The organism is Cupriavidus sp. GW822-FHT03E04 (genome assembly GCF_058801495.1).
In genome coordinates, this window is sequence record NZ_JBXANI010000028.1 from 57,672 (window position 1) to 109,641 (window position 51,970).

Annotated in this window: 48 protein-coding genes (1 of these 48 running past the window's edge); 25 read left to right on the forward strand and 23 right to left on the reverse strand. The window is 66.9% G+C overall.

Annotation, left to right across the window (positions count from 1 at the left end):
• Positions 1–68 carry the end of a MurR/RpiR family transcriptional regulator gene (locus AC1RQC_RS32385; protein WP_492372740.1) on the forward strand. 826 nt of this gene lie to the left of the window's left edge, so 68 of the gene's 894 nt are visible here — the last part of the coding sequence; its start codon lies beyond the left edge, outside the window; its stop codon occupies positions 66–68.
• 15 nt (positions 69–83) lie between these two features.
• Here AC1RQC_RS32385 and AC1RQC_RS32390 read toward each other — a convergent pair whose 3' ends face one another.
• Genes AC1RQC_RS32390 through AC1RQC_RS32405 form a run of 4 tightly spaced genes read right to left on the reverse strand, consistent with a single transcriptional unit; the run spans position 84 to position 3,930 of the window.
• On the reverse strand, positions 84–1,466 hold the full coding sequence (locus AC1RQC_RS32390) for an AtzE family amidohydrolase (RefSeq protein WP_492885691.1): 1,383 nt from the start codon (positions 1,464–1,466) through the stop codon (positions 84–86).
• Positions 1,456–1,659: a hypothetical protein gene (locus AC1RQC_RS32395; protein ID WP_492826973.1), complete on the reverse strand. Its 204-nt coding sequence runs from the start codon at positions 1,657–1,659 to the stop codon at positions 1,456–1,458. Before AC1RQC_RS32395 ends, AC1RQC_RS32390 begins: the two co-directional genes overlap by 11 nt.
• 1 nt (position 1,660) lies before the next feature.
• A complete protein-coding gene (locus AC1RQC_RS32400) occupies positions 1,661–2,995 on the reverse strand; it encodes an MFS transporter (RefSeq protein WP_492826971.1) in 1,335 nt (444 codons plus the stop codon).
• A 23-nt stretch (positions 2,996–3,018) separates the two neighbouring features.
• Complete coding sequence (locus tag AC1RQC_RS32405) at positions 3,019–3,930, reverse strand: glutamate/aspartate ABC transporter substrate-binding protein (protein WP_492885693.1); 912 nt, start codon at positions 3,928–3,930, stop codon at positions 3,019–3,021.
• Positions 3,931–4,189: 259 nt separating this feature from the next.
• On the opposite strand from AC1RQC_RS32405, the gene AC1RQC_RS32410 reads away from it, so the two are divergent.
• The 7 genes from AC1RQC_RS32410 (at position 4,190) to AC1RQC_RS32440 (ending at position 11,463) form a co-directional block, all read left to right on the forward strand.
• Positions 4,190–5,107 (forward strand): LysR substrate-binding domain-containing protein, encoded by a 918-nt coding sequence (locus tag AC1RQC_RS32410; RefSeq protein ID WP_492372735.1) that lies wholly within the window; start codon positions 4,190–4,192, stop codon positions 5,105–5,107.
• Between the two features lie 129 nt (positions 5,108–5,236).
• On the forward strand, positions 5,237–5,710 hold the full coding sequence (locus tag AC1RQC_RS32415) for a RidA family protein (protein ID WP_492885695.1): 474 nt from the start codon (positions 5,237–5,239) through the stop codon (positions 5,708–5,710).
• 26 nt (positions 5,711–5,736) lie between these two features.
• Entirely contained in the window at positions 5,737–6,948 is a 1,212-nt protein-coding gene (locus AC1RQC_RS32420; protein WP_492885697.1) for an aminotransferase class V-fold PLP-dependent enzyme, read from the forward strand.
• 288 nt (positions 6,949–7,236) lie between these two features.
• The gene (locus tag AC1RQC_RS32425; protein WP_492885699.1) at positions 7,237–8,373 is read left to right on the forward strand and encodes an efflux RND transporter periplasmic adaptor subunit; all 1,137 of its coding nucleotides are present in this window, start codon (positions 7,237–7,239) and stop codon (positions 8,371–8,373) included.
• A complete protein-coding gene (locus AC1RQC_RS32430) occupies positions 8,370–9,065 on the forward strand; it encodes an ABC transporter ATP-binding protein (protein WP_492372731.1) in 696 nt (231 codons plus the stop codon). The genes AC1RQC_RS32425 and AC1RQC_RS32430 overlap by 4 nt, the downstream gene beginning before the upstream one ends.
• Positions 9,052–10,260, forward strand: a complete 1,209-nt coding sequence (locus AC1RQC_RS32435) for an ABC transporter permease (RefSeq protein ID WP_492885701.1) — start codon at positions 9,052–9,054, stop codon at positions 10,258–10,260. The genes AC1RQC_RS32430 and AC1RQC_RS32435 overlap by 14 nt, the downstream gene beginning before the upstream one ends.
• Positions 10,261–10,263: 3 nt before the next feature.
• Positions 10,264–11,463: an ABC transporter permease gene (locus AC1RQC_RS32440; RefSeq protein WP_492885703.1), complete on the forward strand. Its 1,200-nt coding sequence runs from the start codon at positions 10,264–10,266 to the stop codon at positions 11,461–11,463.
• Positions 11,464–12,064: 601 nt separating this feature from the next.
• Here AC1RQC_RS32440 and AC1RQC_RS32445 read toward each other — a convergent pair.
• The 6 genes from AC1RQC_RS32445 to AC1RQC_RS32470 all read right to left on the reverse strand — a co-directional run bounded on the left by AC1RQC_RS32445 (position 12,065) and on the right by AC1RQC_RS32470 (position 15,939).
• Positions 12,065–12,421: a calcium-binding protein gene (locus AC1RQC_RS32445; protein ID WP_492885705.1), complete on the reverse strand. Its 357-nt coding sequence runs from the start codon at positions 12,419–12,421 to the stop codon at positions 12,065–12,067.
• Positions 12,422–12,638: 217 nt separating this feature from the next.
• The gene (locus tag AC1RQC_RS32450) at positions 12,639–13,925 is read right to left on the reverse strand and encodes an RNA polymerase sigma factor (RefSeq protein WP_492372728.1); all 1,287 of its coding nucleotides are present in this window, start codon (positions 13,923–13,925) and stop codon (positions 12,639–12,641) included.
• Between the two features lie 5 nt (positions 13,926–13,930).
• Positions 13,931–14,347 carry a VOC family protein gene (locus AC1RQC_RS32455; RefSeq protein ID WP_492372727.1) on the reverse strand — a complete coding sequence of 139 codons (417 nt, stop codon included), beginning with the start codon at positions 14,345–14,347 and terminating at the stop codon, positions 13,931–13,933.
• A 58-nt stretch (positions 14,348–14,405) separates the two neighbouring features.
• On the reverse strand, positions 14,406–14,942 hold the full coding sequence (locus AC1RQC_RS32460; RefSeq protein ID WP_492372726.1) for an SRPBCC family protein: 537 nt from the start codon (positions 14,940–14,942) through the stop codon (positions 14,406–14,408).
• Positions 14,943–14,999: 57 nt separating this feature from the next.
• Positions 15,000–15,413 carry a YciI family protein gene (locus AC1RQC_RS32465; protein WP_492372725.1) on the reverse strand — a complete coding sequence of 138 codons (414 nt, stop codon included), beginning with the start codon at positions 15,411–15,413 and terminating at the stop codon, positions 15,000–15,002.
• A gap of 172 nt (positions 15,414–15,585) precedes the next feature.
• Positions 15,586–15,939, reverse strand: a complete 354-nt coding sequence (locus AC1RQC_RS32470; protein ID WP_492372724.1) for a YciI family protein — start codon at positions 15,937–15,939, stop codon at positions 15,586–15,588.
• Positions 15,940–16,154: 215 nt separating this feature from the next.
• On the opposite strand from AC1RQC_RS32470, the gene AC1RQC_RS32475 reads away from it, so the two are divergent.
• From AC1RQC_RS32475 to AC1RQC_RS32500, 6 genes are all read left to right on the forward strand, one after another.
• Positions 16,155–17,672, forward strand: a complete 1,518-nt coding sequence (locus AC1RQC_RS32475) for a hypothetical protein (RefSeq protein ID WP_492885707.1) — start codon at positions 16,155–16,157, stop codon at positions 17,670–17,672.
• Between the two features lie 68 nt (positions 17,673–17,740).
• Positions 17,741–18,859, forward strand: a complete 1,119-nt coding sequence (locus AC1RQC_RS32480; protein WP_492826958.1) for a helix-turn-helix domain-containing protein — start codon at positions 17,741–17,743, stop codon at positions 18,857–18,859.
• 56 nt (positions 18,860–18,915) lie between these two features.
• Entirely contained in the window at positions 18,916–20,151 is a 1,236-nt protein-coding gene (locus tag AC1RQC_RS32485) for a SpoIIE family protein phosphatase (protein WP_492811340.1), read from the forward strand.
• Positions 20,152–20,179: 28 nt separating this feature from the next.
• Positions 20,180–20,749, forward strand: coding sequence for a SiaB family protein kinase (locus AC1RQC_RS32490; RefSeq protein ID WP_492372720.1), 570 nt, complete (start codon positions 20,180–20,182; stop codon positions 20,747–20,749).
• Between the two features lie 29 nt (positions 20,750–20,778).
• On the forward strand, positions 20,779–21,168 hold the full coding sequence (locus AC1RQC_RS32495) for a DUF1987 domain-containing protein (protein ID WP_043354443.1): 390 nt from the start codon (positions 20,779–20,781) through the stop codon (positions 21,166–21,168).
• A 7-nt stretch (positions 21,169–21,175) separates the two neighbouring features.
• Positions 21,176–21,913 (forward strand): GGDEF domain-containing protein, encoded by a 738-nt coding sequence (locus AC1RQC_RS32500; protein WP_492885709.1) that lies wholly within the window; start codon positions 21,176–21,178, stop codon positions 21,911–21,913.
• A 98-nt stretch (positions 21,914–22,011) separates the two neighbouring features.
• Here AC1RQC_RS32500 and AC1RQC_RS32505 read toward each other — a convergent pair whose 3' ends face one another.
• The 3 genes from AC1RQC_RS32505 to AC1RQC_RS32515 form a co-directional block, all read right to left on the reverse strand.
• Positions 22,012–22,980: an ABC transporter substrate-binding protein gene (locus AC1RQC_RS32505; protein WP_492885711.1), complete on the reverse strand. Its 969-nt coding sequence runs from the start codon at positions 22,978–22,980 to the stop codon at positions 22,012–22,014.
• Between the two features lie 20 nt (positions 22,981–23,000).
• Positions 23,001–24,110 carry an LLM class flavin-dependent oxidoreductase gene (locus AC1RQC_RS32510; RefSeq protein ID WP_492372717.1) on the reverse strand — a complete coding sequence of 370 codons (1,110 nt, stop codon included), beginning with the start codon at positions 24,108–24,110 and terminating at the stop codon, positions 23,001–23,003.
• A 238-nt stretch (positions 24,111–24,348) separates the two neighbouring features.
• On the reverse strand, positions 24,349–24,489 hold the full coding sequence (locus AC1RQC_RS32515) for a hypothetical protein (protein WP_492885713.1): 141 nt from the start codon (positions 24,487–24,489) through the stop codon (positions 24,349–24,351).
• A gap of 207 nt (positions 24,490–24,696) precedes the next feature.
• Between AC1RQC_RS32515 and AC1RQC_RS32520 the strand changes: the two genes are divergently transcribed.
• Together AC1RQC_RS32520 and AC1RQC_RS32525 are read left to right on the forward strand one after the other, a co-directional pair.
• Entirely contained in the window at positions 24,697–25,554 is an 858-nt protein-coding gene (locus AC1RQC_RS32520) for a hypothetical protein (RefSeq protein WP_492372715.1), read from the forward strand.
• 205 nt (positions 25,555–25,759) lie between these two features.
• Positions 25,760–26,656 carry a hypothetical protein gene (locus AC1RQC_RS32525; RefSeq protein WP_492885715.1) on the forward strand — a complete coding sequence of 299 codons (897 nt, stop codon included), beginning with the start codon at positions 25,760–25,762 and terminating at the stop codon, positions 26,654–26,656.
• Positions 26,657–26,693: 37 nt separating this feature from the next.
• On the opposite strand, the gene AC1RQC_RS32530 is transcribed toward AC1RQC_RS32525, so the two are convergent.
• The gene (locus AC1RQC_RS32530; protein WP_492885717.1) at positions 26,694–28,106 is read right to left on the reverse strand and encodes a lysozyme inhibitor LprI family protein; all 1,413 of its coding nucleotides are present in this window, start codon (positions 28,104–28,106) and stop codon (positions 26,694–26,696) included.
• 161 nt (positions 28,107–28,267) lie between these two features.
• Between AC1RQC_RS32530 and AC1RQC_RS32535 the strand changes: the two genes are divergently transcribed.
• The 6 genes from AC1RQC_RS32535 to AC1RQC_RS32560 are packed head-to-tail and all read left to right on the forward strand — an operon-like array spanning position 28,268 to position 35,232.
• On the forward strand, positions 28,268–29,710 hold the full coding sequence (locus AC1RQC_RS32535; RefSeq protein ID WP_492885719.1) for a leucyl aminopeptidase family protein: 1,443 nt from the start codon (positions 28,268–28,270) through the stop codon (positions 29,708–29,710).
• A gap of 35 nt (positions 29,711–29,745) precedes the next feature.
• Positions 29,746–31,335: an ABC transporter substrate-binding protein gene (locus tag AC1RQC_RS32540; protein WP_492885721.1), complete on the forward strand. Its 1,590-nt coding sequence runs from the start codon at positions 29,746–29,748 to the stop codon at positions 31,333–31,335.
• A gap of 16 nt (positions 31,336–31,351) precedes the next feature.
• The gene (locus tag AC1RQC_RS32545) at positions 31,352–32,317 is read left to right on the forward strand and encodes an ABC transporter permease (protein WP_492885723.1); all 966 of its coding nucleotides are present in this window, start codon (positions 31,352–31,354) and stop codon (positions 32,315–32,317) included.
• Between the two features lie 16 nt (positions 32,318–32,333).
• Positions 32,334–33,284, forward strand: a complete 951-nt coding sequence (locus tag AC1RQC_RS32550) for an ABC transporter permease (protein WP_492885746.1) — start codon at positions 32,334–32,336, stop codon at positions 33,282–33,284.
• Positions 33,281–35,008 (forward strand): dipeptide ABC transporter ATP-binding protein, encoded by a 1,728-nt coding sequence (locus AC1RQC_RS32555; protein WP_492885725.1) that lies wholly within the window; start codon positions 33,281–33,283, stop codon positions 35,006–35,008. Before AC1RQC_RS32550 ends, AC1RQC_RS32555 begins: the two co-directional genes overlap by 4 nt.
• A 47-nt stretch (positions 35,009–35,055) precedes the next feature.
• Positions 35,056–35,232: a hypothetical protein gene (locus AC1RQC_RS32560; RefSeq protein WP_492811320.1), complete on the forward strand. Its 177-nt coding sequence runs from the start codon at positions 35,056–35,058 to the stop codon at positions 35,230–35,232.
• A 60-nt stretch (positions 35,233–35,292) separates the two neighbouring features.
• Here the strand turns inward: AC1RQC_RS32560 and AC1RQC_RS32565 are convergent, their stop codons facing one another.
• The 6 genes from AC1RQC_RS32565 to AC1RQC_RS32590 form a co-directional block, all read right to left on the reverse strand.
• Positions 35,293–36,063: a ferredoxin--NADP reductase gene (locus AC1RQC_RS32565; protein ID WP_174427668.1), complete on the reverse strand. Its 771-nt coding sequence runs from the start codon at positions 36,061–36,063 to the stop codon at positions 35,293–35,295.
• A 235-nt stretch (positions 36,064–36,298) separates the two neighbouring features.
• Entirely contained in the window at positions 36,299–38,185 is a 1,887-nt protein-coding gene (locus AC1RQC_RS32570; RefSeq protein ID WP_492885727.1) for a family 2A encapsulin nanocompartment cargo protein cysteine desulfurase, read from the reverse strand.
• Positions 38,160–39,092 (reverse strand): family 2A encapsulin nanocompartment shell protein, encoded by a 933-nt coding sequence (locus tag AC1RQC_RS32575; RefSeq protein WP_006157090.1) that lies wholly within the window; start codon positions 39,090–39,092, stop codon positions 38,160–38,162. Before AC1RQC_RS32575 ends, AC1RQC_RS32570 begins: the two co-directional genes overlap by 26 nt.
• A 190-nt stretch (positions 39,093–39,282) precedes the next feature.
• On the reverse strand, positions 39,283–39,543 hold the full coding sequence (locus AC1RQC_RS32580; RefSeq protein WP_150986150.1) for a helix-turn-helix domain-containing protein: 261 nt from the start codon (positions 39,541–39,543) through the stop codon (positions 39,283–39,285).
• Positions 39,540–40,493, reverse strand: a complete 954-nt coding sequence (epsC, locus tag AC1RQC_RS32585) for a serine O-acetyltransferase EpsC (protein WP_492885730.1) — start codon at positions 40,491–40,493, stop codon at positions 39,540–39,542. Before epsC ends, AC1RQC_RS32580 begins: the two co-directional genes overlap by 4 nt.
• A 103-nt stretch (positions 40,494–40,596) precedes the next feature.
• On the reverse strand, positions 40,597–41,064 hold the full coding sequence (locus AC1RQC_RS32590; protein ID WP_441639719.1) for a rhodanese-like domain-containing protein: 468 nt from the start codon (positions 41,062–41,064) through the stop codon (positions 40,597–40,599).
• Positions 41,065–41,360: 296 nt separating this feature from the next.
• On the opposite strand from AC1RQC_RS32590, the gene AC1RQC_RS32595 reads away from it, so the two are divergent.
• Positions 41,361–42,209, forward strand: coding sequence for a class I SAM-dependent methyltransferase (locus tag AC1RQC_RS32595; protein WP_492885732.1), 849 nt, complete (start codon positions 41,361–41,363; stop codon positions 42,207–42,209).
• 17 nt (positions 42,210–42,226) lie between these two features.
• Here AC1RQC_RS32595 and uca read toward each other — a convergent pair whose 3' ends face one another.
• The 3 genes from uca to AC1RQC_RS32610 form a co-directional block, all read right to left on the reverse strand.
• On the reverse strand, positions 42,227–45,826 hold the full coding sequence (gene uca / locus AC1RQC_RS32600) for an urea carboxylase (RefSeq protein WP_492885734.1): 3,600 nt from the start codon (positions 45,824–45,826) through the stop codon (positions 42,227–42,229).
• Positions 45,827–45,839: 13 nt separating this feature from the next.
• Positions 45,840–47,693, reverse strand: coding sequence for an allophanate hydrolase (gene atzF / locus AC1RQC_RS32605; protein WP_492885736.1), 1,854 nt, complete (start codon positions 47,691–47,693; stop codon positions 45,840–45,842).
• A gap of 332 nt (positions 47,694–48,025) precedes the next feature.
• Positions 48,026–49,012 (reverse strand): LysR substrate-binding domain-containing protein, encoded by a 987-nt coding sequence (locus AC1RQC_RS32610; RefSeq protein ID WP_492885738.1) that lies wholly within the window; start codon positions 49,010–49,012, stop codon positions 48,026–48,028.
• 146 nt (positions 49,013–49,158) lie between these two features.
• Between AC1RQC_RS32610 and AC1RQC_RS32615 the strand changes: the two genes are divergently transcribed.
• Complete coding sequence (locus tag AC1RQC_RS32615; RefSeq protein WP_492885740.1) at positions 49,159–50,181, forward strand: tripartite tricarboxylate transporter substrate binding protein; 1,023 nt, start codon at positions 49,159–49,161, stop codon at positions 50,179–50,181.
• Between the two features lie 6 nt (positions 50,182–50,187).
• Entirely contained in the window at positions 50,188–51,711 is a 1,524-nt protein-coding gene (locus tag AC1RQC_RS32620) for a UxaA family hydrolase (protein ID WP_492372699.1), read from the forward strand.
• The last annotated feature ends 259 nt before the right edge of the window (positions 51,712–51,970 follow it).

Sequence of the window (51,970 nt, forward strand, 5' to 3'; positions counted from 1 at the left end):
AGGCGCTCGAACTCGCCGAAGGCCAGTTGCACCAGACCGGCGCCTATGTCCCGGCCAGGCGGGGCTAGCTGGCCGGACATGCGCTAGGCGAGCTGGCTGCAGCCGGCCCGCGCATTGCGGCAAAGCCCTTGCGCTTCCAGGAACAACGCCACGTCCAGGCACCTAGTTTCCTGCCACGGCGGCGCGATTAGCTGTACGCCGAGGGGCAGGCCGGCCACGGCGCAAGGCGCGGCGACCACGGGCAGCCCCGCCAGCGAGACAGGGCGAGTCAGGTGGCCGGCATCTGCGCGCGGCACGTAGCCCCGCTTGCTACCAACGATCTGCTCCGCCCCGATCAGGGGTGCGGCGTACGGCGTGGTGCACGCCAGCAGCAGGTCAACCTCGTCGAACAGTGCTTCCAGCTTTTGGCGCCACACGGCCTGGTAGGCCATGGCCAACTGGTACCAGCCCTCGGGGATGGACAGGCCGGCCAGCATGCGCCGGCGCACAAAGGCGCTATAGCCAGGATGGCGCTCGGCGAATCCGCGCTGAACATGGTTGCGCCCGACTTCAAACGCGGAAATGATCGACGCGGCGTCGCGTGCAAGATCGGCTTCGGGTAAATCGATCTTCCGTACAGCATCAAACGCCGAGGCAACGCGCAGCACGGCATCCTGGGCCTCGTCCTGCGCGAAATCGCCAAAGCCGGCTTGCAAAATCCCCACGCGCAGGCCAGCCATCGACACGCCGGCAGGCCGCATCGGCTCGCCGGGTCCGGGTCCGGCTCCGGACCCCAGCATCGCGCGGTACGCCATTGCCAGCCCGGTTGCATCCGAGGCCATCGGACCCACCGCGTCCAGGCTCTCGGCATACGGAAAGCACCCTTGCGCCGAAATGCGGCCCGTGGTCGGCCGCAGGCCCCAGATGCCGCAGAACGACGCCGGCGCGCGAATGGATCCGTTGGTATCGGACCCGATGCCAATCGGTGCGATCCCGGCTGCAATCGCCGCGGCGGTGCCCGCCGACGATCCGCCGGCGATCCTGGACGGATCCAGCGGATTGCGCACCGGTCCGCCGATCACGTTCTCGCCAGTAGCGCCGCAGGCATACTCGTCCATCTGAGTCAGCGCCACCGGGATCGCGCCGGCCGCCATCAACGCCTGCACCACGGCGGCGCTGCGGGTGGCGGGCGGCTCGTTCGCCCGCGCATGGGCGCCGGCAAGCGTCGCGTGGCCTGCCACGTCCAGCAGGTTCTTGACGACAAAAGGCACGCCAGCCAGGGGAAGCGGGGCCTCGCCGGCGAGGCGGGCCGTGTCACAGGCGCCTGCGCCGACAATGGCCTCCCGCGCCAGCAGCCGGGAGACACAGTTCAGCGACGCCACCTGCGCCGCCCTGGCAAGGCTGGCCCGAACCACGTCTTGCGCGGTATGACTCCCGCCGCGGAGCTGCGCCGCGATGCCAGTGACGGACTGCAAATCAAGCGCCATCGCCGCCCCCCACCCTGCTCCGCGCCTGCCCGCTTGCCAAGGCATTGGCAAGCCCCTGCGCCATGCCCTCCATGCCCTGTACCAGCGCCACGACAGCCTCGATATCCTCCGCCGAAACCGGCGGCCGGACTTTGCCGATGGCCGTATCGACGGCAGCCAGCAGTTCCGCCTGCGTCATGCGTTGCGTCGCCATCTCACACCTGCCGGTCGGACATGAGTTCGCGCGGAATGGCGAGGATCAGCACCGCGGCAATCAGCATCATGGCGGCCAGTGCCAGCACCCCCAGCGAGATGCTGCCGGTGGACTGCTTGATGCCACCCATGAGCACGGGGCCGATCAAGCCAGCGAGGCTGGCGGCACTGTTGATCATGGCGATGCCGCCTGCGGCGGCCGTACCGGCCAGCACGCGGCCCGGCAGGCCCCAGAACATTGCCAGCGTCGCCATCAGGCCGGAGATGCCGATGGTCAGGAACACCATGGCCATGACGGTATTGTGCGCAAACAGCGTGCTGGCCCACATGGCGGCGGCCGCGACAAAGAGCGGGACGGCGGCATGCAGGCGCCGCTCACCCACGCGCTGCGCATGCGCCGCGTTGCGGTTCATCACCACGCAGGCAACGCCATACGGGATTGCCGTCAGCAAGGCAATCTCGAGGGGAGACTGCATGCCCGTGGACTGGATGATGGTCGGGAGCCAGAACACCAGGCCATAGTTGCCGATATTGAACAGCAGGCAAATGCCCATCAGCATCCACAGCACCGGAGACTTGAGCGCGGCCACGAAGCTCGTGTTCTTGCGGGCGTTCTCCGTGGATAGCGTGGTGGTGATCGCCGCCGCTTCCGCCTTGGTCAGCCAGGGCGCGGCCTGAGGCGACTCCGGCAGCATCTTGAGCACGAGCAGGCCCAGCACGATCGCCGGCAACGCTTCGATCAGGAACATCCACTGCCAGCCCTGCAAGCCATGCAGATCATGCGTGCCGGACATCAGCGCGCCAGAAATCGGCCCGCCCAGCACCATCCCCAGCGGCATCGCCAGGAACAGGATCGACATGATCTTCGACTGCCGGGCCGCCGGATACCATTTGTTCAGGTACATGACCGCGGCAGGGAAGAAGCCGGCTTCCGTCACGCCCAGCATGAAACGTGCGAAGTAGAACTCCGCTGGCGTGCTCACCAGCATGGTCGCGGCGGAAACCAGCCCCCACACGATCATGATGGCGGCCATGCTCTTGCGCATGCCCAGCCGGTAGATCAGCAGGCTGCTGGGCACCTGGCAGAGCATGTAGCCCCAGAAGAAGATACCGGCCCCGATGCCGTACACCACGTCGCTCAGCCCCAGCGCCTGCTGCATCTGCAGCTTGGCAAAGCCAACATTCACCCGGTCCAGGTAGCTGAAGAAATAGCAAAGGACAATGAACGGCACGATGCGCCTGGTCACCTTGGCGAAGGCGGCGGCGTCCAGCCCGCTCTCAACGCGGGGCGCTTGCCCCGCGTCACCCAGGGTGGCGGGGTTCTTGACAACGGTCATGCTGGTCTCCTGCTGGTACGGGATTACTCAAACGCTTCGTCGTTGGGCTGGTCGTAAGCTCTCTTGACCGCGGCGCTCATCGGGAACTCGAAATTGATGTTCTTAGGCGGCACCGGCTTGCTGAACCATTTGTCGTACAGGCCTTTGATCTCGCCGCTCTTCATCAGGCCGGTGATCACGCCGTCGACCAGCTTCTTGAACTCGGGATCGTCCTTGCGCATCATGAAGCCGTAAGCCTCGAACGATTGGGGCGTGCCAACCACTTCCCATTCCGCCGGGTTCGGCGCCAGCGTTTTCGCGCCCGACAGCAGCACGTCGTCCATCATGAAGGCCCAGACGCGGCCCGATTGCAGGATCAGGAACGACTCGCCGTAGTCCTTGGCGCTCTGGATCGTGATGTTGGCCTTCTTGTCGTCGTTGAGCTTGCGCAGGATCCGCTCGGACGTGGTGCCCGCGTTGGTGACCACGGCCTTGCCGCTAAGGTCCGGGAAGTCGTGGACCGGGCCGCCCTTCTTGACCAGCAGGCGCGTGCCGGCAACAAAGAAGGTGGTGGAGAACGCCACCTGCTGCTGGCGCGCTTTCAGGTTGGTGGTGACCCCGCACTCCAGGTCGACTGTGCCGTTCTGGACCAGGGATATGCGGTTCTGCGACGTGACCGGCACCATGCGCACGTCAAGCTTGGCCAACCCCGCCTGCTTCTTGACCTCGGTCACCACCTTGTCGCAGATGTCCTGCGAGTAGCCGATCACCTTCTGGTTGCTGTCGTAGTAGGAAAACGGGATCGAGGTGGTGCGATGCCCGATCGTGATCGTCCCCGACTCCTTGATCCGGGCCAGCGTGGGGCTGGCAGCCACATCCGAGGCCTGGACCGCCCCCACGCCAAGCATCGCTCCCAGCATTGCCAATCCGAGGCAGGTGGCTTTCACAGCTTTCATTTATCGCTCCTTGTTTAGCAGACATGCGACGGGCCATCGCGTTTGAATACTATTCACTGAGCAACAACTGTTCCATCATGGATAACCATGAAACATATGTATTTTTTACGAGAAAAATGAAGTAACAGACGCATCACGCACCAAATAAGGCGATACAAATGGTGCATGACCAGCCTCGTTTTGAGGCATGACGGAACCAGCAGGCCTGCGCAACCAGGCGTAGCATGTCGCGCTCGCCTCCAGCTTTTGACCCAGCCTCATGCGTTCCATGCGATCCCTGCCGCCTCTCGTCACCCTGCGCGCGTTCGAAGCTGCCGCCAGGCGCCTGAGCTTCAGCCTGGCGGGCCAAGAGCTTTTTGTGTCACAAAGCGCCGTCAGCCACCATATCCAGCGCCTGGAGAACGACCTGGGCGTGACGCTGTTCGAGCGGCGCGCGCGCGCGGTTGCGCTGACGCCCGCGGGGCAGGCGTATTACGCCAAGGTGCACGCGGCGTTCGAACTGCTGCGCGACGGCACCGAGCAGGTACGGGCGCCCAGCACGGCGCGCACGACGCTGACCGTGGGGCTGCTGGCGTCGTTTGGCACGCGCTGGCTGGCGCCACGCTTGCAGGCGTTCTCGCTGGCGCATCCCGGCATCGACCTGCAATTGCGGCCCGATATCGGCCTGGCGGATGTGGCCGGCGGCGAGGTCGACGTGGCGATCCGCTACGGGCGCGGCGCCTGGCCGGGCGTGCAGGCGCAGCAACTCATGCCGGAGCGCCTGTCGGTGGTCTGTGTGCCCGGCCTGATCGCCGGGCCGGATCGGCCCGCCAAGCCACAGGACCTGCTGCGCTTTGCGTTTTTATCGTCGCATGCCCGGCAGCCGTTCGAGTGGGACGCCTGGTCGCGCCGCTTTGGCCTGGACCTGAGCCAGGCGCAGACCGTGCATCTGCACGACTACAACATCGTGGTGGAAGCGGCGCTCGCCGGCCAGGGCATCGCCATGGGCCGCCACCGCCTGATCGCCCAGCAACTGGCCAGCGGCGCGCTGGTGCAGGCCCTGCCCGACGCGGTACTGGATGATCCCGGCATCGGCTGGTGGCTGGTCGCGCCGCGCGGCGCGCTGGGCGAGGCCGCGTCGGCATTCCGTGGCTGGCTGATGGCGGTGGCCACCGAGGATGCGCTGGACCGCGCCTGACGCCGCGTGGCGCCACGTGATCACCCACGGATTAGTTTTGCTCATGTGTGGCGAAGCAAGAATTGATTGGTTTCCCGGCCACCAAGCCGATAGGATGGGCCTTCCCAATCCCTTTCCCGCGCAACCCACATGACCCCCTCCCTCTCCGCCCGCGTGGCCGAACTCGGGCTGACCCTCGAAGCCGCGGCCGCGCCCGCTGCCAACTACGTATCGTTCGTGCAGGACGGCAACCAGCTCTATATCTCCGGCCAGATCTCCCGCGAAAATGGCCAGGCCGCGTACCTGGGCCGCCTGGGCGACACTATTTCGGACGAAGACGGCGTGCGGGCGGCGCGGCTGTCGGCGCTCGGCATCCTGTCGCAGATCGCCGCCGCCACGGGCGACCGGCTCGACCGGGTGGCCCGTGTGGTGCGGCTGGGCGTTTTCGTAGCTTGTACGCCGGACTTCAATCGCCAGAGCGCCATCGCCAACGGTGCGTCGGACCTGATGGTGCAGGTCTTCGGCGATGCAGGCCGCCATGCGCGCAGCGCCGTGGGCGTGGCCTCGCTGCCTGCCGGCGTTGCCGTGGAAGTCGAAGCGGTCATCGCGCTGACCTCGCCCTGAACCGGACACGCATCCCAGGAACCCCCATGCCAGCCCCCCTCACCGCTGCTCCCCTTTCCGCTGCCGCCGTCGACGCCCTGCGCGCCCTTACCCCGGGTGCGCAAGGCACCACGCACTTCAACCACGGCGGCGCCTCCCTGCCGTCAGCGGCCACGCTCGAGGCGATCTACAGCCACCTGCAGCGCGAGGCCACGCTGGGACCGATGGAAGCCGGCGTCGCGGCGCGCGAACAAACGGAACGCGCGCGTACCCTCGCCGCGCAACTGCTCAACGCCCAGCCGGCGGAGATCGCGCTGACCACGGGCAATTCGCCCGGCTGGGGCGCCGCGTTCGCCGCCCTGGGAGCCTGGCAACCCGGCGACCGGATCCTGGTCGGGCGCCACGAATGGGGCGGCAACCTGGCCACCATGCGCCTGACTGCGCAGCGCGCGGGCGCGTCGATCGAAGCCATTCCGTCCGATAGCAGCGGCGCGGTGGATCCCGAGGCGCTGGAGGCCATGCTGGACGACCGCGTGCGCCTGATTGCGCTGACCTGGCTGCCGGCCAACGGCGGGCTGATCAACCCGGCAGCGGCCATCGGGCAAGTGGCGCGGCGCAACGGCGTCCCCTACTTCATCGACGCGGCGCAGGCGGTGGGGCAATTGCCGATCGATGTGGCCCAGTTGGGCTGCGACGTGCTCAGCGGCGCCGGACGCAAGGCACTGCGCGGCCCAAGAGGCACCGGCCTGCTGTATGTGCGGCAGGACTTCCTGCCTCGGCTCACGCCGGCATTCGTCGACACGTACTCCGCGCCGCTGGACGCGGACGGCGAGCCGGTACTGCGGGCCGGCGCGGCCCGCTTCGAATCGGCGGAAGCATCGATGGCGCTGCGCTGCGGCCTGGCCAACGCCTTGCAGGAAGCGCTGGAGATCGGCCTTGAGAACATCCGTGCGCGGATCGATGCCACCGCGCAGGCGCTGCGTGCGCAACTGGCCGGCATACCCGGCGTGACGGTGCTGGACCAGGGCCACGAGCGCTCCGGACTGGTGGCGTTCAACCTGGCCGGCCAGGACCCGGTGTCGGTGCAGCGTAGCCTGGCGGCGCAGGGCGTGGTGATCGGCAGCAACGGCGTCGCCTATACCCCCCTGGATATGCACGCCCGCGGACTCAGCCAGATCGCCCGCGCCTCGGTCAGCTACCTGACCACCGAGGCGGAGATCGGGAAGTTGCTGGAGGGCTTGCGGGCGCTGGTGCGTTAGGGCGCCGGACCGGGCTTCTCATCGTGATGCGCATCGTGCCACATCGAGGCCAGTCATGCTAGCCAACTTGGGCGAACGTCCAATTCCTGGCGAGGCGGCGGGGCAGATGCCTCATGTGGCGCTTGATGGCGCGACGGGCTAGGATACAGAGACTGCGGGACGGTGAGGCTGATGCATCGCAGCATTCGCAGCCGACGTCTTCGCATCTCTTACCCTATGCCAGACAAGCCCCTGTCTCCGCCAGGAACGCTGACGCGCAACCGCCTCGTCAGGCGCATCGCGATTGTCGTGGCGATACTCGCAGGCCTCGTTGGCACAAGCTGGTACGCAACCCGAGCCAAGCCGGTAGCGGTACTGACGGCCAAGGTCGAGCAGGGGCGCGTCGAGGCCACTGCCGCCAACACACGGGCGGGCTCGGTCTCAGCCTGCCGGCGGGCGAAGCTGGCGCCTCCGGCGGCCGGACGCATCGAGGTGCTGAATATCCACAAGGGCGATCGCGTGAAGGCTGGCCAGGTACTTCTCGTCCTGTGGAACGAAGACCTGGTCGCGCGCGAACAACTCTCGCAACACCAGTTGCTGACAGCCACCGCGCACGTGCGCGAAGTGTGCGAACTAGCCAAGGTGGCGGCAAGCGACGCCAGGCGCTCGCGGGAACTGGTGGCGAAAGGCTTCGTCTCACCCCAGGCGGTGGAGCGGACCGATGCCGACGCCGACTCCAGGCGTGCCGCGTGCGAATCCGCGAAGGCGCAGGTGAAGGAGGCCGGGGCGCGTATCGCCGCCTCGCGCGCGGATACTGCGCGCACGGTGCTGAAAGCGCCCTTCGACGGCGTGGTGGCCGAAGTCAACGGCGAGATTGGCGAGTACCTGACGCCCTCGCCGCCCGGCATCCCGACGCTGCCTGCCGTGGACCTGATCGATGACTCGTGCCTCTATGTATCCGCGCCGATCGACGAGATCGACGCGGCTCGCCTGCAGGTAGGCATGCCGGCGCGGGTCACCCTGGACGCCTATCGCGGCAGGCATTTCGAGGGCAGGTTGCGGCGCGTCGCACCCTACGTCCTGGCGCTGGAGAAGCAGGCCCGCACCGTTGAGGTCGAGGTCCAGTTCGACAGTCCCGACCTAGTCCGCCATCTCCTGGTGGGCTATAGCGCCGATGTGGAAATCGTGACCGATGCCCGCGACCAGGCGCTGCGCATCCCTACCACGGCGCTGGCATCCGGCAACCGCGTGCTGGTGCTGACCCCCGCCGGCAGGCTGGAAGCGCGCACGATCGGCACCGGGATTGCCAACGCGGAGTTCACCGAGGTGACCGCGGGGCTCAGGCGCGGCGAGCGCGTCGTCACCTCACCGGAACGGATTGGTCTCCAGGCGGGCATCGCCGCTGTCGAGGAAGAACCGGCTACAGCGGAGATGCAAGCAAAATGATCCGGCTCGACGGCATCGGGCGGACGTTCGTGCTGGGCGGCGAGGCTGTGCACGCGCTTCATGGCATCGACCTGGCGGTTGCTCAGGGAGAGTACCTTTCCATCATGGGCCCATCGGGCTCCGGCAAGTCCACCTTGCTCAATATCCTGGGCCTGCTGGACCGCGCCGACACCGGGGCTTACCAGTTGGGCGGCCGCGACGTCACCGCTCTCCCGGACGACGAACTGGCGCGCCTGCGGCGTGAGAAGATCGGCTTTGTATTCCAGTTCTTTCACCTGGTGCCGCGCCTCACCGCCGCCGCGAACATCGAGCTGCCGATGGTGCTCGCAGGGATGGACCCGGCCGAACGCCGGCGCCGCGTGGACGCGCTGCTAGGTGAGTACGGCCTGCAAGACCGCGCCCGGCACCGGCCCGACGAGCTCTCGGGCGGGCAGTGCCAGCGGGTTGCCATCGCCCGTGCCATGGCCATGCGCCCGGCGATGATTCTCGCCGATGAGCCCACCGGCAACCTGGACCGGCATACCGGCCAGGAAGTCATGGCCGTGCTGGAAGGCCTGCATGCACAGGGGGCAACGCTGATCGTGGTCACGCACGACCCGGAAATTGGCGCCCGCTCCCGGCGCAGGCTGCGCATGGTGGATGGCGGCATTGCCGGTGACGAGGCGCGGCAGGATAGCCATGCGGCTCACTGACGTTCTCGACTTCACCTGGCAGGTACTGCGCGGCTACCGCTCACGCAGCCTGCTGATCCTGCTCGCGATGGGCATCGGCGTTGCCGCCGTGGTGGCGGTGAGCGCGCTCGGCGAGGGGGCAAGGCTATATGTGGTGAACCAGTTCGGCGCACTTGGCACCAACCTCGTTATCGTGCTGCCCGGGCGCAGCGAAACAGCCGGCGCAGCGCCAGGGATCGTGCTGGGCGCAACCACGCGCGACCTGACGCTGGACGATGCGCTCGCACTCAGGCGCAGTCCCGCCGTCGCGCGCATCGCGCCGCTCATTGTCGGGAATGCGGATCTGCATGTCGGCGCGCGGCGACGCGAGGCGCCGGTGCTGGGGTCCACCGCCGAATTGCTGGCGGTGCGCCATATGGCGCTGGCCCAGGGCAGCTTCCTGCCCGAGGGCGATCCGCACCATGGCCAGCCCGTATGCGTGATCGGCACCAGGGTGGCGATGGAGCTGTTCGGCACGCGCCAGGCGCTGGGTGAGTGGCTGCGCATCGGAGATCGGCGCTTTCGCGTGATCGGGCTGCTGGCCGGCCAGGGTGAATCGCTGGGCTTCAACACGGACGAGCTGGTCATCGTTCCCCTTTCCGCGGCCCAGGCGCTGTTCAACACCGACTCGCTGTTCCGCATCCTGATCGAGGCCAAGACCCGCGAGCAGATCCAGGGCGCCAAGACCGACGCCGAGGAGATCATTCGCCAGCGCCACGAAGGCAAGCGCGACGTGACCGTCATCACACAGGACGCGGTACTCGCCACGTTCGACCGCATCCTGCGCGCGCTCACGCTGGCGGTGGGCGGCATCGCGGCCATCAGTCTTGCCGTGGCCGGCATCCTCATCATGAACGTCATGCTGATTGCCGTGACCCAGCGGCAGCGCGAAATCGGGTTGCTCAAGGCGCTCGGCGCCACCGCCGGCCACATCCGGCTGCTCTTTCTCACTGAAGCCGTACTGCTGGCGCTCGGTGGCGTGGCCGCGGGCCTGGCTGTGGGCGAAGCCGCGTGCAGGCTTGCCGTACAGCTCTATCCGGCGATTCCCTTCACGCCGCCTTGGTGGGCCTTGCTGGGGGCGCCGGTCATCGCCGTCGTGACCGCCATCGCCTTCACCGTGGCACCGGCCCAACGCGCGGCAAAGCTGGATCCGGTGCTGGCCCTGTCGGGACGGTGACCCATGCGCTACGCAGACTTCATCCATTTCACCGTCGCCTCGCTGGCTGCTCACCGGCTACGCACCTCGCTCACCGCGCTGGGCATTGCCGTTGGCATCGCCGCGGTCATTTTGCTGACCTCGATCGGCGAAGGGCTGCATCGCTTCGTGATCGAAGAGTTCACCCAGTTCGGCACCAACCTGATCGGCGTGACGCCAGGCCGCACCCAGACCCACGGCGCTTCGCTCGGGTCGATCAACACCGTGCGCCCGCTCACGATCGAAGACGCCATCGCCCTGCGCCATGCCCCCCACGTGCGCGTGACCAACCCACTGGTGCAGGGCAATGCTGAAGTCGACTACCTCGGCAAGAGCAGGCGGGTGACGCTGTATGGTGTCGGGCCCCGCTTCACCGAGGCGCTGAGCATGCGCGTGGCCACCGGGCGATTCCTGCCGGATGACGATCCGCGCGCCGCGCGGACGCTGGCGGTACTCGGCGCAAGAGTGGCGCGCGAACTGTTCGGCGGCGACAACCCGCTGGGCGCACGCATCCGCATAGGCGGTGAACGGTATCGCGTGGTGGGCGTGATGGAAGCGAAGGGCCAGATGCTGGGCTTCGACCTGGACGATACGGTCTATATACCGGCTGGCCGTGCCCTGGACCTGTTCAACCGGGAAAGCCTGGTCGAGATCGAGGTCACCTACGATCCCACCGCCCCGCTCCCCGACGTGGAGGACGGCATCAAGCGCCTGTTGAGCGCGCGCCATGGTGCCGAGGACTTCACCGTCACGCCCCAGCAAAAGATGCTAGAGGTGTTCGGCACCGTGCTCGATGCCATCACCTTCGCGGTAGCAGCGATCGGCGCCATCTCGCTGATCGTGGGCGGCGTGGGAATCCTCACGATTCTCACCATCGCTGTGGCCGAACGCACATCCGAGATCGGGCTCTTGCGCGCCATCGGGGCGACCGAGGCACAGGTCATGCTCCTCTTTCTTGGTGAAGCCGCGCTGCTCGCCGCCATCGGCGGCATAACCGGACTGCTGCTGGGATGGGGCATCGCGCTGGTGCTCGCGGCGGCGTTGCCGGCGCTGCCAGTCCACACACCGTGGTCCTACGCCGTGCTGGCTGAGCTGGTGGCGGTGGTGATCGGTCTGGCTGCCGGGGTGCTGCCGGCACGCCGGGCGGCACGGCTTGCTCCGCAGGAGGCCTTGCGCTCGGAATAGAAACTGGAAACTGGAAACTGGAAACTGGAAACTGGAACCCGAACCGCAGCTTTCTCGGCTTCCAGGCCAGCGCTCCTCCGGCTGCCTGAATAGGGGTTTATGCCAGCTTCTCTCCGGCTCCGGGTTGCGGTCTACTGGAAGCGAATCAAGACGTGGCTGGAGCGTGGAATGGCACTGCTTAGCTTGCCACTACATACCAGCCGTGGGATTCCGACTCCAGGAGACAACACCATGGTGACCAAGCAGGACGAAAGCTTCATCTTGAAGAACCTTCTCGCGCTGGCAGCAGTGGAGGCGCTCGGTGGCGCGATTGCGCTAGGGTTCGCCTTCAATCTCCTGACCTGACTGAAAGAACAACAGAGATCCGCCGTCGTTGTCAGGTATCAAAGGTATAAAGAGAATCCAGGAAGCAAGGAATCTAGGCATCAAGGAATCAAGGAATCAAGGAATCGTTAAAGCTCCCCGGCACTGGCTTTGATCCGGCCAGTTTTCCGGGGATCTCTGTCGTCAGGGACCCGCATTTGCGATACTGTCCCACCGTCCGCTGCCGGCGGAACCTGGGCGCATTTCAGCTCGCAAGCTCCCTGCCGGCACCGCCAGGTCAGTTCAGGCTTCCCGGATTCTGCGCCGCGGCTTTCTGCTTGGCCTTGGCCGCAAAGTACGCACCAATCTGCTTCTGCGTAATCGCGCCCTTCTTCCTCGTATCGATCTTGTCGAAGTTCTTGTAGACCTCCGGCATGCCAGCCTCTGCTTCCTCGCGGCTCAGCTTGCCGTCGTGGTTGGTATCGGCGGCAGCGAACTTCTCTGCGAATTTCGCCTTGGCTTCCTTTGGATTCATGGGCACTTGCGGCGCCGCCTGGGGTGCGGGTTGTGGCGCGGGTTGTTGCGCGCCGACAGTGCCGGATGCAAGGAATGCGACCAGCGCCAGGCTGGCGGTCGACAGTAGCCGTGGAATCATTAGAGTCTCCTGGAACACTTCGATGGTATTGCCCCCCGGTCCCGCGGGCGTGGGCGACCGGATGGCTTGTGCAGAGATCGGGAGCAATCGATCCCCCGGGCCCGTGGCTAAGATCATCGTCGGCTTTCCGGCATTGCGGAATTTAGTTATTTCGGTATCTGATATTAGCGTTTTGCCAGTCAGGCGGTGGTGACGCGCGGCAATGCGCGCTGGCGGGTCAGGGCCGGGGAGCCCCCGCATCCCGCGCCCGCCCCAGCAAGAATTCGCGCTCGCGGGTGTTGCGGGTCATGCCGGCCGCGCGCTCGAACTCGGCGCGGGCCTCGGCGAAGCGGCCGAGCTTGTACAACAAGTCGCCGCGCACGCTGGGCAGCAAGTGGTACTTCGCCAGCGAGGATTCGGTGAGAAGCGCATTCACCAGTTCCAGGCCGGCCTCGGGGCCGAAAGCCATGCCGATCGCCACCGCGCGGTTCAGCTCCACCACGGGTGACGGCGCCACCTCCGACAGCGCGTCGTAGATGGCGGCGATCTGCGCCCAGTCGGTATCAGCCGCGGCGCTGGCGCGGGCGTGGCAGGCGGCCAGCGCCGCCTGCAAGGCGTAGGGGCCGAGCGCCCCGCCCAGCTCTTGCGCGCGCGCCAGCGCCGCCTGCCCGCGCCGGATCAGCAGGCGGTCCCAGCGGCTTCGGTCCTGTTCCAGCAGCAGCACCGGGCGGCCTTGCGCATCGACCCGTGCATGCGTGCGCGAGGCCTGGATCTCCATCAGCGCTACCAGGCCGTGCACCTCGCTTTCCTGCGGCGCCAGGCCGGCCAGCGTGCGGCCCAGGCGCAGTGCTTCCTCGCATAGCGCGGGGCGCATCCAGTCATCGCCAGCGGTGGCGGAATAACCTTCGTTGAAAATCAGGTAGATCACCTCCAGCACCGACGCCAGGCGCGGCGCGCGTGCCTGCGGGCCGGGCACTTCGAAAGGCACGCGGGCCGCACCGAGGGTGCGCTTGGCACGCACGATGCGCTGGGCAATGGTGGCCTCCGGCGTGAGAAAGGCGCGCGCGATTTCCTCGGTGGTCAGCCCGCCCAGCAGGCGCAGCGTCATGGCAACCCGCGCATCCGTGGAGAGCACCGGGTGGCAGGCGGTGAAGACCAGCCGCAGCAGATCATCGCCGATGTCATCCGCGCGCGCGGCATCCAGCGCATCGACAAAATCCGGCACCACGTGAGCCTCCATCGCTTCGAGATCCTGGCCGATCTGCTCGTGCTTGCGGGCGTGCAGCGCTTGCTGGCGCAGATGGTCGAGCGCGCGGTTCTTCGCCGTGGTCATCAGCCAGGCGCCCGGGTTGTCCGGCACGCCGGTCTCGCTCCAGCGCTCCAGCGCGGCAACGAGCGCATCCTGCGCCAGTTCTTCGGCCAGGCCCACGTCGCGCACCACGCGCGCAACGTGGGCGATCACCTTGGCGGATTCGATGCGCCAGACGGCTTCGATCGCCCGCTGCGTCGGTGTCGTCGTCACCATGTGTTTCAGGCCGCGCTGGTCGCGCCGGGTGCCGAGGGCTCCATATACACCAACTCCCAGATATGCCCGTCGAGATCATCGAACCCGTGCCCGTACATGAAGCCGTGGTCCTGCGGCGCGCGCGGCGCCGTTGCGCCGGCGGCCACGGCTTTGGCGACCAGGGCGTCCACCTCGGCGCGGCTCTCGCAGGAGATGCAGATCAGCACTTCGGTGCTCTCGGAGGTATCGCACAGCTTGCGGGTGGTGAAGGTCTGGAAGAATGCATGCTTGAGCAGCATCGCGTGGATGTTCTCGCCGATGACCATGCAGGCAGCGCTGTCGTTGGTGAACTGCGGGTTAAAGGTGAACCCCAGGCCCTTGAAGAAATCCTGCGAGCGCTGCAGGTCGGCCACGGCGAGGTTCAGGTAGATTTGCTTATGCATGATTCGTCCTAGGATTCGGTTTCGCGTGATTGGGTGGAAGCTCGGCGGGTTGCCCCGCTTACCGGGCCGCCGGCGCCTCGGCCAGTGTCTTCAGGTTGACCAGCCCTTGCTCGAAATCGTTGCCGACCATCTTGTCCATATTGAAGACCAGGTGCATCAGCTTTGCAAAGTACGGCACGCCACCTTCCATCGACCAGGTCACGTTGGTGGCATCGGCCTGCGGCCTGAGCGTGAATTCGACGGTGTTGTGCGCCTCGAACGGCTTGATGAAATCCAGCCGCATCGTGACCTTGGAGGCCGGCACCGCATGGAGGATTTCCATGCTGCCCACGCCCACCTTGTCGCTCTCCCAGGCGTAGGCGGCGCCCTGCCCGCTGCGCGTGGCGCCGTAGGTGCCCTTCAGGGACGGGTCCTTCTTTTCATAGGGGTTCCACTGGTTGAAGTTGTGGAGGTCGTTGATGAGCGCGAACACGCGCTCCGGCGGCGCCTTGACGCTGGCGCTGCGCTCGACCCGGAAGGTATCGGGCCGCGTGGCGGCGTAGATCAGCAGCAGGGCAATGGCGCCGAAAGCGGCGAGCAGGATGGGTTTGAGCATGGTGTCGGATCCGGCAAAGGGTGGGTTGGGCTAGAGTGAGATCGTGGGATCGTTGGCTCAGTGCTGGCCGACATCCAGGTCGCGAATGCGCTCCACCGCAGGGCTCGGCGCGAAGTCCTCCAGCTCGAACAGCTGCCGTACCTCGATCTCGCCGTCGGCCATATCGCCATGCGGCGACGGGAAGCGCCGCGCCCATTCCATGGCTTCCTCGCGGCTGCGCACCTGGATCAGCGTGTAGCCCGCCACTATCTCCTTGCTTTGCGCAAATGGCCCGTCGATGACGGTGCGCTGGCCGGCGGCATAACGGATGCGCCATCCATTGGCGGTGGGCTTGAGGCCAGCGGCGTCCAGCAGCACGCCCGCCTTGGCCAGTTGCTCGTGATACGCGGCCATCGCCGCGAAGAGGCTTTCGTCCGGCATCGCGCCGGCCTCGCTGTCTTGCGTGGCCTTCACCAGGATCATGAATCGCATCGCGGTTCTCCTTAGCTTGAGTTTGTCGGTGGTAAGCCATGGCGGTGGCAGGGCGCTGCCATCTCGCTGGCTCTTACCGGTACGACGAACCGCGCGCCGCCGGATCGACATCCGAGGCAAAAAAACCTCAAGACCAAGGGTAATTACCTAGGAAAGCCCCTCGCCGGCTGCCTTACAGGAAGCAAGGCCCGACCTCGCGGACCTCCACGGCGCACCATGCCGCGGCGGGGCACTCGGCGGCGATGGCAATGGCCTCGTCCTGCGTGGCGCAGTCAAGCAGGAAGTAGCCGCCGATCATCTCCTTGGCCTCGGCAAAGGGGCCGTCGAGCAGGTCGCGGCGGCCTTCGCGCACCTGCACGCGCACGCCATTGGCCTGCGACGTGAGCGAGTTGACACCCAGCAGCAGCCCGCGCTCATTCAGGCCTTCGGCAAAACGCTGCATGCTGGCGTAAGCCTGGCGCCCTTCTTCCGGGGAACGCTCGGCGCGCTGGCCAACGGGTTCGACAATCAACAGCATGTACGACATAGGGTCTCCACTTTGATTTGCGCATTTTCGGGTATGGCTTACCGCCCACATCCTGCACGCCGCGGCCGCCGGCCGCAAGCGGCCGGCGCGCCATTGATGGATGGCAGAAATGCTTGGCCGTTAATTGCAATGGCCGAGGATTCGCCAACCATTGCCGATCTGGGCGGACAGTTTAATATGTCGGCCTTGCTCCACTCGGCACCCAACGCCTTCCCATGACCGCATCGCGCCAGCCAACCAACCATCCTTCGTACTTCATCGAGGGCGACACCGTGATCTGGTCGCACGGCGACCGGCCGCTCTGGGCCAAGGACGGCAGCCCGCTGCCCATTGCCCATCCACAGGCGTTCCGCTGCATCGCCGGGCGCTGGTTCACCGACGGCGAGCACGTCATCGTGCAGGCTCAGCAAGGCAGCGGTGCGGCCTGGTACTACTTCTACCGGATCGAGAACGCCGACATCGCCACCTTCGAAGTCCTCAACGAGCGCTACGCCCGCGACGCCCGCCAGGCTTACTTCATTACCGGCAAAACCATCCGCACCCGCAGCCCGCAGGCTTTCCGGCCGCTGGTCTATCAGGACTGGCGCTGGCCGGAGAATGGCCCGCTGGAGCCGGTGACCTACATGCATGACTACTACGCCGTGGACGCCGAGTCGGCCTACTTCAACGGCAAGCGCGTGATCGGCGCGGATGGCGCCACCGTGGTGGGCTTGCCGGGCAACTACATTGCCGATGCCGAACATGTGTACTACTTCGGCCAGCGCATCGAAGCCGACCGCACCAGCCTGGTGGTAGCGCCCAGTGGTGACGGCCCGCTGCGCATGACCGACAAGATCGGCCCCATCGACGACGGCCAGCGCATGACCGCGCTCGACCACCGCCAGGTCGAGCACTGGCGGGACTTCTTCACTGCCCTGCCCGCGCTGCAGGACTACTGGTGGCACCGCCTGCAGGCGCCAGCCGCGCAAGCCACGCCAGTGCAAGAAGTGGAATACGAGGGCCATCGCCTCACCGGGCTCGATCCGGCCACCTTTGCCGCGAGGGAAATGCCCGTTGGCCACGGCCTGATGGGCGTGTTCTGTGGCGATGCGCATGGCATCCACTGGCTGCACTGGTACGCCAACGGTCCGTGCGAGCTAACCTTGCTTTCCTCGCGGCCGATCACCAGCCTGCAAGCGCTGGGGGATGGCTATCTCAGTGACGGCGTCACCGTGTTCTACGCGCCGAACCATTACCAAACGCCGCAAGCCCTGCGCAAGGTCGATCCCGCCGGGTTTACCGTGCTGCAGGGCTCGTGGGCCCGCGATGCCAGCCGTGCCTTCTATCGCGGCAAGGCCAAGAAAGGCGTGAACCCGGATGCCTTGCGCATCGCAGGCTGCTACGCGTGGGACGACGCGCAATTGTTCTGCGACGACAAGCCGCTCAAGGTAGCCGTGCCGCACGATACGCTGCAGGTACCGCACCCTGGCTTCCTGTTGGCGGGCGACCAGTTGTTCTTCGGGCGCCGGCCGGTCTCGGCCAAGCGCGTGCACCTGCCCACACTGGAGTTCCTCGACGCGGACTTTGCGCGCGACCGCAAGCACGCCTATATCATCGGCTATGTGAACCTGGTAGCAATCGACGGCGCCGACCCGGCCAGCTTCCGCGTGCTGGAAAAAGGCCGCGCCGCCGATGCGGCGCGCGAGTACGACGCGGCCGCACTGAAGGAAGCGAGCGCACCGGCAACCGACTAGCCTCTGAGCGTCATCGGTACAATGGCTCGGACTAGGGACGCGAGCTATTTCCTGACCCCGACGCCATCATGACCCAGGCTTATTCAGACACCGTCAGCCGGATCCTGGCTTCCCATCTGCAAAGGCATGCCCAGCCGGCTGCGTCCGCCAGCCCTGCCACCGCCCCGCCGCCGATCGTGCACCAGCATTTCACCGTCGCGAACGAGGCGGTGACGCTGCAGTTGCCGGCCTGGCGCGACTATGTCGGCCGCATACTCGATGTCCCGGTTTCGCGCGCGCAGGTTGCCGGCGGCTTCCGGGGCGAGATCGATACCTATGTGCTCAAGGACCTGACCTACCTGGACAGCCGCACCGATCCGGTGGGCCAGATTCGCACCACCGCGCGCATCTCCACCGACAGCGTGCGCGACTACGTCTTCCATGTGGCCGTGGACGGGATCGCCGAAACGGTGACGGACTTCTCCCGGCAGCGCAAATCCGCCCAGTTCGTGCCTGGCATCCTGGCGCTCGACATGAACCAGCCGATGCACATGCACCGCCCCACGCGCGCCCGGGTGCTGGCTTTCTTCGTGCCGCGCGCCACGGTGGAGGCGGCCATTCCCGATGCCGAGTCCATCCATGGCCGCGTGGTGACCTATACCTCGCCGCTGACGCGCCTGATCTTCGATCACGTGACGGCGCTCTGCCGCAACCTCCCGGCACTGTCCGAGGCCGATGCGGAAACAACCATCCGCGACTGCGCGCACCTGATCGTTGCCGCATTCGGCAAGCAGGCGCGCCTTGCCGGCAACGCGCGCGCGGCCGCCCGCGCCGCCATGCTGGAGCGCGTGCAGCGCTACGTGCAGGCCAATCTACAACTGGAGAACCTCTCGCCCGAAAGCATCCTGCAAGCGTTCGGGCTGCCGCGCCCAACCCTGTACCGGATGTTCGAGCACGAAGGCGGCCTTGGCGCGTATATCCGCAACTGCAGGTTGCGGGCGGCGGCCGACGATCTCCTGCGCCTTGCACACATCAGCATCGGTGAGATCGCCTATGGGGCCGGCTTCAACAGTGCCTCTGACTTTACCCGCGCATTCCGCCGGGCCTACGGCGTGTCCCCGAGGGATTTCCGGGGGCTTCCAGGCGCTGGCGCCGTCGCCAGCGCCTGGAAGCCCCCGGACGCGCCGCATGCGCCATATGTCACATGACTGTCATGCGCGCGCCATACAATCGGCAGCTTCCCAATAGTCCGAATGCCCTGGCGATGCCTGACGTTCCGGTTGACTCACACTTGGCTCGTTCCCGCTTCCGGCAGCCCTGTGCCGAGGATCTCTGCGTCGCCACGCCATCGGTGACCACGGAACAGAACAATCAGGAAGTCCTCGATGTGTTCGGCAAGCACCGGGACCTTGCCAGCTTGCCGGTGACCGAGAACGACACGCCGATCGGCTTGATCAATCGCGCGATCTTCATGTCGCAGATGAGCAAGCCCTATCACCGCGAGCTGTACAACCGCAAGAGCTGTATCGCCTTCATGGACAAGGAGCCGCTGGTGGTCGATGCGGCGATGAGCATCGAGGCCCTGACCTTCAAGGCGGTGGAGTACGGCGAGAAGGCACTTGCCGACGGCTTCATCATCGCGCGTGACGGCCGCTTCCTTGGCATCGGGCATGGCTTGCAGCTGATGCGCGTGGTCGCGGACATGCAGGCCGAGAAGAACCGCCAGATCATGCACAGCATCGACTACGCCAGCACCATCCAGCGCTCGATGCTGCGCCCCTCGCGCGAGGCGCTGGCCAGGACGCTCGGCGACGCTGGCCTGGTGTGGGAGCCGCGCGATGTGGTTGGCGGAGATTTCTATCACTTTGCCGCGTTCGAGGACGGCTGGTTTGCCGCGCTGGCCGATTGCACGGGCCACGGCGTACCGGGCGCGTTCCTGACCCTGATCTCCTCGTCCATCCTGATCCAGGCCATCGAGCAGCGCGGCCCGCGCGACCCTGGCGCGCTCCTGATGGCGGTGAACCGCGGCATCAAGCAGATGCTCGGGCAGCTCGACGGCGATGATGAAACGCCTGGCTCGAATGACGGCATGGATGCGGCGTTCTTCTGGTTTGACAACGCCAGCCGCCGGCTCGTGTTCGCCGGCGCCAAGAGCGCCCTGTTCGTGCTCCAGCCCGGCGAGGAGGAAGGCGAGATCGTGGACGGCGAGCGCATGGGCGTCGGCTATGTGGACACCGACCTGGACTTTGCCTGGCAGAACCGCTTTATCCAGACCCAGCCGGACAGCGTGGTGTTTGTGACCACCGATGGCCTGATCGACCAGATCGGCGGCCCCAAGGAAATCGCCTTTGGCAAGCGCCGCATCCGCGAAGCGATCCGCGGCAGCCGGCATGCCTCGGCGGCGCAGATCAACGAGGCCGTGCTGAACCAGTATCGCGCGTGGCAAGGCCATCACCGCCGCCGCGACGACCTCACGTTTTTCTGCTTTCGCGTTCAATAGTCCTGCAATGGCCTGCTATAGCACTGAGATGAACGGTAATTCGATTGACCATGAATATGGGCCATTCTTTGAAATGGCCCGGGAACGCAACGTGATCTTCTACTACGTCGGCTACTTTTCCCAGAACATCATCGCGGCAATGTCCGATGCAGTCCGGCTGCAACTGACGGTGAGTGGCGTCGATGGCTCGACCCGGCGCAAGCTGTTCTCCTCGTTCGTGGAGATGGCGCAGAACATCGTCCACTATTCGTCCGACGCGCTCACGCCGCCCACCCAGGACACCAACCAGCTGCGCCACGGTTCGGTGTGCATCTGCATGGTGGAAGACCGCTACCGGCTGATGTGCTCCAACCCGGTGGCGCTCACCCGCGTGGGGCAACTGCGCGCCGCGCTGGAGCCGTTGCGCACCATGACGCTGGACCAGATCAAGCAGGCCTACAAGGAAACCATGCGCGCCGAAGCGCCGGAAGGCAGCAAGGGCGCCGGCCTGGGATTCCTGACAGTAGCCCGCGACGCCAGCGCGCCGCTGGAGTACAGCTTCCAGCCCATCGACGCGGACCCGGTATCGACGATGTTCTTCCTTACCGCAACCATCTGAATGACTGAACGGGATCGAAAGGGAAACTGATGGAAAACCTGTTCATTGCCGCCACACCGACCTCGCCCGAGGTGAGCTTTGATTTCAAGCAGCACACGCTCTCCCTCAAAGGCGAGTCCTATCCGGAAAACGCCGCGGTATTCTACGGCGACGTGATCCTGCGCCTGCGCAAATACCTGGCGGCCTGCGAGGACACCGAAGTCACCGTGCATGTGGCGCTGACGTACTTCAACAGCTCCAGCACCAAGGTGCTGTTCAGCATGTTCGACGCCATGAACGACGCAGCCGACAAGGGCAACCGGGTCATCGTGCACTGGTATCACGACGTGGACGACGACACGATCCTGGAATTCGGCCAGGACCTGCACGCCGACTTCCCCGCCATCGATTTCCTCGACCACGCCACCACGGCGAGCTGAGCAGCGCATGTCCGAGCCAGATCTCTTCGAGTCGGAAAACGGCGTCCTGGCGGGCGCCAGGGCGGTATTCGGCAATCCCGATGCCGGTGCCCAGGCATACCGCGACACGCTGGGCGAGCTGATCGGCTACTACGAACGGCTGATGCGCGAAACCCGGCGCCTGATACGGCGCAGCGACCGCGAAGAGCTGGAAATGAACCGGCTCAACCATCGCCTGCAGGACCTGGCCCGCGAACTGGAGTTCCGCGCCACGCGCGACACGCTCACCGGTGCGCTGAACCGCGGCGCCATCATCGAGCGGGCCGGCGCTGTACTGGCCGGGGACAGCCTGTCATTGATCGTGCTCGACATCGATCACTTCAAGCGGGTCAACGACTCGATGGGCCACCCTGTCGGCGACACCGTGATCCGCGGCGTCGTCGACTGCCTGGAGCGGTCAGTGCAAGGCGCGGGCGTCATCGGCCGGGTGGGCGGCGAGGAGTTCGCTGCGCTGCTGCCAGCGCGCTCGCTGGACACGGCTGTCGAACTGGCGGAGCGCATGCGGCTGCAGATCGAGCAGCATGTGTTTCCGGTCAAGGCTGGGCTGCAGGTGACGGCTAGCTTCGGCGTGAGCTGGAGTCCCCCTGGGACGAGTTTCGAGCAGGCCTATGCGCGCGCCGATGAGGCGTTGTATCAGGCCAAGCGGAGCGGGCGTAACCGGGTTGTCAGTCTGCTGGAAAGCGAGCTGGTGGTGCCGTTGCATTGAGGCGCCACGCCGGTCAGTTCACGCGAAACAACAAGCCACAAACAAGCCACAACGTGCCGCGGCGCGCTCGGCGCCCCCTGCGCCCCCTTGCGGCCCGGTCAGCTCACCGGGTTGACCTGCACCGGCAGCGGAAAACCGGTATCGAACGTGGTCCGCACATCCAGCCGCTGCTTGAGCAGCCCTGCCTTCAGGTAGAAATCCGCCGTGCGCTGCTGCTCGGCAATCACTGCTGCATCGATGTTGCGCCACTGCGTACGGCGCCGCTCGAACTGCAGCCGCGCGGCTTCCGGCGGGATGCCAATGATGCGTGCCAGCGCCGCGGAAAAGCCGTCCACATGCTGGTACGACCACACCTGCGCGCGCACCACGCGCTGCAGAAAGTCGCGCAGCACCTCGCGCTTGGCGGCCAGCGCGCTGTCCGTCGCCGCCAGATAGCTCAGGCCGGACCACAGCCCGCGCCCGCTCACCAGCACGCGTGCATGGCCGCTGGTCTCGGCCAGCGCGGTGTACGGCTCCCATGTGGCCCACGCATCGATCGAGCCGTTGACCAGCGCCAGCTTGGCGTCCGCCGGCGGCAGGAAGCGCAGGCTGGCGTCCTCGGGCTTCAAGCCGGCCGATTCGAGCGCCTTCAGGGCGACGAAGTGACCAATGGAGCCACGGTTGGTGCCGATATTCTTGCCGCGCAGGTCCGCCGCCGTCTTCAAGGGCGAATTGGCGCGTACCAGCACGGCGGTGCCGAACGGGTCCGAGCGGTTGGCGCCGATGATCTTGATCGGCGTGCCAGCGGCCAGCGCGAAGATGGCGGGCGCATCGCCGATCGGGCCGGAATCCACCGCGCCGGCGTTCAGCGCCTCGGCCAGCGGCGCGGCGGCGGGAAACTCCGTCCACTGGATGTCGTAGGCCAGGCCCTTGAGCTCGCCGGCGCTCTCCAGCAGGGCGCGCAGGCCACCCTTCTGGTCGCCGGCCTTGAGCACGGGCCGGCCCTGGGCCGACACGGAAAACGGCAAGGCGCCGCTGGCCGCCGCCAATGCGGCGTAGCGCAGGAATTGTCTTCGGGATGCCGTCATGTTGCCGCTCGCCATCCCCTTCAGGCTGCCTTGCGGCCAGCACCGGCACCAGCGCCGGCCGCGGCATCGCGCTGCGCCACCAGCGCGCGCACGCGGGGAATCAGCTCGCGGCCGTAGTCCACGGCATCCTCGAGCGGATCGAAGCCGCGGATCAGGAACGTGGTCACGCCAAGGTCGTAGTAGTCCAGCAGCGCGTCGGCGACTTGCTCCGGCGTGCCAACCAGCGCGGTGGAGTTGGAGCGCGCGCCGGTGAGCTTGGCGATCTCCGTCCACAGGCGCTTGTCCACACGCGGGCCCTTGTCGGCGGCGGCCAGCAGGCGGCGCGCGCCTTCGCTTTGCTGCGGGCCGCCCTGCCCCAGGCCAGCCGCTTCGCGCAGGCGGCGCGTTTCTTCGAGGATGGCATTGGCGCGTGCCCATGCCGCCGTCTCGGTTTGCGCCAGGATCGGCCGGAACGAGACCGAGAAGCGCACCTGCCGCCCATGCGTGGCCGCCTCGGCGCGCACCCGCGTGGTGATGTCGCGGACCTGCTCGAGCGATTCGCCCCACAGTGCGTAGACATCGGCGTGACGTCCGGCGACTTCAATCGCCGCGTCCGAAGCCCCACCGAAGAAGATCGGCACGTGTGGCTTCTGCGCCGGCTTCACTTCGGAGAAGCCCTGGGTGAAGCGGTAATACTTGCCTTCGTGGTCGAACGGCTTGTCCTGCGTCCAGATGCGCCGCAGGATGCCGAGGTACTCGTCGGTGCGCGCATAGCGCTCGTCGTGGCTGAGGAAATCGCCGTCGCGCTGCTGCTCGGAATCGGAGCCGCCGGAGATGAAGTGCACGCCAAGCCGGCCACCGCTGAACTGGTCAAGCGAGGCGATCTGCCGGGCCGCCAGCGTGGGCGCGGTAAAGCCCGGCCGGTGCGCGAGCATGAAATGCACGCGCTCGGTCACGGCAGCCGCGTAGGCAATGGTTAGCGTGGCGGACGGACCGGTGGAGTGATGCGGCACCAGCACGCGGTCGAAGCCGGCGTTCTCATGCGCTTGCGCAAATGCCCGCACATAGTCGCGATCCACGACCGGTCCGCTGGCCGGATGGATCTCCGACTGCTTCTGGCTCTGGATCATGCCAATGATTTCCACGCTCATCGTAGGCTCCTGTTCCTGGTTTGCGATGATTTGAAGCGGCTGCGGGGGAGTTGCGCGCCGTATCGCCAAAGCATGAACATACGCCGTGGATAAGCGATTCTTAAGGAATAAGAACGAGGGAAGATATGCGGTTTTGCACGATGAGGGGCAGCCCTTGCCTGGCTGGCGCCGAACCAGCGCCATCTTCCGTTAGCGCTGGTTCAGGCAGCCGAATGCGATCTTTTTCGGCGCTGCGTGATTAGCCGGCAGCCGCGCTCTTCAAACCGTCCGACACGCCTTGTGCCGAGTCTTTGCACCACTGCTTGGCGCCGAGCGGGCTGCCTTCAATCCCTTCTTCCTTGCCGTCCGGCATCAGGATTGCTGGCATCTTCTTGTTCATCGTTCTCTGTGTTTCCCATCATTGGTGCCCGGCTTCAATTAGCCGGATTTGCCAAGTATACTGGCAGTCACATCGGGCTTCGTGGCCTGCCGTCAAAGCGGACCCTTCAGGGCCCGCTTTCTCGTTGATCGGACTGACACCCTCCTACCTTTTCCTCCTCTCTGCATGGCTCTTCGATTTCGTCCCATCCCCTGCGCTCTATCGGCCTTGCTTCTTTTCGCCGTCGCCGCCTCGCCCCATGCCCTGGCCAACGATTACGTCCTGGTCCCGATCACCGGCAGCGAGCCGGAGACCAGGGAGGTTTCCGTGCTGGAACCGGCCGTGGCCCGATTTGCCGGCCTGGCTTCCGGCTCCTACTACTGGGAGGACGGGCTGCTGGCCGAGCAACTGCTGACCGGCCTGGCATCGCGCCCGCACAGGTTGGAGCAGGCGCTGCCTGATGGCCTGCGCCTGGTGGCGTCGCGCCGGGAGTTTTCCGACGGCGCCGAGCGCGCGGCCGTGCTGGTCGACGCGCGCGGCGCCGTGCTGGCCGCGGCGCTGGTGCACCGGCAGTGCGGCAAGGAATCCGTCTGCCAGGACAGCCAGCACGCCGTGCTGTCGGTTTTCCTGCGGCCCGGCTTCGACCGCGCCCAGGCGCAGCCGCTGGTCGCGTGGGGCCAGGATGTGCCCAAGGACCTGAAGCTTGGCAGGGGCGAGACGATCGCCACGGTGGAGACCATCACGCTGGATGCCAGCCGCACAGGCGCCAGCCCGGTCCAGCGCCCCACGGGATTCCCGGCGCAGGTGCCGCTGTACCCGAGGGCCATCCTCTATCGCACCGGGCAGAATGCATTGAGCGACGCCAGGGCCAGGCGCGTGGTGCGGCTGCAGACCACCGATAGCATCGAACAGGTGCTGGCCTTCTACAAACGGTTGTCGCCGCCGATGGGGCAACTGGAGACCGGCAAGAATGACAACAGCGGCTACGTGAGCGGCAAGCGCAAGGGCGTGGCGTTTTCTGTCGAGGCGCAGCGCAATGAGCACTTCCCAAGCCTCACCAACGTGGAGGTGGAGATCGCCGACTGACCGCGGCGAGGACGATGTGGGAGCCATGTCAAGCCGGTCGCCGCCGTCGCTGTCGGCCCCGCATCGATCGCCCCGGCATTACCAAGTATACTTACGATCACATCAGGCTTCGCAGCCTCCCGTCAAAACGGACCCTCCGGGGCCCGTTTTCTTGTTGAGCGGACTGACAATCCCCACCATTTTTCCTCTCCTTTTTCCTTTCCGTATGGCTCTTCGATTTCGTCCCGCCTCCTGCGCAGCGCTGGCATTGCTGCTTTCCACGCTCGGCGCCGCGCCCCTTGCCCTGGCCGCGGATGCCGTCCTGGTCCTGGACACCAGCCACCAGCAGGAAACCCGGGAAGCCCCCGCGCTGGATCTCGCCATCACCCGGTTCGCCGGCAATGCGTCCGGTACTTACTACTGGGAGGACGGCCTGCTGGCCGAGCAGATCCTGTCGGGGCTGCAGTCGCGCACCAACCGGGTCCAGCAGGAACTGCCCGATGGCCAGCGCGTGCTGTCGTCGCGCCGCCAGCTATCGCATGGCGCCGAGCGCGCGGCCGTGCTGGTAGACGAGCGCGGTGACGTGCTGGCCGCAGCGCTGGTGCACCGCGAATGCGGCAAGGATGGCTGCCAGGACGACCAGCACGGCCGGCTGTCCGTCTTCCTGCGGCCCGGCTTCGATCGCGCCAAGGCGCAACCGCTGGTTGCGTGGAGCCAGGACGTGCCCGAAGACCTGCAGACCGACTCCGGCGAGAAGATCGCCAAGGTGGAGACCGTCACGCTGGATGCCGCCAACACCGCGGCCAAGCCGGTCAAGCTCCCCAAGGGATTTTCGTCGCAAGTGCCGCTATACCCGCGGGCCATCGTTCACCGCACCGCGCAGGATGCGCTGAGCAACGCCAAGGCCAAGCGTGTGCTCCGGCTGCAGACCACCGACAGCATCGAGCAGGTGCTGGCCTTCTACAAGCAACTGACGCCGCCGCTGCAGGATGCTGTGTCCGACCTGGATCGCAACACCGGCTTCATGGCGGGCAAGCGCAAGGGGGTGGCGTTTACCGTCAACCTGAAGGAGGACAAGCACTTCCCGACCATCACCAACATGGAGGTCGAGATCAGCGAATGATCCGGTTGCCGGGCGGCGGGCGGCGGCAAGCGGTGGATTACATGCCGTTGTCGCCCTCCACCTTGCCGATCGACGCCTTGATCCCGACAGCGGTGCGCAAGCCCTTGACGGAATACGTCCGCGCTTGCGCCTGCTCTTGGTCCTCCGGCTTGCGCATCCACAGTTGCGCGAACAGCCCGTCCTTAGGTGAATAGCCGCCAAACCAGTCGACCAGTTGCCCGATGTGGCACTGGCGCCCTACCCAGACGGGCATGTCTGCCACGATTTCAAAGGTGTAGTGGCCCGGGCCGTAGCTGTAGTAGACACCACGGTCATCGCCCTTGACCGTGTCCGGAACCGGGCAAAGGGGCTTGTCCATGGTGCCGACATCGCGTGCCACCTCGTTGCTTGCCTGCGCAAGCGCGCGCGTCAGGGCGGCATGCAGGGTGCTGTCCAGCGTGGTCACCGCGCCCTTCTCTTCGTCCTTCTGGATCCTGGGGATGGAGAGCTGGTAGCGGTATTGCACAGCAAGCCTTGGCACCTCGCCAACCACCGTCAGCGGCCTGAGCAGGTGAACGTTGTCCACCCCGTAGTAACTGCTCCGGTACGCTACATATACGCGTCCGCGCAGGCGGACCCAGTCCGCCGCCTGGTTGGCGCCGCGTCCGTTGACCGAGTAGAGGTAGCCTCCTTGCTCCAACGCGTCGGCCCGGCCCGTCGAGCCATCGGCGCCTGCGAATTTTCCGCCCTCGCGGCGCAGCGCGCTCACGTACGAGAACAGCCCGGTCCCGCCGGAATAGGTGTCGATGATGAGATCGCGCTGGCCGTCGCCGTCGATATCCATCAGCGTGTAGGAAGCGTTGCCGTTCTCCCCGCCGCCCTCGATGCCGGAGGCCAGCAAGGCGCGCCATTCGTCGCTGGTGACGCCTGGGGGGCGCGTCGTCGGGAAATGCGCGTCGTCGCCCGTCTGCTTGTCTTCTTTCCCGTTGGCGAACGTTGTCATGCCCGTCTTGATGCGGATCGCATCGAGGGCCTTCTCAAGCGGGAACGCCGGCTCGGTCTTGCGCATGGCTTCCACCGCCTGGCGCAGGTCCTCCAGCGCCTGCCGGTCCACGCTGTCCGGCTTGTAGGCGGCGGCTTCGCGCAGTTGCGCCTGCAATGCCGCAAGCCGCTCGTCATATCGTGCGTTGATGCAACTCTTGTCCGCACCACACTGATCCCGGGTCTTCAGCCACGCAAGCTGGGCTTGCCGTAGCGCGGCGCGCTGCTGGGCCTGGGCGCTGGCGAGCTTGCCATACACGGCCGAGAGCTTGCTGTCGAGCTTGCGCAGATCCTCATTGGCGCAGATCGCGATCTCCGTGCTGCTCGCCGCGCGCTCGCATTGCATGCCGGCCTGCGCCGCCTGTGCGGCAGGGACATACAGCGCCAACAAGGCGATCAGCGACGAGTAATTCCTGATTTTCACATTCACAACGCGCGTTCTCTTCTGAGTGGTTCCAGCCTGGGAAGGCAAGCAGGCACTGCCCCCTCAACAAGCGCATATGGAAGCGCAATATGCTTCTTTGTGCCGATGCGCACCGGCCGGTAGTCTAGCAAGTCCTTGTTCATGGCAAGCCTGCCGCTACCTGCTCCATGCCTCAAAGCTTCTCCACGCTGCCCGATGGCGCCATCCCGCTCCACGTGGCGGCACCGCAAACGCTTGCGGCCTTGCTGGAACAACTGCCGCCGGTGCAAGCGCAGTGGGCACGCGCAACCGGCTTCGTCCCGTTGCCTGGCAAGACGCTGCTGCTGCCGGATGCCGAAGGCGCTCTGGCGGGCGTGATCGTTGGCGCCGATCCGGCCCAGCCGTTGTGGCAACTGGCGGGCCTGCCGAAGCAGTTGCCACCGGGGCGCTATGCCATCACCGCCGCGCAGGACGAACCGCCGCTGGCCGCGCTCGGCTGGGCCATCGGTGCCTTGCCCGCGAGCTGGGACGACACCGTGGACGACACGGTGGGCGACACAGTGGACGACGCGGCGAATGGCGCCGAAGACCTCGCGCAACTGGTCGTGCCACAGGCCACGCTGCAAGCCCTCCAGCCCCTGGCCGCGGCCATCGGCCTTGTACGCCGGCTGGTCAACACACCGGCCAACGTCCTCGGCCCAGCACGCTTGTCGGAAGAAGTCCGCGCACTGGCGCGGGCGCATGGCGCCGAGTTCCGCGAATGGATCGGCGACGCCCTGCCGGATGCGGGCTTCCCGCTGGTCCACGCCGTCGGCCGCGCGGCTGCCGAAGCGCCGCGCGTGGCCACGCTGCATTGGGGCGACCCGGCTGCGCCGCGCGTGGTGCTGGTCGGCAAGGGCGTGTGCTTCGATTCAGGCGGGCTGGATATCAAGCCGGCGCAGGGCATGCGCTGGATGAAGAAAGACATGGGCGGCGCGGCCCACGCCATTGCGCTGGCGCGGCTGGTGATGCAGGCGCGCCTGCCCGTGCGGCTGACCCTGGTGGTGCCGGCCGTGGAAAACGCCGTCGGCGCCGGCGCGCTGCGCCCAGGCGATGTGATCCGCGCTGCCAATGGCACGTCGGTGGAAATCGAAAACACCGATGCGGAGGGCCGGCTGGTGCTGGCCGATGCCCTGCATCACGCGCTGGGTGAGCGCCAGGAGAGCGCCGCCATCGCCATCGACCTGGCCACGCTGACCGGCGCGGCCCGCGTCGCGCTTGGGCCGGAGCTGCCCGCGCTGTTCAGCAATGACGACGCCCTTGCAGCCGACCTGCTCGCGCAGGCCCAGCGACTGGCCGATCCGCTGTGGCGCATGCCACTGTGGCAGCCCTATCGCGCCATGCTGAAGTCGTCGTTCGCGGATACGCAGAATGCCGCCGCCGCGCCGCTGGCCGGTGCCATTACCGCTGCCCTGTTCCTGCAGCGCTTTATCCCGGACGGCACGCCCTGGCTGCACCTGGACCTGTTCGCCTGGAACCAGGAAGACCGCCCGGGCCGCCCGCGCGGCGGCGAGGCGCAGGGACTGCGCGCGCTCTTTGGCTTGCTGGCGCAGCGCTTTCCCGCGGTTGCCGGCGAGCCCACGCATTCCTGATGACAAGACAACTACCGTAAGTGAGAACAACCGACATGATCCAACGACTGGCGCTGGCCGCCACCCTGGCCGCCGCATTGCTGGCCGCTCCCGCGCTGCATGCCGAAACCCTGCGCTGGGCGCGCTCGGCCGACGCCTCCACGCTGGACCCGCATGCCGTCAACAACGGGCCCAACCACAACCTGCTGCACCAGGTCTACGAGCCACTGATCATCCGCACCGCCGATGGCAAGCTGCTGCCCACGCTGGCCACCTCGTGGCGGCGCACGGACGACCCCACGGTATGGGAGTTCCAGCTACGCAAGGGCGTGAAGTTCCACGATGGCAGCGTATTTACCGCCGACGATGCGGTGTTCTCTCTGTTGCGCGCCAAGTCGCCCACCTCGGACATGAAATCGCTGCTAGTCTCGATCACCGAGGTGATCAAGGTTTCTCCCTTCGTCATCCGCATCAAGACCGCCGGCCCCAACCCGCTGCTGCCCGACAACCTGACCAATATCCAGATCCTGAGCGCGGCATGGTCCAAGTCGCACAACGTGGAGCAACCGCAGAACGCCTCGGCCAAGGAAGAGACCTACGCCACGCGCAATGTGAACGGCACCGGCCCGTACACGCTGGTGTCGCGCGAGCAGGACGTGCGCACGGTGCTTAAGCTCTTCCCGCAGTACTGGGGCCGTGGCCAGTTCCCGCTGGAGATCGACGAGCTGGTCTACCTGCCGATCAAGTCGCCCGCCACCCGCGTGGCCGCGCTGCTCTCCGGCGAGGTGGACTTCGTGCAGGACCTGCCGATCCAGGACACGGCGCGGCTGCGCGCCGACCCCAGGCTGCGCGTGAACCAGGCGGCGGAAAACCGTGTGATCTTCTTCGGCCTGAACGTGGGCAACGCGCCCTTGAAGTACTCGGACGTGAAGGACCGCAACCCACTGGCCGACCGCCGCGTACGCGAGGCGTTCCAGCTCGCCATCGACCGCAATGCCATCAAGACGGCCGTGATGCGCGGCCTGTCGGTGCCGACCAATATCATCGCGCCGCCGTTCGTGCATGGCTATGACAAGGCCTTCGACGTGGTCGGCAAGCCCGACGTGGCGCGCGCCAAGGCGCTGCTGGCGCAAGCAGGCTATCCCAACGGCTTCGGCATCACCCTGCATTGCACCAACGACCGCTACCTCAACGACGAAGCGATCTGCCAGGCGGCTGCCGGCTTCCTGGGCCGCATCGGCGTAAAGACCACGGTGGTCTCGCGCCCGCTGGCGATCCAGACCGCCGCCATCAACAACCTGGATACGGACTTCTACCTGTACGGCTGGGGCGTGCCGACCTACGACTCCGCCTACATCTTCGACTACCTGGTCCACACGCGCGGCAAGAATGCGCGCGGCGCCACCAATGCCACGCGCTACAGCAACCCGGAGCTGGATGCGAAGATCGTTTCGCTCTCAAGCGAGGGCGACCAGAAGCAGCGCGACGCCACCATCAAGAGCATCTGGACCACGGTGCAGAACGAACTGGTCTACCTGCCGCTGCATGACCAGATCCAGACCTATGCCATGGTGCGCAAGTTCGACATCCCGGTGAACCCGTCGAACACGCCCTACTTCAAGCTGTTCAAGCTGGCGAAGTCGTGACAATGGGCGCGCGCTGATGCTGGTCCACCTTCTCCGCCGCCTCGGCCAGTCGCTGCTGGTGCTGCTGGCCGTGTCCTTTATCGCCTTCCTGGTGTTTCGCCATATCGGCGATCCCACGGTCAGCCTGCTGGGCGAGGATGCCTCGATCGAAGACCGCCAGGCGCTGGTGGCCGAACTGGGCTTCGACCGGCCCGTGCCGGTGCAGTACGCGCGCTATCTCGGCAACGTGCTGCATGGCCAGTTCGGCATCTCGTACCGGGTCAAGCGGCCGGTGACGCAAGTCATCCTGGAGCGCGCGCCTGCCACGCTGGAGCTGGCGCTGGTGGCGGCGGTGGTCGCCGTGCTGGGCGGCGTGGCGCTGGGCGTCTACACGGCGATACAGCGCGACGGCTGGGCCAGCCGCGTGCTGATGACGGTGTCGCTGGTCGGTGTCTCGCTGCCGACCTTCCTGATCGGCATCCTGCTGATCTACCTGTTTGCCGTGGAGCTGCGCTGGCTGCCCTCGTTCGGGCGCGGCGACACCATAGCCGTGGGCGGGTGGAACACGGGCCTGCTCACGCGCTCCGGCTGGGCCTCGCTGGTGCTGCCGGTGGCCACGCTAGGCCTGTTCAAGCTGACACTCATCATGCGCCTGGTGCGCGCGGAAATGATGGAGGCGCTGCGCACCGACTACGTGCGCTTTGCCCGCGCGCGCGGCCTGCCCGAGCGGCGCATCCACTACGGCCACGCGCTGCGCAATACGCTGATCCCGGTGGTCACCATCACCGGGCTGCAGATCGGCTCGCTGATCGCCTTTGCCATCGTCACCGAGACGGTGTTCCAGTGGCCCGGCATTGGGCTGCTGTTCATCTCGTCGATCCAGGCGGTGGACGTGCCAGTGATCGCCGCCTACCTGCTGATGATCGCGGTGCTGTACGTGTGCATCAACCTGGCGGTGGACCTGGTCTACCTGCTGGTGGATCCGCGCCTGCGCCGTGCCTGATTTCTCCATGACCTCAATGCAAAACGCCCCCGCTCCTGCCGCCCCGGCCGCCCCGGCGCAAGCCCGCTGGCGCAATGCCGAGTCGCCCGTGGTGCGGGCGCTGGCGCGCTCGCGTACCACGCAATTTACCGTGCTGCTGCTGGCGCTGCTGGTGCTCGCCGCCCTGTTCGCGCCCTGGCTGGCGCGGCAGAACCCCTTCGATCCCGCCGGGCTGGAGTTGCTCGACGCCTTCACGCCACCTTGGCAGCATGGCGCGTCCGGCACCTTCTATCCACTCGGCAGCGACGACCAGGGGCGCGACATTTTCTCCGCCATCCTCTACGGCTTGCGCATGTCCCTGCTGGTGGGCGCGGCGGCGGTCGCGCTGTCGCTGGCCATCGGCGTCACGCTTGGCCTGGTGGCCGGCTATGCCGGCGGCTGGTTCGATACCGTGGTGATGCGCCTGGCCGATGTCCAGCTCACCTTTCCCGTGCTGCTGGTGGCGCTGCTGATCTTTGGCATCGCACGCGGCATCCTGCCCGCTGGCTACCGCGACGAGATGGCGCTCTACGTGATCGTGACTGCCATCGGCCTGTCGGAATGGGTGCAATACGCGCGTACCGTGCGCGGCGCGGTGATGGTGGAAAAGCACAAGGATTACGTGCTGGCGGCCCGCATCATCGGGCGCTCGCGCACGGCGATCCTGCTGCGCCATATCCTGCCCAACCTGCTGGCGCCGGTGCTGGTGATCGGCACCATCAGCTTTGCGCTGGCGGTGGTGGCAGAGTCCACGCTGTCCTATCTGGGCGTGGGCCTGCCGCCCACCCAGCCCTCGCTAGGCACGCTGATCCGCGTTGGCCAGGGTTTCCTGTTCTCCGGCGAGTGGTGGATCCTGCTATTGCCCGCGCTGGTGCTGCTGGCGCTGGCGCTCTCGGTCAACCTCGCGGGCGACTGGCTGCGCGACGCACTCAACCCCAAGCTCCAATGACCAAGATGCCTGTGAACCAGCCCGTCCTGAGCGTGCGCGGCCTGTCCGTGGCGTTCGACACCTATCGTGGCACGGTGAACGTGCTCGACGACGTGTCCTTCGAGATCGCACCCGGCGAGATCCTGGGTGTGGTGGGCGAATCCGGCGCGGGCAAATCGATGACCGGCAATGCCGTCACCGGCCTGATCGAGCCGCCCGGGCGCATCAGTGCCGGCAGCGTGACGTTGCGCGGGGAACGCATCGACACCTTGCGCGGCGAAGACATGCGCCGCGTTCGGGGCAAGCACATCGGCATGGTGTTCCAGGACCCGCTGACCAGCCTCAACCCGGTCTGCACCATCGGCCACCATCTCACCGAGACCATCCGCACCCACCTGCCGCTATCGCCCGCGCAGGCACGCCAGCGCGCGCTGGCATGGCTCGCGGACGTGGAAATCCCCGACCCCGCCACGCGCTTCAACCAGTACCCGCACCAGTTCTCCGGCGGCATGCGCCAGCGCGTGGCCATTGCGCTGGCGCTGTGCGGCGAGCCCGAACTGCTGATTGCCGACGAGCCGACCACCGCGCTCGATGTGGTCGTGCAGGCGCAGGTGATCCAGGTGCTGCGCCGCGTCTGCCGCGAGCGCGGCACCGCCGCCATGCTGATCACCCACGACATGGGCGTGATCGCCGGGGCCGCCGACCGCGTCCTGGTGATGTACCAAGGCCGCGTGCTGGAAACCGGGGCGGTACGCGACATCCTCGACCACCCCCGCGCGGCTTACACGCGCACGCTGATGGCCGCCATTCCCTCCGTGCACCAGCGGCTGCACCGCCTGCCCGTGCCGGACGAAGGCGCCGTGGCGCCGCTGCCAGCGCAGGCATCCCGCCCCGAGGCCAGGCAAGACACCGCGCCACTGGTGCAGGTGCAGGACCTGTCGCGCGACTTCGATCTCTCCGCCGGCTGGCTGCTGCGCACCCTCGCGCGCCAGCCGCGCAAGGTGCTGCACGCGGTGCGCGACGTCAGCTTCGCCATCCCGCGCGGCACCACCTTCGGGCTGGTGGGCGAATCCGGCTCGGGCAAGTCCACCGTGGCGCGCATGATTGCCGGCCTGACCCGGCCCGGCGCCGGACGCATCGTGATCGACGGCGTGGACCGCTGGGCGGACCGCCAAGCCGCGGCCACCCTGCCCGGGCGTTTCCAGATGATCTTCCAGGACCCGTACGCCAGCCTCAACCCGCGCTGGCGCATCGACCGCCTCATTGCCGAGCCGCTGCAAGCGCTGGGACTCAGCAAGAGCCCGGAAGACACCGCGGAACGCGTGGCGCAGGCACTGCGCCGCGTGCGCATGTCGCCGGACGCCGGCCGGCGCTATCCGCACCAGTTCTCCGGCGGCCAGCGCCAGCGCATCGCCATCGCCCGCGCCCTGGTCAGCCACCCCGACTTCCTGATCTGCGACGAGCCCACGTCATCGCTGGACGTCTCGGTGCAAGCCCAGGTACTCAACCTGATGCGCGACCTGCAGGACGAATTCGGCCTGACCTACCTGCTGATCAGCCACAACCTGGCGGTGATCCGCCAGCTATGCGACCAGGTGGGCGTGATGCAGCGCGGGCAGCTGGTCGAAGTCGGGCCAGCGGATGCGGTCTTTGCCGCACCCCGGCATGGCTATACGCGAGAGTTGTTGGCTGCGGTGCCGGATGTGGGGCGGGTACGGGGGTTGCCGGTGGTGGCGGTGGCTTAGTGGAGGCGCACTTGGTGAGTGGCACTCGTCAGCGAAGGAACGCAAGCATGACGCAAGAGAACCATGGCAGTACGCGCAAATGGCACGGGCGTGCGGGCACGGCCGCCGGCGCTGCGGGGCTCTATCTGTCGCTGGGGACGGAACTGGCGTGGATACAGCTGGGGGGTGTCTTCCTGACCACCCTGGGGATTCACTTCTGGGTGATGTCCCGCCAGCGGGATTGAGCGATCACCGGGGAACCCCGGCGATCGTCATGACGCAATGGCCTTCAGTGGCCGGTACGCTTAGCCAACAAATGCCTTTTCAAGCACAAAATGGCCAGGCTCGCTCATATTGCCTTCCGTGAAGTGCTGCTCGGTCAGCATCGCGCGGATGTCCTTGAGCATGTCCGGGCTGCCGCACAGCATGATGCGGTCGTTCTCCAGCGAGAACGGCTCCACGCCCAGGCGCTCGAACAGCTCGCCGTTGGCGATCAGGTCGGTGATGCGGCCCTGGTTGTCGAACTCTTCGCGGGTCACGGTGGGGAAATAGACCAGCTTTTCGCGGATCAGCTCGCCCAGGTGTTCGTGCTGCGGCAGGTGTTCCTGGATCAGCTCGCGGTAGGCCAGTTCCTCGACGAAGCGGCAGGTGTGGGTCAGCACGACCTTGTCATAGCGCTCGTACACTTCCGGATCGCGGATGATCGACAGGAACGGGGCCAGGCCGGTGCCGGTGGCCAGCAGCCACAGGGTCTTGCCGGGCAGCAGGTTGTCGACCAGCAGCGTGCCGGTGGGCTTCTTGCCGACGAAAATCTGGTCGCCTTCCTTCAGGTGCTGCAGGCGCGACGTCAGGGGGCCGTCCGGCACCTTGATGCTGAAGAACTCCAGCGTTTCCTCGTAGTTGGCACTGGCGATGCTGTAGGCACGCAGAAGCGGACGACCGTTCACTTCCAGACCGACCATGGCGAACTGGCCGTTTTCGAAGCGGAAACCGGGGTCGCGGGTGCAGGTGAAGCTGAAGAGCGTGTCGGTCCAGTGGTGGACGGAGAGGATGGCTTGCTGGTTGAGATTGCTCATGAATAAGGCGCTATATGCGCTGGATGGCGCCGGCGTCGATGGCCTGTTGTGGCCTGATACCAAAGGCTTGGCGGTAGCTTGCCGGTTGCGTTCAACAAGGCGGGCTCCGGCCCGAAGGCTGGAAGGCGCGCCGATCAAGGTGAGAAGATAGCGGATTTTAGAAGAAAACGCAGGGCGCGTCCCGATTCATGCAGTTTCAGGGAGGTTATAAGCCCCACGCCCCGCGTTTTCAGGCTCAACGGCGCCCGGAAAGCCGCCTGACCACCGAGATCAGCCGGTCCACCTCGTCCGTGGTGTTGTAGAAGGCCAGCGACGGCCGCACCGTGGCCTCCACGCCAAAGCGGCGCAGGATGGGCTGGGCGCAGTGATGCCCGGAGCGCACGGCGATGCCTTCCTCGTTGAGCGCGCGGCCCACTTCCTCGGTCTCATAGCCCTTGAGCACGAAGGACAGCACGCTGGCCTTGTCGCGCGCCGTGCCTACCAGCCGCACGCCCGGGATGGGCTGCAGCAGGTGGGTGGCGTACTCCAGCAGGTCGTGCTCGTAGCGGGCGATGTTCTCGATGCCTACCCGCTCCACGTAGTCCAGCGCGGCGCCCAGCCCCACCGCATCGGCGATGTTGCCGGTGCCCGCCTCGAAGCGGTTGGGCGGCGGCTGGAACACGGTGCGCTCGAAGGTCACGTCGGCAATCATGTTGCCGCCGCCTTGCCAGGGCGGCATGGCCTCCAGCAGCTCGCGCTTGCCGTAGACCACGCCGATGCCGGTGGGCCCGAACACCTTGTGGCCCGAGAACACGAAAAAATCCGCATCGATGGCCTGCACGTCCACCCGCATGTGCGAGACCGATTGCGCGCCGTCGACCAGCGCGCGGGCGCCGGCACGGTGAGCCAGGTCGACGATCTCCTTGACCGGCACCACGGTGCCCAGCGCATTCGAGACCTGCGTCACGGACACGATCCTGGTGCGGTCGTTGAGCAGCCGGCGGTACTCATCCAGCAGCACCTGCCCGGAATCGTCCACCGGAATCACCCGCAGCCTGGCCCCGGTCTGCGCGGCGAGCTGCTGCCACGGCACGATATTGGCGTGATGCTCCAGGTGCGAGACGATGATCTCGTCGCCCTCGCCCACGTTCTGCACGCCCCAGGTCTTGGCGATCAGGTTGATGGCCTCGGTGGTGCCGCGCACGAAGATGATCTCGTCGGGCGAGGATGCGCCGATAAAACGCTGCACCTTGCTGCGCGCGGCCTCGTAGGCATCCGTGGCGCGCCCTGCCAGTGCATGGGCGGCGCGGTGGATGTTGGAGTTCTCGTGCGCGTAGAAGTACGAGATGCGGTCGATCACCGACTGCGGCTTGTGCGTGGTGGCGGCGTTGTCGAACCACACCAGCTGGCGGCCGTTGACGCGCTCCTGCAGGATCGGGAAATCGCGGCGAATCGCGTTGACGTCGAACGGCACGCGCGCCGAAGACGATGCCCGCGGCGGCGTCCGCTCTTGCTCGCGCCCATAGCCGTAAGCGCCCGCCCCTTGCTGCGGCAGATGCAGCGAGAGCGGATCGCCGAACGCGGCGATCTCGCGCAGGCTCGACGCGCCGCCATGCAGGTCGCGGCCCGCGCCCTCCAGGAAGTAGTAGGCAGGCGCGGCCGAGGACTGCGGCGATGGCGCCGCCGCATGCGGCACGCCCAGCGCCTGGCCGCCGAAGCGGCTTTCCACCGCGGGCGCCACCGTGGCGACCGTGTCGGGCAGGCCATTCTGCGCCACCGAGGTCGGCCGCAAGGCCGGCGCGCGATTAGCCAGCGAGAGCACATGGGTCGGCGCGGCGGGCAGCAGGTTGGCGCCGGGCACGTGGCCCTGCGGGATCGCCGCACCCGGCACGCCGGTGCCCGTGCCGCCAGGACCCGCCACGGGCGAGCCAGGCGGCGCCGGGTTGTTTACCACGGGCAGCGACTGCGCGGCAGCCGGCGATGTCCCCGGCAGGGCCGAGAAAAACGCCCCCGCCAGGCGCGCCAGCACCGCCGGATCCGGCAGGCCGGGCGGCACCGAAGGCGCGCCCGGCAGCGCGGCCGACGGGCCGGCCGGCGGATTCGGCGGATTCACCGGATTACTTGTAGGTGTCAGGATAGTCATGGTACTTGCCGATCTCCACGTCATCGAGAACCGCCAGCGCATCCGGCGCGTGCACGGCCAGCGAGCAGTACAGCGAGATCAGGTACGAAGCGATAGCCTGGTCGTTGATGCCCATGAAGCGCACCGACAGGCCCGGGCCCTGCTCGCCCGCCACGCCCGGCTGGAACAGGCCGACCACGCCCTGGCGCTTGTCGCCCACGCGCAGCAGCAGGATCTTGCTCTTGCCATCAGCCACCGGCACCTTGTCCGACGGGATCAACGGAATGCCGCGCCAGGTGATGAACTGCGAGCCGAACAGGCTGACAGTCGGCGGCGGCACGCCACGGCGCGTGCATTCGCGGCCAAAAGCGGCGATCGCCAGCGGGTGGGTCAGGAAGAACGCGGGCTCCTTCCACACCTTGCTGAGCAACTCGTCCATGTCGTCCGGCGTGGGCGCGCCGGTCAGCGGAAATACGCGCTGCGCTTCGGCCACGTTGGCCAGCAGGCCGTAGTCCGGGTTGTTGATCAGTTCGCCTTCCTGGTGCTCCTTGATGGTCTCGATGGTGAGACGCAGCTGTTCCTTGATCTGGTCGTGCGGGCTGCTGTACAGGTCCGAGACGCGGGTATGCACGTCCAGCACCGTGCTGACCGCGTTCAGGAAATACTCGCGCGGCTGCTCTTCGTAGTTGACAAAGGTGCGCGGCAGCTTGCCTTCGTCGTCGCGCTGGGTGCAAGCAACCTTGACGGACTCGGGGTCCTGCACCTTGTTGAGGCGGTAGATACCGGCTTCCACCGGCACCCACTGCAGGAAATGCGTCAGCCAGCGCGGCGTGATGGTCGCGAGCTGGGGGATGGTCTTGGTGGCATTGGCTAGTTGCCGTGCTGCGTTATCGCCGAGCGCCGTCTGGCCGCTCCCGTTTACCGACATGTGCTACTCCGTTTAGCTGTGAGCTGTTAGCTGTGAGCTGATGGCTGATGGCTATATGAGAAAAACAAGAATCGTTATTACCGCAGCGATTATCGGGAGACGGCCCGGCCCGTTCAACATGCTATAGACGGCAATGCGCATGGATTTGCGCGTGGATCTGCGCGTGGTTCGTGGCGATCCGCGGCGGTGGCTAAGACCGCGTGCCTACCACCTGCGCATCACGCAGCGAGACGTGTGCGGCGCCCGATCCGAGCAGCCACGAGATCGGCACGCCCAGCGCCACGGCCAGCTTTTCCACCGTGACGATCGAGGCAATCGCGCTGCCGCGCTCGATCTCGCCGATATACGAGCGATTCATGCCCGCGTGCTCGGCAAGCTCTTCCTGCGACCACGCATGCGCCTCGCGCAACTGGCGCACGGTGGCGCCCAAAGTCCGCACCAGGTCCGTCATGGCAAGCTCGCCTCGATCACGCGCGCCAGCTCGCCTGCGCCCGGCACCCTGGCGGTCTCGTTGCGCGATACGGCCTGCGTCACATGGGCGCCGGCGGCAACATCCTGCGTGACCCACACATTGCCGCCGATCACCGCGCCGCGGCCCAGCGTGACGCGGCCAAGGATGGTGGCGCCGGCGTAGATCACCACATCGTCCTGGACGATGGGGTGCCGCAGCAGGCCCTTCTCCAGCTTGCCCGTGGCGTCGCGCGGAAAGCGCTTGGCGCCGAGCGTCACCGCCTGGTACAGCCGCACGCGCTCGCCGATGATGGTGGTCTCGCCAATTACCACGCCCGTGCCGTGATCGATAAAGAAGCCGCCGCCGATCTGCGCGCCGGGATGGATGTCGATGCCAGTCTCCGCATGCGCCAGTTCCGCCACGATGCGCGCCAGCAGCGGCAGCCCGAGGCCATAGAGCGCGTGGGCGATGCGGTGATGGATCATCGCCAGGATGCCGGGATAGCAGAGCAGGACTTCATCCACGCTGCCGGCCGCGGGGTCGCCATGGAAGGCGGCGAGCACGTCGCTGTCGAGCAGGCCGCGGATGCGCGGCAACTCGGCGGCGAACTCGCGCACGGCCGTCAGCGCGCGCGTCCTCAGCGCGGCTTCATCGCGTTCGGCATGGCGTGCGGCGTAGTGGAACTCCAGCCTTGCCTGGGCCAGCAGCCCGTGCAGCGCCGCGTCCAATGAATGCGCGATATAGAGGTTCTCGCTTTCCTGGCGCAAATCGGGCGGCCCCAGCCGCATGGGAAACAGCACCCCCTTGAGGGTGGCGACCACCTGCGCCAGCGCATCGCGCGAAGGCAGGTCGCGCCCGCCCGGCTCCAGCAAGCGTTGCTGGCCTTCTCTCCATTGCTGGCGCACCTGCTGCAGGGCGAGCACGATCTCGCCGATCTCGAAGTCAGCCACTGTGGTACTCCCCGTTCTGCGTTGTCCGCGCGATGGTTCGCGCGGCTTGTTGATCGCCATGCTTGTGGATCTCTATCGATTGATTGCTTGCGCCAGCCGCGGCTCAGTCCTGGATCCACGGCAGATCGTGAAAGCGCCAGCCGCCGCTCTTGCCGCGCCGTTGCCGCTCGTCGATCTCGCCTTCGAAGCCTTCGAGCACGTTGAACACATGTGCGATCCCCGCCTTGGTGGCGGCTTCGGCAGCCAGCGCGGAGCGGTTGCCGCTGCGGCACAGCAGCAGCACCACGGCGTGCCTGCCGGTCTTGGCTTCCAGCTCGCGCGCAAAGCGCGGGTTGCGGGTCAGGCTGGTGCCGGTGGCCCAGGGCACGTGCAGGGTATCGGGCACATAGCCGACGAACTTGCGCTCTTCCGCCGTGCGTACATCGACCAGCACCGCATCGCCGGCGCTGAACAGCGCCCAGGCCTGCTGCGGCGTCACGCGGCCTGCATAGGGCAGGCCGGAGGAACGTGCCACGCCGCGCGCGGCTTCCAGCACGGGATGCTTGATCTTGTCTTCCAATGCGACTGTCATGAAACGCTCTCCTTGCAGCATGTTGTCCGCGTGCGGGCTAAGCCGGGCCTGCCCGATGCACGCTTTTTCGTTGACGGCAACCGCCTATAGCCATCACGGCTCAACTATGAAATGACGCTGCTGGATTGAGAACGAATAAAAACGCATTTCCTAAGACGCTTCCTTGAGGGCAGCACCAGTCAACGCGGGAAAGGCATGAGCCGGCTTGACAAACCTGCCTGGCTGCATCCAGATTCAGGGGCGGCTATGGATAGCCACAGTTCACCGCTCACCACTCACCTTCAGCAAGGAATGCCATGACTCCCTCCCCTGCCCGGCGCCGTTTCGTGCGGCACTCCCTGCTGCTGGCCAGCGCCGGCATGTTGGCCAGCGCGGCCAGCGCCGCGCCTGCCGCAGGAGACGAAGCCCTCGCCGCCGCCATCGCCGGCCCGCAGCGCAGTGCCGCCAACAAGGCCCGCGACGTGTACCGCCATCCGCTGCAAACGCTACGGTTCTTCGGCTTGCAGCCGGACCAGGCAGTGATCGAAATTGCGCCGGGCGGCGGCTGGTACACGGAGATCCTGGCGCCGGTGCTGCGCGACCACGGCAAGTTATACGCCGCGCACTACGATGTGAGCGCCGCGGATGCCAGCGAGCAAGGCAAGCGTTCAAGGGCGAACTTCGAGAAGAAACTGGCGCAGGATCCGGGCAACTACGGCAAGGTCACGGTCGGCACGCTGCCGGTGCGCGCCTTTACCGATATCGCCCCGCCGGGCGGTGCCGACCTGGTGCTGACCTTTCGCAACATCCACAACTGGATCAAGGACGGCCACCTGGACGACAGCCTGCGCGCCTTCTACGCCGTGCTCAAACCCGGCGGCGTGCTAGGCGTGGAGGAGCACCGGGCCACGCCCGGCACCTCGCTGGAGCAGATGATCGCCACCGGCTACGTCACCGAAGACTACGTCATCGACCACGCCCGCGCGGCTGGCTTTGCGCTTGCCGGGCGCAGCGAGATCAATGCCAACCCGCGCGACAGCCACGACCATCCCGATGGCGTGTGGTCGTTGCCGCCGACGTTGCGCGGCGGCGAGCGCGAGCGCGCGAGCTTCATGGCCATCGGCGAATCGGACCGCATGACGCTAAAGTTCATCAAACCGCGCTGAGGCACGCTTCACGCTTGTCAGGCGATGGACGCCAGGCGGTCGCCCACCTTGATCGCCGAGCCCGCGCGGCAGCGCATGGCCAGCAGCGTGCCCGCCACCGGGGCCAGCACGGTCAGCTCCATCTTCATGGCCTCGACCACCAGCAGCGGCTGCCCGGCGCGCACCTGCTCGCCGGGCCGCACCAGCACCTTCCACACGCTGCCGCTCATCTCCGCTGTCACGGCATGGCCGTCGTGCTCGTCATGGCGCAAGGCGGCCGGCACTTCGATGGGCGCGGCGTTGGCCTCATGGGCTTTCCAGTGCGCCACCTCCGCGCTGAAGGCCGCCTGCTGCCGCGCCTGGAAGGCGGCAATGCTGTGCGCGCTGTCCACAAGCGACTGGCGGTACGCGGCATAGTCGAAGACATCGTGCTCGATGCGCACCGTGGCGCGTCCTTCGCGAAAATCCTCCCGCAACCGGTCCAGCTCCGCCTCCGACACGGGGTAGAACTGCACCTGGTCAAAGAAGCGCAGCAGCCACGGCGCACCGGGCGCGAACACCGGGTTCTTGAGGAACTTGTTCCAGATCGGCAGTGTGCGCCCGATCAGCTGGTAACCGCCCGGGGAGTCCATGCCATAGATGCACATATAGACCCCGCCGATGCCGACCGTGCCTTCCGCGGTGAAGGTGCGTGCGGGGCTGTACTTGGAGGTGAGCAGCCGGTGGCGCGGATCAAGCGGCACAGCGCAAGGCGCGCCAAGGTAGACGTCGCCCAGCCCCAGCACCAGATAGCGCGCCGCGAACGCAATGTCCCGCACCTCGTCGCGATGCGCCAGGCCGTTGATGCGCTGGATGAAGTCGACATTGTTCGGCAGCCATGGCGCGTCGGCGCAGACCGTCTCGCGGTAGCGCTGCACGGCATCCAGCGTCGCGCCATCCTCGAAGGCCATCGGCAGGTGCACCACGCGCGTGGGGATCTTCAGCATGGCCACGTCCGGCAAGCCGGCCTCGATGGCGAGCAGCGCCTCGATCAACGCCGCCTGATGGATGCGCTGGCCGTCGTAGCGCACCTGCAGCGAGCGCACGCCGGGCGATAGCTCCAGCACGCCGTCTACCGGCTGCGCCGTGAGCGCCTCCATCATCAGGTACACCCGCAGCCGCAGGCCGATGTCGAGCACGTTCTCGCCGTACTCCAGCAGCAAGTAGCCATCGCCCGCCTGGCGGTAGGCGATGGCCGGGTGATGCCCGCTGGCCGCGCGCCCGGCAAGGATGGCGGTGGAACACGCTGGCGCCGGCAGCGGCGGCGCACGCGTTATTTGCCGCAGCCCGGCAATGTCCCGATCCTGCGCCGCCTGCAAGGCACGCGCGGCATCGAAGCTGATCGGCCGGAAGCGGATCCGGTCGCCTGGCTTGACCTGGCCAACCTTCCACAGCTCGGCCTGGGCGACCGTGACGGGACACACAAAGCCGCCGAGGCTCGGGCCATCATTGGTGAGGATCACCGGGAAGTCGCCGGTGAAGTTGATGGCGCCGATTGCGTATTCGCAGTCGTGCACGTTGGATGGGTGCAGTCCCGCCTCGCCACCGTCGCGCCGCGCCCATTCGGGCCGGGGCCCGAGCAGGCGCACGCCAAGGCGGTTGGAGTTGTAGTGCACCTCCCAGTCCGTGGCGAAAAAAGTCTCCATGGATGCCGGCGTAAAGAAGTCGGGAGCGCCATGCGGGCCGTGCAGGACCGCTATTTCCCAATGTTGGCCGTAGGCCGGCACCAGTGCGGCGGGGGCGGCCTGCGGCGCCGTCACCGGGGCCTCGACGCCGCTGGCCGCCAGATGCGGCTGGCCGAGCGGGAGCATGTCGCCCAGCCGCAGCGTGCGCCCGGCATGCCCGCCGAACTGCCCGAGCGCGAAGGTGGACCGGCTGCCCAGATAGCGCGGCACATCGAAACCATTGCGCACGGCAAGGTAGGTGCGGCAGCCTTGCGTGGCCTTGCCGAGCGCCAGGACCTGCCCAGGGGCTACGCTGATTGGCGCCCAGAACGGGACGTTCATCCCGTCGAGTGTTGCCGTGCAAGGCGCGCCGGCCAGCGCCACCACGGCCGCGCCATGGAAACGTAGGCGTGGCCCCACCAGCGTGCATTCCAGCCCGGCCGCGCCCGGATGATTGCCAACGATGCGGTTGGCCAGCCGGAAGGCGTAGTCGTCCATCGGGCCGGACGGCGGCACGCCGATATGCCAGTAGCCCGTGCGGCCCGGCACGTCCTGGATGCTGGTGTAGGTGCCTGGCTCCAGCACCTCGATGACTGCCGGCGCGTAGGGAAAGCGGTCGAGCATGCGCGTGAAGGCGCGGCCCGTGGTGAACTCGGGCGAGTCGACGATCTGGCGCAGGTAGTCCAGGTTGGTGGCGATGCCGCACAGGCGCGTGGCGGCCAGCGCTGCCGCGAGCCTTGCGCGCGCGGCAGCGCGGGTGGGGCCGTGGACAATCAGCTTGGCCAGCAGCGGATCGTAAAAGGCAGACACCTCCGTGCCGGTCTCGACCCAGCCGTCGACGCGCACGCCGTCCGGAAAGGCCACCTCGGTCAACGTGCCCGGCGAGGGCTGGAACTGCTTGAGCGGATCCTCCGCATAGAGCCGCACCTCCATGGCCGCACCCTGCGGCGGGCGGGAGATGGCATCCCAGTCCAGCGCATCGCCCGCGGCCACCTTCAGCATGCAGGCGACCAGGTCCAGCCCGGTCACCAGCTCGGTCACGGGATGCTCCACCTGCAGCCGGGTATTGACCTCCAGGAAGTAGAAATCCTCCCGCTCCACGTCGTAGATGAACTCCACCGTGCCGGCAGAGCGGTAGCGCACCGATTCGCCCAGCTGGATCGCGGCCCGATGCAGCGCGTGGCGCGTGGTCTCGCTCAGGTGCGGTGCCGGGGTTTCCTCCACCACCTTCTGGTTGCGGCGCTGCGTGGAGCAATCCCGCTCGCCCAGCGCCACCACGCGGCCCGCGCCATCTCCAAAGATCTGCACCTCGATATGCCGCGCGCGGTCCAGGCAGCGCTCGATAAAGACGCCACCATCCTTGAAGAATTGCTCGCCCAGCCGCTGCACGCTGTCAAAGGCCGCGCTCAGCTCGGCGTCATCAGCGCAGCGCGACAGGCCGATACCGCCCCCGCCGGCCGTGCTCTTGAGCATGACGGGATAGCCGATGCGCGCGGCCTCCCGCAGGGCTTGTTCCACGCTGGAGAGCAGGCCGGTGCCGGGCGTCATCGGTATCCCCGCTTCGGCGGCCAGCTCGCGCGCCCGGTGCTTCAGGCCAAACTCGCGGAGCTGGTGCGGCGTCGGGCCAATGAACACCAGGCCCGCCGCCTCGCAGGCCTCGGCAAACGCCGCGCTCTCCGACAGAAAGCCGTAGCCGGGGAAAACGGCTTGCGCGCCGGTATCCAACGCGGCTTGCAGCACGCGCTCGGCCACCAGGTAGCTATCCGCCGCACGCTCGCCACCCAGCGGCACGGCCACATCGGCCAGCCGGGCATGCGCGGCATTGCGATCGGCATCCGAATACACGGCCACGCTCTTGATACCTAGCGCACGCAGGGTGCGAATGGCCCGCACGGCGATCTCGCCACGATTGGCGATCAGTACGGTGTGGAACATCGGCGCTCCCGGGTCAGGTTGCGTTGGCGTCCGCGCTGGCGAGATAGGCGCGCCAGCCGCCAAATGCCGTGATATCGCTGGCGCCTTCCAGGCCTCGGGGTTCGCAGATGAACCCGGTAACTTGCCGGCCGTCTTCCAGCAGCAGCTTGCCGATGCCAAGGGGCGCGGGAATCTCCGCGACGAAGGCGCCAAAGCTGGCCAGTGGCACATCCCAGAGCTCGACTTCGATCGGCGCGCCCTGCCCTGTGCCGATATGCACCAGCCCGGGCTTGGGCGGGATCGTGTCCGCCAGCGCATAAAGCCGGTAGCACGGCGCCGTGCGGCAAGCCTCCACAAAGGCCGCGTGGCGCGTGAGCAGTTGATGGTTAAGCGGCATGCCGCTAAGGTGGGCGCCGACCACGGCCAGCCGCACCGATCCCGGCGTGACCGGCGTCGCGCGCTGCGCACCAACGGGACAAGCCCGCCCGGTGGCGCCCAGCGGCAACGCTTGCGCCGCCTGCCACTGCCGGCCAAAGCGGGCCAACGCGCGGTCCGCCCAGGCCGGGGCAATCAGCGTGATGCCGGCAGGCAGGCCGTCCTCGCGCGCACCGGCCGGCAGCGCCAGCGCCGACAGGTCAGCCAGGTTGGCGAAGTTGGTATAGGTGCCAAGCCGCGCGTTCAGGCGGATCGGATCGTCCTGCACGGCGGCCAGCGTATAGATCGACGGCGCGCTCGGCACCACCAGCGCATCGACCGTTGCCAGCGCCAGGTGGATAGCGCGGGTCAGCGCCGCGCGCCGGTACTCGGCGCTGAACGCGTCCATCGCGCTATAGCGGCCCGCTTCCTCCACGATCACGCGAACGACCGGATCGATGGCTTCCGGCTGGCTGGCGTGAAGCTGGCTCACCGCCAGGAAGCGTTCGGCCACCCATGGCCCCTGGTAGAGCAGTGCGGCCAACTCGGCGAATGGCGAAAAATCAATCGGCACCAGCTTGGCGCCCATGGCCTGCAAGTCCGTCAGCGCTTGCTCGAAACTGGCCTGCGCCTGCGTATCGCCAAAGAATGCCGGCGCATCGGGAATGCCCAGCACGGGCGATGGCGCCAGCGCGGCAGGCGCGCTCTGCGGATAGGTGCGCGAGTAAGGATCGTCGTGGTCGAAGCCGCCGGCGATCTCCGCCACCAGCGCGGCATCGTCGACCGTCAGCGCAAACACGCAGACGCAGTCCAGCGTGCGGCAGGCCGGCACCACGCCGGCGCTGGAGAGCCAGCCCCGGGTCGGCTTGAGGCCCACGATATTGTTGAATGCCGCGGGAATGCGCCCCGAGCCCGCCGTATCGGTCCCGAGTGAGAACGGCACCCAGCCGCGCGCCACCGAAGACGCCGAGCCCGAACTGGAGCCACCGCTGACATATGCCGCATCGAAGGTGTTGGGCACCGCGCCGTAAGGCGAACGCACGCCCACCAGGCCCGTGGCGAACTGATCCAGGTTAGCCTTGGCCACCACAATGGCCCCGGCCGCGCGCAGCCGCGCCACCGCGCCGGCATCGCGCTCGGCCACATACGCAAACGCGGGACACGCCGCCGTGGTGGGCCACCCTGCCACGTCGATGTTGTCTTTCACCACGAACGGCACGCCGTAGAGGGGAAACGCATCGAGCTGGCCGCCCGCTTCTTCAACGCGCGCGGCCAGCGCAGCTAGCTGGGACTGCAGCCGCGCCGCATCCAGCCGCGCGATCCAGGCCGGGTCCGCTGCGTCCAGGTCCAGGAACGGCGCCAGCGCGTCCGCGGGCGAGGCGCCTCGCGTCTTGTAGAGCTGTTGCCAGTCAGGCAGCGTTCGGCAACTGCCAAGCCTGGCGGCGGATCGGCGCAGAGGCGTCTTGCTGGTCATCGCTTGTATCCCAGGTTGTATACATGAGGGCGTTGCAGACCAACAAAGCAGGAGACATGCCATGTAAGAAGGAAAATGTATTCAAATGTATTCCTCTTACATTTCAGGGAGATTGGTCACCAGGGCGCCTTCGCGGGCCGAATACGCATGCAGGGCACCCGCGCAAGCCGCACCATGGGGCGGCTTGCGTGGACCTAAACAGTGCCTGTGGGAACGACCGAGCCGCAATGTGGTGCGTCGTGGGCCGGCTCCGCTAGCGCTTGGATTATCCCGGCGTTCCACGCGCTGGCGAAGTACCTGCTGGCCAGGCCGCGCTGATCGCGGCGGGCTGGCTATTTCGTGCGCCGCGGCGCGCGCGCCGGCCTCTTCGCACCGGCCGGCGGCGCGGCCAATTGCCCGGCCGCTGCCCGCAGGCATTCGACCAGCTGGATGCTGCTGGGCGTGGGCCGCCCCTCGCGCAGCGTGATCACGCCCACCGGCGGCAGCTCCAGCGCTATGTCCAAGGGCAGAATATGGAAGCGGCCTTCCCGCTCGAACTGCTGCCCCACCGACCTGGCCAGGAAGCCCACGGCATCTAGCTGGGAGACGAAGGTGGTGATGGCAAGGTAGGACGACGACTCGATCAGGTCGGTTGGCGGCTGCAGCCCAAAGCGGTAGAACTCCTGCTCGATCTTGACCCGTAGCGAGGCCCATGGCGGCGGCACCACGCAAGGCATGCCGGCCAGGTCCGCCCAGCCCGGTGCACGCTTGCTTGCCAGCGCGTGGCCGCTGCGCACCACCGCCACCATCGGCTCGTTATAGAGCGGCTCGGTGATGAGGTCCGGGGCGGCGTAGCCAGGCTCCAGCCGCCCCACGATCAGGTCCAGTTCGCTGATGCGCAGCTTGGGCAGCAGGTGGGGCAGGTCGCCCTCCTCCACCAGCACGGTGGCCTGGGCCGAGCGCTGCTTGAGCAGGCCTATGGCTTGCGCCAGCAGCACCGGCAGGGCCGCGCCCATCGATCCCACCCGGGTGCGCCCGGCGGCGCCGCTGGCCTCCGCGGCGATCTCGTCGCGCGTGCGCTCATATTGCGCCAGCACCGAGCGGGCAAAACGCACCAGCGACGCGCCCGCCAGCGTGGGCTCGGTGCCGCGGGTGGAGCGCGTGAAGAGCGTCAGGCCTAGCGTCTTCTCCACCTCGGTGAGCATCTTGGAGACGGCTGGCTGGCTGACGGAGAGGAACTCGGCGGTATGGCCGAGATGGCGGAACTCGTCCAGCGCCACCACCAGTTGCAGGTGGCGTAGCTTGATATTGGAGCGCAGGGCGCGGTCGATCTGGGGCATGCCACGATTCTACTTAACTTTAAGGTTATGAAGCCATTCCGATGATTGATTGGATTGTTATGAATGGCTTTGCCACAATCCAGCCTGACCGGTGGACGTTGCCACCAGCCCATGACTCCAATAACGACACCCTGCGAGGACGACACATGACCGCACCCCACGGCATCAACCACGGGCGGCGCCGCCTGCTCATCAGCGGCGCCGCTGCCGCCACGGCTGCGACGGCTGGCAGTGCCGGCCTGTTGCTGCCGGGCCTCGCACGTGCCGCCGACTATCCGGACCGGCCCATCACCTTCATCTGCCCGTGGCCCGTTGGCGGCACCGCCGACCAGTCCATGCGCGCGCTGTGCCAGGTGGCGTCCGGCGTACTCAAGCAATCCATCGTGGTGGAAAACCGCGCCGGCGCATCGGGCATGATCGGCACCAAGGCACTGGCCCGCGCCAAGCCGGACGGCTACACCATCGGCCAGGTGCCGATCTCGGTGACGCGCTTCTCGCAGCTTGGCATGCTGCAGTTGGACCCGCGCAGCGAGCTGACCTACCTGGCGCGCACCTCCGGCCAGACCTTCGGCATCGCGGTGCCGGCGAACTCGCGCTTCAAGTCGCTCAAGGACGTCGTGGCCGAGGCCAAGGCGCATCCGGGCAAGCTCACCTATGCGCATGCCGGCATCGGCGGCGCCACCCACGTGGGCATGGAAGAATTCGCGCAGGCCGCCGGTGTGCGCTTCAATGCCATCGCCTACAAGGGCGGCGCGCAGGCCTTGCAGGACGTGCTCGCCGGGCAAGTGGACCTGCTGGCCGATTCCAGCTCGTGGGCGCCCCACGTGGAAGCCGGCAAGCTGCGCCTGCTGGCCACCTGGGGCGACCAGCGCACGCCGCGCTTCAAGGACACGCCGACGCTCAAGGAACTGGGCTACAACGTGGTGGTGGAAGCGCCCAATGGCATCGGCGCGCCCGTCGGCCTGGATCCGGCGGTGGAAAAGAAGCTGCGCGACGCCTTCCGCCAGGCCGTGGCTAGCAAGGAATTCCAGCAGGTCGCCGCCCGCATCGACGCGCCGGTGATGTACCTGGACGGCCCGGAATACAAGCGCTACATCAGCACGGTGTACGACCAGGAAACCCACCTGATCCAGCGCCTCAAGCTCAAAGAACTGCTGCAACAAGGCTGACCCAACGTGAACTCCGCCGCCCTGATCCGCCTGCATGCGAACGACAACGTCCTGATTGCCCGGGACGCCCTGAGCCTTGGCCAGCACCTGCCTGAACTGGGGCTGCGCGTGCGCGCCCAGGTGCCCGCGGGGCACAAGATTGCCGCCTGCGCCATTGCCAAGGGCACCCAGATCCGCAAGTTCGACACCGTGATCGGCGTGGCCGAGCGCGACATCGAGGCCGGTGATCATGTGCATTCGCACAACCTGGCGCTGGTGGATTTCTATCGCGACCCGGGTTTCTGCCAGGACGTGCGGCCGGTGGACTATGTGCCCGAGGCCGAGCGCGCCACCTTCATGGGGTTCGTGCGGCCCGACGGCCGGGTTGGCACGCGCAACTTCATCGGCATCTTGTCGTCGGTGAACTGCTCGGCCACGGTGATCCGGCATATCGCTGACCACTTCACGCCCGAGCGCATGGCGGCCTTTCCCAATGTGGACGGCGTGGCCGCCTTCGCGCAAAGCAGCGGCTGCGGCATGTCCTCGCCCAGCGAGCACTTCGACGTGCTGCGGCGCACGCTGGCGGGCTATGCACGCCACCCCAACCTGGCCGGTGTGCTGATCGTGGGCCTGGGCTGCGAGCGCAACCAGGTAGCGGGCCTGATGGAGTCGCAAGGCCTGGTGCCCGGCAGCCACGTGCGCACCATGGTCATGCAGGACAGCGGCGGCACGGCGGCCACCATCCAGGCCGGCATCCGCGCCATCGAGGCGATGCTGCCCGGCGCCAATACCGCCACGCGCCAGCCCGTGCCCGCCAGCCACCTGAAGATCGGCCTGGAATGCGGTGGCTCCGACGGCTTCTCCGGCATCAGCGCCAACCCGGCGCTCGGCGCGGCCATGGACATCCTGGTGCGCCACGGCGGCACCGCCATCCTGTCGGAAACCCCCGAGATCCACGGCGTGGAATACATGCTCACGCGCCGCGCCGTCACGCCGGAAGTCGGCCAGAAACTGCTGGACCGCCTGGCCTGGTGGGAGCGCTACACCGCCGGCCAGAACGCCCAGTTCAACGGCGTGGTCGGCCACGGCAACCAGCAAGGCGGCCTCGCCAACATCTTCGAAAAATCACTCGGCTCCGCCATGAAAGGCGGCACCACGCCGCTGCAGGCCGTCTATGAATACGCCGAGCCCATCGAGCAAGCCGGCTTCGTCTTCATGGACTCCCCCGGCTACGACCCCGTCGCCGCCACCGGCCAGATCGCCAGCGGCGCCAACCTGATCTGCTTCACCACCGGGCGCGGATCGATGTTCGGCTCCAAGCCAGCGCCGACCATCAAGCTAGCGAGCAATACGCCGATGTACACGCGGCTCGAAGGCGATATGGACATCAACTGCGGGCTGGTGCTGGACGGCGAATTGACCGTGGACGAGATGGGCCAGCGGATTTTTGAGCACATCCTGGAAGCGGCCTCGGGACAGCCAACCAAGAGCGAGGCGCTCGGGCTGGGGGACAACGAGTTTGTGCCTTGGCACTTGGGGATTGTCAGTTAGAAAGTAGAAAGCCTCGCAGCCTGGAACCATCACGAAATTGCAATCACCCGCCCTCTCCCCCGCCCTCTCCCGCAGGCGGGAGAGGGGCGCAAACCAGCGGCAAGATCAACTAACTGGTGTAGCCGTGTTTCCCGCCCGAATGGGCGGGAAACACCCTCGCGCGATGCGAAGCGAGCCGTCAAGGTGTGCCAAGGCCGTATGGGGCGCCTCGGGATTCGGCGAAAAGAGCGGAAACGAGGGACCCATGTCTGAGTATCGC

What these genes read in the sequence shown, in the direction of transcription:
- AC1RQC_RS32485 (WP_492811340.1), top strand. Translation starts at nt 18,916, where the DNA reads ATGCCTGACGTTCCGGTTGACTCACACTTGGCTCGTTCCCGCTTCCGG.
- AC1RQC_RS32390 (WP_492885691.1), bottom strand. Translation starts at nt 1,466, where the DNA reads ATGGCGCTTGATTTGCAGTCCGTCACTGGCATCGCGGCGCAGCTCCGC.
- AC1RQC_RS32400 (WP_492826971.1), bottom strand. Translation starts at nt 2,995, where the DNA reads ATGACCGTTGTCAAGAACCCCGCCACCCTGGGTGACGCGGGGCAAGCG.
- AC1RQC_RS32480 (WP_492826958.1), top strand. Translation starts at nt 17,741, where the DNA reads ATGACCCAGGCTTATTCAGACACCGTCAGCCGGATCCTGGCTTCCCAT.
- AC1RQC_RS32510 (WP_492372717.1), bottom strand. Translation starts at nt 24,110, where the DNA reads ATGAGCGTGGAAATCATTGGCATGATCCAGAGCCAGAAGCAGTCGGAG.
- AC1RQC_RS32575 (WP_006157090.1), bottom strand. Translation starts at nt 39,092, where the DNA reads ATGTCGGTAAACGGGAGCGGCCAGACGGCGCTCGGCGATAACGCAGCA.
- AC1RQC_RS32610 (WP_492885738.1), bottom strand. Translation starts at nt 49,012, where the DNA reads ATGCCCCAGATCGACCGCGCCCTGCGCTCCAATATCAAGCTACGCCAC.
- AC1RQC_RS32525 (WP_492885715.1), top strand. Translation starts at nt 25,760, where the DNA reads ATGGCTCTTCGATTTCGTCCCGCCTCCTGCGCAGCGCTGGCATTGCTG.
- AC1RQC_RS32495 (WP_043354443.1), top strand. Translation starts at nt 20,779, where the DNA reads ATGGAAAACCTGTTCATTGCCGCCACACCGACCTCGCCCGAGGTGAGC.
- AC1RQC_RS32535 (WP_492885719.1), top strand. Translation starts at nt 28,268, where the DNA reads ATGCCTCAAAGCTTCTCCACGCTGCCCGATGGCGCCATCCCGCTCCAC.
- AC1RQC_RS32580 (WP_150986150.1), bottom strand. Translation starts at nt 39,543, where the DNA reads ATGACGGACCTGGTGCGGACTTTGGGCGCCACCGTGCGCCAGTTGCGC.
- AC1RQC_RS32590 (WP_441639719.1), bottom strand. Translation starts at nt 41,064, where the DNA reads ATGACAGTCGCATTGGAAGACAAGATCAAGCATCCCGTGCTGGAAGCC.
- AC1RQC_RS32410 (WP_492372735.1), top strand. Translation starts at nt 4,190, where the DNA reads ATGCGTTCCATGCGATCCCTGCCGCCTCTCGTCACCCTGCGCGCGTTC.
- AC1RQC_RS32440 (WP_492885703.1), top strand. Translation starts at nt 10,264, where the DNA reads ATGCGCTACGCAGACTTCATCCATTTCACCGTCGCCTCGCTGGCTGCT.
- AC1RQC_RS32570 (WP_492885727.1), bottom strand. Translation starts at nt 38,185, where the DNA reads ATGACTATCCTGACACCTACAAGTAATCCGGTGAATCCGCCGAATCCG.
- AC1RQC_RS32465 (WP_492372725.1), bottom strand. Translation starts at nt 15,413, where the DNA reads ATGCGATTCATGATCCTGGTGAAGGCCACGCAAGACAGCGAGGCCGGC.
- AC1RQC_RS32460 (WP_492372726.1), bottom strand. Translation starts at nt 14,942, where the DNA reads ATGCTCAAACCCATCCTGCTCGCCGCTTTCGGCGCCATTGCCCTGCTG.
- AC1RQC_RS32490 (WP_492372720.1), top strand. Translation starts at nt 20,180, where the DNA reads ATGAACGGTAATTCGATTGACCATGAATATGGGCCATTCTTTGAAATG.
- AC1RQC_RS32445 (WP_492885705.1), bottom strand. Translation starts at nt 12,421, where the DNA reads ATGATTCCACGGCTACTGTCGACCGCCAGCCTGGCGCTGGTCGCATTC.
- AC1RQC_RS32545 (WP_492885723.1), top strand. Translation starts at nt 31,352, where the DNA reads ATGCTGGTCCACCTTCTCCGCCGCCTCGGCCAGTCGCTGCTGGTGCTG.
- AC1RQC_RS32450 (WP_492372728.1), bottom strand. Translation starts at nt 13,925, where the DNA reads ATGGTGACGACGACACCGACGCAGCGGGCGATCGAAGCCGTCTGGCGC.
- AC1RQC_RS32395 (WP_492826973.1), bottom strand. Translation starts at nt 1,659, where the DNA reads ATGGCGACGCAACGCATGACGCAGGCGGAACTGCTGGCTGCCGTCGAT.
- uca (WP_492885734.1), bottom strand. Translation starts at nt 45,826, where the DNA reads ATGTTCCACACCGTACTGATCGCCAATCGTGGCGAGATCGCCGTGCGG.
- AC1RQC_RS32415 (WP_492885695.1), top strand. Translation starts at nt 5,237, where the DNA reads ATGACCCCCTCCCTCTCCGCCCGCGTGGCCGAACTCGGGCTGACCCTC.
- AC1RQC_RS32540 (WP_492885721.1), top strand. Translation starts at nt 29,746, where the DNA reads ATGATCCAACGACTGGCGCTGGCCGCCACCCTGGCCGCCGCATTGCTG.
- AC1RQC_RS32435 (WP_492885701.1), top strand. Translation starts at nt 9,052, where the DNA reads ATGCGGCTCACTGACGTTCTCGACTTCACCTGGCAGGTACTGCGCGGC.
- AC1RQC_RS32500 (WP_492885709.1), top strand. Translation starts at nt 21,176, where the DNA reads ATGTCCGAGCCAGATCTCTTCGAGTCGGAAAACGGCGTCCTGGCGGGC.
- AC1RQC_RS32560 (WP_492811320.1), top strand. Translation starts at nt 35,056, where the DNA reads ATGACGCAAGAGAACCATGGCAGTACGCGCAAATGGCACGGGCGTGCG.
- AC1RQC_RS32515 (WP_492885713.1), bottom strand. Translation starts at nt 24,489, where the DNA reads ATGAACAAGAAGATGCCAGCAATCCTGATGCCGGACGGCAAGGAAGAA.
- AC1RQC_RS32555 (WP_492885725.1), top strand. Translation starts at nt 33,281, where the DNA reads ATGACCAAGATGCCTGTGAACCAGCCCGTCCTGAGCGTGCGCGGCCTG.
- AC1RQC_RS32455 (WP_492372727.1), bottom strand. Translation starts at nt 14,347, where the DNA reads ATGCATAAGCAAATCTACCTGAACCTCGCCGTGGCCGACCTGCAGCGC.
- AC1RQC_RS32565 (WP_174427668.1), bottom strand. Translation starts at nt 36,063, where the DNA reads ATGAGCAATCTCAACCAGCAAGCCATCCTCTCCGTCCACCACTGGACC.
- AC1RQC_RS32595 (WP_492885732.1), top strand. Translation starts at nt 41,361, where the DNA reads ATGACTCCCTCCCCTGCCCGGCGCCGTTTCGTGCGGCACTCCCTGCTG.
- AC1RQC_RS32615 (WP_492885740.1), top strand. Translation starts at nt 49,159, where the DNA reads ATGACCGCACCCCACGGCATCAACCACGGGCGGCGCCGCCTGCTCATC.
- AC1RQC_RS32550 (WP_492885746.1), top strand. Translation starts at nt 32,334, where the DNA reads ATGCAAAACGCCCCCGCTCCTGCCGCCCCGGCCGCCCCGGCGCAAGCC.
- AC1RQC_RS32420 (WP_492885697.1), top strand. Translation starts at nt 5,737, where the DNA reads ATGCCAGCCCCCCTCACCGCTGCTCCCCTTTCCGCTGCCGCCGTCGAC.
- AC1RQC_RS32505 (WP_492885711.1), bottom strand. Translation starts at nt 22,980, where the DNA reads ATGACGGCATCCCGAAGACAATTCCTGCGCTACGCCGCATTGGCGGCG.
- AC1RQC_RS32475 (WP_492885707.1), top strand. Translation starts at nt 16,155, where the DNA reads ATGACCGCATCGCGCCAGCCAACCAACCATCCTTCGTACTTCATCGAG.
- AC1RQC_RS32430 (WP_492372731.1), top strand. Translation starts at nt 8,370, where the DNA reads ATGATCCGGCTCGACGGCATCGGGCGGACGTTCGTGCTGGGCGGCGAG.
- AC1RQC_RS32405 (WP_492885693.1), bottom strand. Translation starts at nt 3,930, where the DNA reads ATGAAAGCTGTGAAAGCCACCTGCCTCGGATTGGCAATGCTGGGAGCG.
- atzF (WP_492885736.1), bottom strand. Translation starts at nt 47,693, where the DNA reads ATGACCAGCAAGACGCCTCTGCGCCGATCCGCCGCCAGGCTTGGCAGT.
- AC1RQC_RS32470 (WP_492372724.1), bottom strand. Translation starts at nt 15,939, where the DNA reads ATGTCGTACATGCTGTTGATTGTCGAACCCGTTGGCCAGCGCGCCGAG.